The organism is Actinomadura sp. K4S16, assembly GCF_008327685.1.
Classification (GTDB): domain Bacteria; phylum Actinomycetota; class Actinomycetes; order Streptosporangiales; family Streptosporangiaceae; genus Spirillospora.
The window spans coordinates 399,177-453,852 of the sequence record NZ_BDDE01000015.1; the positions used below are offsets into that span (position 1 = coordinate 399,177).

The following is a 54,676-nucleotide window of genomic DNA, read 5'->3' on the forward strand; positions in this document are numbered from 1 at the left end:
CTGAACGCGTTCTTCGGCTACGAGCAGTTCAAGCGGTCCTTCTACATCTTCCTGTTCCAGACCCCTCTCGCCGAGCTGGCGCTCACCCCGGACTTCATCGAGGGCCTGTGGCGCGACTGGTCCCCCGGGTACGCCGCGGCCGAGGACGTGGCGCACGTCGTCCAGTGCCTGAGCGAGCCGGCCAACGTCGCGGCCGCGATCGGCTACTACCGCGCACTGCTGGACGTTTCACACCATGTCCCGGCCTATGCCGAGGAGCAGGCCGCGGCCGGCCGCAAGGGGGAACGCGCGATCCTCTACCTGCACGGCGCGGCCGACGGCGCCCTGGCGGCCGACCTCGTGCGGGACGCCGACCAGGGGCTGCCGCAGGGGTCGAAGATGGAGATCATCGAAGGCGTGGGCCACTTCCTGCACCTTGAGCGGCCTCGGGAGATCAACGCCCGCATCCTGAACTGGCTCACCTGACGGTCTCAGCCAGGCAGGCGCCCGGCGGAAGTGCCGACCGACCGCTGATCACACCGTCCCGACCGGGCCCAGCGGTCCGGGCCGTCCGCATCTGCGAACGGCCCGAACCCGGCGGACGCCGGCTATGTAACGGAGTCGGCGACGCGGGACCCGGTGACGCCGGTGACGGCCAGGGGCCTTCTCATCCCCGGGTTCCGGGCCGGTCGACGATGGCGGTGCCCAGCTGGGCGGACCAGCCGAGCTTCTGGCCCTTCGTGAACCGCGCGGTGCCGTCGCCGCCGGTCGACGTGTGGTCCTTGACGGCCATGGCGCGGTGCCCGAGGTAGGCGAAGGTGGTCGGGTCGATGATGACGTCGGTGCGCAGGTAGCCCTCGTCGATCCGGTAGAGGGCGACGCCGTGGCGCCCGGCCGCGTCGGTCACGTCCCTGGCGAACCGGACGCCGGGGATCGCGGCGAGCGCACCGTACAGCGCCGCGCGCAGCTTCGGCGGCAGGACGCTGCGGCTCATCAGGTCCTGGATCGTGGTGAACGCCCCGGCGTCGCGCCCGAGGGGCGTCTGCCCCGACTGCTGGTAGACGAGCGCCAGCAGGGCTTTCGGGTCGGTGGGCAGCGACCGGAGGTAGGTGTAGTCGGAGCGCGGCACGGCCGAGCGGTCCATCGGCGTGGTCGGAGCGTTCTCGAGCCGTCCGCCGTTCTCCATGGTCGCCCGCCGCATGCCGTCCACCCGGATCCAGCGTTCGACGGTGGTGCGCTTGTCAGGTCGTCCCGACACGGAGCCGGCGGTGCCCGCGGAGGACGTCGCGAGCAACTCCTTGACGTAGGTCCACTGGTCTGGGCGCGGGTTCCAGGCGGGTTCGGTCGCCGCCTTGAGCGAGGCCCGGTGGGTCAGCTCGGCGGCGGACGCGACGGGCCCGGCGGGCAGGCCCGGGATGCCGGACCGGCGATGGCCGTCCTCGTCCACGCCTCCCAGGTTCTGGGCGACGGTGATCCCGGCCGCGGCCGTGACGGCCAGGGCGCCGACGGCCACGAGCCGGACGCCGGTGCGCGGCAGCCGGACGCGGCGTCCCCGCTCGCCGAATCCCGTGGTCACCCGCGACCGGACCGCGGCGAGCCGTACCGGCTCGGGCTCGGCCAGGGAGGCCCGCATGTTCCGCAGCGTGTTCAGTTCGTCCATGGTCAGTCCTCACTCGTCGTCGGGGTGCCGAGGGCCGCGCGCAGGCTTCGCCGGGCGCGGTTGAGACGGGAGCGCACCGTGCCGACCGGCACGTCCAGGGCGCGGGCGACCTCTTCGTACGAGAGGTCGCCCCAGGTGTAGAGGAGCAGCGCGTCGCGGTCGCGCTTCTTCAGCGACGCGAGGGCGGCGGCCAGCCGCGAGCCCTCCGCCTGCGCGGAGACGGCGTCGGCCACCCGCTGCGCGTGGCCCTCGGCGGCGAGGGGGTCGGCGCCGGAGCGGGCGTACGCGCGGTACATCCGCACCTCGGCCCGCCGCCGCTCGCCGATCAGGTTGGTGGCGATGCCGTACAGCCACGGCGCCGCGTCCGTACGCGAGAGGTCGTAGCGGTCCCGGCGGCGGAAGGCGATCAGGAACGTGTCGGCGACGACGTCGTCGGCGGCGTCGGGGCCGAGACGGCGCGCGGCGTACCCGCGCAGCCGGTCGGCGTGGCGATCGAAGATCGCTGCGAAGAGTTCGGGTTCTCTCCGCGACCGCTCGATGAGGCTCGCGTCGTCGACGTCGGTCGAGAACGCGGCCTTCGAGCCTGGCGGCGCTTCGGCCATAGAGCGGTGTCCCTTCGTCAGGGCCCGTTGCGGGCACCGGGGTCACCTCTCCTTGGCCGACGGCACGGTCCGGGTTCACGGCCGGTGCTGGAGGCCGCCGCTCATCGGGTGAGGGTCGAAAACCCGTCAGAGCCGGACCCGGTCTGGAGGCTAAGCGATCACAGCCGTACCGATCCGGGGAACCCGTTCGCGAACGGAGCCGATCCGACTCCATAAGTCACGCGCGAGGCGGCGAGCCCGGGCCCCGCCGCCATGCGGAGCCCGGGCCGCGCCGGGGGTCAGGAGGGCTGGCCGGTGGGCATGATGGTGACCTGCTGGAGGTTGACGCGCGGCGGCAGCGCGGCAAGGAAGCCGATGGTGGCGGCGACGTCCTGCGGAGTGAGCCACTCCATCGTCTCCTTGGAGCCCTCAAGCCACTCCTGGGCGCCGGGGTCGGTGACGTGGCTCTGCAGCTCGGTGCCGACGATTCCGGGCTCGATCGCCGCCACCCGCACGTTCTTGGCGCCGAGTTCGACGCGCAGGTGCCGCGACAGGTGCGTGACGTACGCCTTGGTGGCCGAGTACACCGCGAAGTTGGGGAAGATGTTCTGCGCGGCGATCGACGAGGTGTTGATCAGGTCGGCGACGCCGCGCTCGGTTCCGGCCGCGACCAGCTGCGGGACGAACGCGCCGATCGTGTTCATCAGGCCGGTGACGTTCAGGTCGATCTGGTGCTTCCACTGGTCGGCGGCCAGCTCCTCGACCGGCGCCGGAAGCATCACCCCGGCGTTGTTGAACAGCAGGTCCGCGCCGCCCAGCTCGGCGGCGACCCGGTCGGCGGCGGCCTGGACCGCGGCGGCGTCGGTCACGTCCACGCCGATCGCCACGGCGGAGCCGCCGTCCTTCTCGATCCGCGCGACGAGATCGGCGAGCCGGTCCTCGCGGCGGGCCAGCAGCACGACGGTCGCGCCCTGGGCGGCGAGCTGCTCGGCGGTGGCCTCGCCGATACCGCTGGACGCACCGCTGATCACTGCGACACGGCCCGACAGCGGGGTGGCGGAGGTCTGAGTCATGGTCCAACCCTTCAGGTGACGTTCCCGGCCGGCGGTCACCGACCGTCACCTTCAGAACATCAGCCAGAACACCGCCTGAAATCGCCTAAGACGACCTTGCTAGGGCAGGCACCGGCAAAACAGGTACCGGCAGGACCACCCTCGGTGGTCACCCACGGGCCGTCCCGGCACACACTGGGGGTATGGCCGCCAACAGGGAGCTCGCGGACTTTCTGCGCACCCGCCGCGCACGGATCAACCCGGACGAGACCGGCCTGCCCTCCGACGGGCGGGTACGGCGGGTGCCCGGACTGCGCCGCGACGAGATCGCCCGGCTCGCGGGCGTCAGCACCGAGTACTACACCCGCCTGGAACAGGGCCGCGCCACCAACCCCTCCGCCGAGGTCGTCGACGCCTTGTGCCGGGCCCTGCGCATGGATCCCGCCGAATGCGAGCACCTGCGCGACCTCCTGGCCAGGCCCGCCCCCGCCCGCCGCACCCCCGCGCCTCCGCAGCGGGTCCGTCCCGGCCTGCACCTGATGCTCCACACCCTGGAGCACGTCCCCGCCTTCATCCTCGGCCGACGCACCGACGTTCTGGCCACCAACCGGCTCGCCCGCGAGGTCCTCACCGACTTCGACGCCCTGCCCGTCCCGCAGCGCAACCTCGCCCGCTACTACCTCCTCGACCCCGCCGCCCGCGAGCAGGTCGGCGACTGGGAACGCATCGCCGCCGAGACCGTCGCCGTCCTCCGCCTCGAAGCGGGCCGCCACCCCCACGACAGGCAGCTCGCCGACCTGATCGGCGAACTCACCGTCAAATCACCCGAGTTCTCCACCTGGTGGAACGACCACCGCGTCCTGCGCCGGACCCACGGCACCAAGCGCTACCACCACCCCGTCGTAGGCGACCTGGAGTTCGCCTACGAGTCCTTCCAGGTCCCCGGCGACACCGACCAGACTCTGTGCGTCTACAACGTCGAACCCGCCTCCCCCACCGCCGAGGCCCTGAGCCTCCTCACAAGCTGGACCGCCCCCCACTCCACCTGATCCGTACGGCGGAGCAACAGACCCATGACTAGACGCAGGTCATCGAAACAACGGCCGCCGTGGGCCCCTGCCCCGCTCTCCTCAGCCCTCGCCGAGAGCGGTGACGAGCTGCTGCGCCGCCCAGGCCACTTCGATATCGGGATCCAGCACCAACCGACGCGCAGTGAGAACTCCGGCCCTGACCGCCCGATGAGCCGAACGTTCCCAATTCGCCTTCAGCACATAATCCGGCGAGCCTGGCGACTCCGCTGCGGCCCGGCTCCAGGCGCGACTACACCAAATCTCGTGCAGAAACCGCAGGATCTCGGACCGACATGCCACCTGCGGCGCCTGTGCCAACTCCCACAACAGCGGAACGGCCGCAGCGGTCGCCTCCTCGACCGCGATGCCGTCCCGGCACAGTCGGAAGCGCAGGTCGTCCAACGCCAGGGCCGACTCAGCCGGACCGCCCCACGCGACCTTCGCCAACAGCGACGGAACTCCGACCGCTGACCCCGAGGAATCTCGAAGCTCACCCCAGGGCACCGATCTCACTCGCTTGAGCAACGTCCCCACACCAGCCCCCTAGAAGCGATCGCCGCCCCCGACCACGCGACTCAACGCCCGCGAATCCGAACCCAGACGCAATCAACCAGGAGCGGCCAACGCGCCTCACCCATGGCTGCACAGCTCTTGTCAGCCATCCGATCCATTCGCCCAGTTGATGAGCAGCCCTTCCGTCCCGTCGATGTCGGTCATGACAAGCGCTACCGGCAACCCCTGATCACTCCAGGTGTTCCAGATCGCCCACCCCTCGGGACGAGGGTCCACGTTGAGCCGCCGACATGCCGTCTCGTAGTCGTCGTCCATCCCGAACGGCATGGCCGCCGGCCGGAGCATGATGACTCATCGGCGAAAGCCTCGTTGACCACGGCGCGACTACGAGCTTCGATCTCTCGCAGATACTCGGACTCGCTCATCTCAGGGACCAGCCACGGCGCCACTCTGACACGACGCCTCCAAGCGAACACCTGATTTTCCCGGCGCCATGGAGCCAAGCATTGCCGGGAGCAACGCGCGCTACCAACGCCTCTCGACGGTGCCCTCGGTCGCGACTCGCGCCTTGGGGAGGGTGCGGAGTTTGGCCCGCCGGCCACGCCGCCGAACTCAGGCAAGACGTCGCTCATCGGCCCGTCCGTCGTCCTCCAGCCGGAGACGCCGCTGCAATCTGCTCTCGACCCAATCCCCCAACGGCAGCCCGGGCTCCTTGCGCCATGCCTTCGGACGCCGACGCGCCAGACGCTCCTCGACCTCAACCGCCTTCCCCATGTCGGGCCGCCCCGCAGCTTCCTGAAGAAGCTGACGAAGCCGATGGCGGTTAGCACGATTGGGAAACCGCTTGTTCAACCGAACGGCTGCCTGAGGCGCGTTTTCCGCCTTGCGATTCCTCTGGCCCCTCTGCTGGATCTTCATTGCTGCTCCGACTCATCCGAGTCGGTCGGGGCGGCAGAGGCGGGGCGACCCGCCACGCCCCGCATCAACCACTCGTCAGCGGAGAAGGCCCTTGACCGTCAACCTGCCCGCCACCGCCCGTGAGCTGCTCGACGGGCCGCATGCCGCGATCCTGGCGACCACGAACCCCGACGGCCGGCCGCAGTCCTCAGTGATCTTCGTCAAGCGCGAGGGCGACACGGTCGTCTTCAGCACGATCAGGGGGCGGCAGAAGACCCGCAACATGGAGCGCGATCCCCGCATAAGCCTGCTCGTGCTGGCGCACGCGTCCGGCTACGTGGAGATCCGCGGAACGGTGACGATCACCGACGACCCCGACAAGGCGCTCCTTCACGAGATGTACGACCGCTACATGGACGGCGCGGCACCGCCGCCCGAACCCGAGGCCGAGCGAGTGGCGGTGCGCATCACCGCCGACCGGATCCACGTGTGGCCTCCCGAACCCGTCAGTCAGCAGAACTGACACCCGAGCCGCACCACCATCGGTTCCGCACAATTGGAAAGGACGACATATGCGCAAGATCGTCGAGTCGACGCTGATGAGCCTCGACGGGGTCGTGGACGACCCCGGATCCTGGGCTCTGGACTACTTCGACGACCAGTTCCTCAAGGAGGCCTTCGAGCTCCTGCAGGGATGCGACGCCATGCTCATGGGACGCGGCATCTACGAGGACCTGTCCTGGCGGTGGCCGGGGCAGACCGGAGACTTCGCCGACGCGATCAACGGGATCCGAAAGTACGTGTTCTCCTCGAAGCTCGAACGAGCGGACTGGAACAACTCCGTGATCGTGCGGGGCGACGTGGTCTCCGAGGTGCGGAAGCTGAAAGAGGAGGGCGGCGGCGACCTGGTCGTCTTCGGCCATGGACAGCTCTCGCACACCCTCCTCGAACACGGCCTCCTCGATCGGCTCCGCTTCGCGGTTCACCCCGTCGTCGTCGGCCGGCCGCTGGGAGCGGTCCGTAAGAACCCCAAGACGCCGCTGACCTTGGTCGGTACGCATTCCCGTGAGTCCGGTGTCGTCGTACTGAACTACACCGTCGGGAAGGACGCGGGCAGGGCCTCCTAGCGCACACTCACGTGTTCCGATGCCCGGCCCCGAGCGGCCAGCTGGAGTTCCTGGTCATCGTTCCCGCACGCGCCTGCGGCTTGTAGGTGTCGCGACCGTCAGAACCGCCGCGTTCCCGGGCACCCCCCACCTGATCGTGTGAGCAGGTGGGGGGTGCCGGTCGAGTCGTCACTTCTGGCGGGAAAGGAGCGTGATATCGCCGCGGAAAGCGTCCAGGCCGAGCCAAGTCCACGCTCAGTTGCAGGGGAATACCGGCGGGAAGCCGAACTTCGGCAGCAGTGCGGGTTCACCGAAAAGCGTGATGCGTTCTATGCCGTCAGAGGCGACCGTGAGCACTGCGATGCCGAACGCGGCGTAGGTCCCGTCGTCGGTTCGCAGATAAGCGGCGGCGGCGGGTTGCCCGTTCGCGCTCGTGGGAAACATGCGCCACGTACCGGGTGGCCCCATGACGTCCCCGATATAACGCAGACACGTCTCCAGACCGGAGAACCATGTGCTGTAGCCGGTCATCTCCAGGGCGGCGTCCTTCCGCAGCGCCTGCTCGAGAGCGGTCAGGTCGCCGTTCTCGAAGGCCGCCATGTATTGATCGAGCAGAGCGCGCGCCTCCGGCTCGGTCGGCTCAGCGACGCCTTCCTGCGCTGTCACTTGGGCCATGCCGGAGCGAGCACGCTGAAGCAGGCTCTTCACAGCCGCCACCGAGGTGCCCAGCATGGCGGCCACGTCCGCGGCGGGGAAGTCCAACGCCTCCGTCAGGATGAACACCGCTCGCTGCCGCGGCGGCAGATGCTGCAGGCCCGCGACGAGGGCCAGCCTGAGCGTCTCCCGCGCGGTCACGATGGCGGCGGGATCGGCCGGTCCCGCCGTCACCGCCGCGTCCGGAAGGGGCTCAAGCCACATGACGTCGGCTCTCTCCACCGGCGCGATGTGGGGGTCCTCACTCGCAGGGCCCAGTCCCGACGGCAGAGGGCGGCGGCCGCGTCGCTCGCGGGCTCTGAGGCACACATTGGTTGCGATCTTGTACATCCAGGCACGGAAGGACGACCGGCCCTCGAACCCGCCGTAGGCCCGCCAAGCGCGCAAGTAGGTCTCCTGCACCAGATCCGCGGCGTCGTCAGCGGAGCCCGTCATGCGGTAGCAGTGGGCCAGAAGCTCGCGGCGAAATGGCTCCGCGAGCGCGGCGAACTCGTCCTGATCCGTTCTCCGCACTCCCTCCCCCTGCGCATCAACTCTTCCGCTCGTGACCTGAACCATCGTCCGGCTCACCCCGCTGTCTCCTCCTGCAAGCCCCTAAGGCCCTCACCAATGAAGACCCGCGACCGGCCCGAAAGGCATCGCTCATCGCCGCGGACGACGGACGCAGTTCGTCGGGGACTCACCAGGCGCCCCAGCGGTCACGCCGGCGAGGCCTTCTGGACCAACAAGCCCTCGCCGTTCGCAGGCGAGGAGGTCAGAGGTTGAGGCGGGTCACGCCGGCGATACGCACGCTCTCACAGTCCGGCCGGATGCGCGGACAGCCAGTCCTGGAGGCGGCGGCGCTGTTCAGCGGAGCACTCATCGGCCGGAGTGTCACTCCGCGCACGTCCTGAGCCCCGACAGCCACGTGTGCCTCGCGCGCTCTTTGCGCGCTGCCTTCTCGGTATGGACGCACATGGGTTCGGCGCCCGATCCGTTCTCGACCTGGCGGCTGGTGCCGTGCGTGACTGCAGTAGGACGCCCGCCTGACAATCGCCTTCTCGTCGGGCGCGCCCCGCGGCAGGGCATTGTGAGCGCGTCGATGTGGGGTGGGGCTGACGTTGGCGCCGTATCGTGCCGGCTGGTGTTGCTCGGTATTGGTGGCGATGAGGCGCCAAATGATTAGAGGCCGGTCTGGATTTCTCCTGAACCGGCCTCTGACCTTGGGTGTCTCGGTGGAGCTGAGGGGATTTGAACCCCTGACCCCCTCGATGCGAACGAGGTGCGCTACCGGACTGCGCCACAGCCCCGAGGACTCCGTAAGGTTAGCAAACATCGGGGGGTGCTCGCGCACCGGTTATTCGCCGACGGCTCGGCGGTCGTCGGCGTACTGGTCGAAGACCTCGTCGGGGGTGACGAGTTCGATGACCTCGGCGGGTTCGGCGGTCTCGGCGGCGTGGCGGGCCTGCAGGGCGCGGGCGCGGGCCGCGGCGCGGGCCTGGGCGGCGGCGCGGCGGCGGGCGGCGTCCATGCCGACGGCGACGCGGAGCAGCGCCAGGTGGCCGGCCAGGAGCAGGACCGGGGGCGCGATGATCCACCAGGGCGCGACGCCGGCGGCGGTGATCGCGACGGAGGTGAACAGGAGCGCGGCGAGGCCGGCGGTGCGGCGGCGGCGCCGGGCGATGACGGTGGCCCGGCGCACCGGGCGGCGCGGCGCCGGGGTCTCCTCGTCCGGGAGGGTCTCCTCCTCGTCGTCGGCGACGGGCTCGTCGGGGCGCTTGTGGAGAAGGCGGGAGATCCCCGTCGTCTCGGTGTCGCGGCGCAGCCACATGGGGACCAGGACGACGGCCCAGACGGCGACGATCGCGAGGTAGAGGACGGCGCTGCTCATCGGCCCCACCGCCCCAGGGCACGCTCGGCAGGCGGGCCGACTTTCGGCGCGCGAACGTGCAATGGGAGCAGGGTCACGCCCCGCACGGTACGAGGGGCTGTCAGAGGTTGACGAGCATAAGGGGCGGTGTGTCGCGAGATCGATCTCGCCGTTACTCTCCGTTTGCCGGGACTTCTCGAACGGAGGATTCTTACGGCGGGAAAGTCATGGGCGGCTCAGGTGCGCCGGGGAAATGCCTGTTTCCGGTCCGCCAGCCAGCGGGCGCGCAGGCCACCGGGCACGTCCTCGACGGTGAGGGCGTAGCAGATGTGATCGCGCCAGGCGCCGTCGATGTGCAGATGGCGGCGACGAATTCCCTCTTCGCGGAAACCGAGTTTTTCGACGACCCGGCGGCTGGCGGTGTTCTCCGGACGGATATTCGCCTCGAGGCGGTGCAGGCCGACGGTGAAGAAACAGTGGTCGACGGCGAGGGCCACGGCGGTGGGAATGACGCCGCGTCCGGCGACGCGCTTGTCGACCCAGTAGCCGATCTGCGCGGACCGCGCCGAGCCCCAGACGATCGCGCCGACGGTGAGCTGGCCGGCGAACTCGTCCTCGTGGGTGACGACCCACGGGAGGGCGAGGCCGTGGCGGGCCTCGCGGCGCATGGTGTGGACCATGCTGATGTACGGGCCGAGGCCGCTGCGGAACAGCGGCGTCTCGGGGTTGGTGGGCTCCCACGGGCGGAGCCAGTCGGCGTTGCGGACCCGCAGCTCACGCCAGACGGCGGCGTCGCGGTGCCGCAGCGGGCGCAGCCCGACAGGGCCCTCGGTCAGGGTGACCGGCCATCCCCGCAAACGTTCCACGGTTCCATGATTCCCTGGTCGGATGTCTGAACGCCATCAATTGTCGCCGAGAAATCGGGCACGCGGGGCGTTCGGGCACGGCCGTCACACGCGTCGACCCTGTTTCATCACCCAGGCGATCTTCAGGTCGTCGTCCAGGACGGCCAGGTCCGCGTCCTTGCCGGGCTCCAGGGAGCCGACGCGGGAGTCGATGCCGAGCGCGCGCGCCGGGGTGAGGGACGCGGCCCCCGCGGCGCGTTCGATCGGCAGGCCGACGTCGGTGACGGCGCGGCGGAACGCGTCCGCCATGGTGATCGTGCTGCCCGCGATGGACGTCCCGCCCGCGAGGGTGGCGCGGCCGTCGCGGACCTCGACGTCCATCACGCCGAGGCGGTAGTCGCCGTCGCCCATCCCGGCGGCCGCCATCGCGTCGGTGATGAGCGCGACGCGGGGCGTGGCGGCGAAGGCGAGGCGGGCCACGGCGGGCTCCACGTGGACGCCGTCGTTGATCAGCTCGACGGTGACCCGGGGGTCGTTCAGGGCGGCGGCGACCGGGCCGCCCTCGCGGTGGTGCAGCGGGCGCATCGCGTTGAACAGGTGCGTCGCCACGCGGGCGCCCGCGTCGAAGGCGGCCCTGGCGGCCTGGCCGGTGCCGTCGGTGTGGCCGACGGCCGCGATCACGCCCGCGTCCACCGCCTCCCGGACGAGGTCGAGGGCGCCCGGCAGCTCGGGCGCGAGGGTGATCATGCGGACGTGCCCGCGGCCGAGGCGGACGAGCCGGCGGAACTCGGCGGGGTCCGGGTCGCGCAGCAGGGCCGGGTCGTGCGCGCCGCAGCGCGAGCGGGCCAGGTAGGGGCCCTCCAGGTGGACGCCCGCGAGCACGCCGTCGGCGGCGAGGTCGGCCAGGCCCTCGACGGCGCGGGCCAGTTCCTCCTGGTCGCCGGTGACGAGGCTCGCCATCGTGGTGGTGGTGCCGTGCGCGAGGTGGAAGGAGGCGGCCCGGTGGGCGTCGTCCGGGTCTCCGAGCTGGTAGGAGGCGCCCGCGCCGCCGTGGACGTGCATGTCCACGAAGCCGGGCACGACGTACCGCCCGTCGAGGTCGATCACTTCACCGGCGACGGGGGCGCCGGAGACGGTGCCGCGGGAGATGTGGAGGGCGCCGTCGCGGACGCCGTCCGGCAGGACGATCCGCGCGTTGGTCAAGGTGACGGCGCGGTCGTCGTCCGGCTTCGCCATGGCCCCCCCAATGCGCACATATGATCGATACTGATTGTTCCACGGCCGCAACGCTCAGGTAAGCACGGCCGGCATCCCCGTCCGCCCGCGGGAAAGGGCCCGGTGTGAGGACGGCTCCAAGGTCGGCCACCGCGCGTTCGCCCGCATCCGCGAACCGGAGGAGATCGACGTCCTGGTGACGGACGCGGCGGCTCCCGAGCCGGAGCTGGCCGCCTTCGCCGAGGCCGGCGTCCGCGTCATCCGCGCCTAGCTCGGCGGGCGGGGGTGGTCGCCGCCGTTGATCTGGTCGACCGCGTGGGGCAGGACCCGGGCCAGGACGGTCATGCCGTCGCGGACGCCGCCGGTCGAGCCGGGGAGGTTGACGATGAGGGTGCGGCCCGCGATTCCGGCCAGGCCGCGCGACAGGATCGCGGCGGGGACCTTGTCGCGGCCCTCCAGGCGGATGGCCTCGGCGATGCCCGGGACCTCCCGCTCGATGACCGCCCGGGTCATCTCGGGGGTCTGGTCGGTCGGGGTGAGGCCGGTCCCGCCGGTCGTGACGACGACGTCGTAGCCCGCGGCGACCGCGTCGCGCAGGACGCCGGTGACCGGTTCGCCGTCCGGGACGACGACGGGGCCGTCCACCTGGCAGCCGAGGTCCTCCAGCATCTCGACCAGCACCGGGCCGGACCTGTCCTCGTAGACGCCCGCCGCGGCGCGGTTCGAGACGGTGACCGCCATCGCCCTGATCATCGGCGCCACACCCCGGTCTTGCCGCCGGTCTTCTCCTCGACGCGGACGTCGGTGATGACGGCGGCGGGGTCGACGGCCTTCACCATGTCGACCAGCGCGAGCGCGGCGACGGTGACGGAGGTGAGCGCCTCCATCTCGACGCCGGTGCGGTCGGCGGTGCGGGTGACCGCGGTGATCGCGACGCCCTCGTCGCGGACGTCGAGGTCGACGGTGACGCCGTGCAGCGCGATCGGGTGGCACAGCGGGACGAGGTCGGGCACCCGCTTCGCGCCCATGATCCCGGCGATGCGGGCGACGGACACGGCGTCGCCCTTGGGGATGTCGCCGGAGCGCAGGAGGGCGACGCATTCGGGCGACAGCCGGACGAACCCCGTCGCGGTCGCCGTCCGGTTCGAGACGTCCTTCGACGACACGTCGACCATGCGGGCCGATCCCTTGTCGTCCAGGTGGGTGAACTCCGGACCCGTGGCGCTCATGACGGCAACCTCATGACCTCGACGTGCGAACCGGCGGGCAGGGCTTCGACGTCCTCGGGGATCTCGATGAGGGCGTTCGCGGACGACAGGGAGCCGAGCTGGTGCGAGCCCTGCACGTCGGCCGCCGTGACGGTGTGGAAGCCCCGGGTGGACGACAGCCTGCCCCGGAGGAAGTGGCGGAGCCCCGCGGGCGACTTGACGTCCTCGGCGAGGACGGCGCTCACGGTGGGAAGCGGTTCGGGCGGCAGCCCCTGCATGGCGCGTAGGGCGGGACGCACGAAAACCTGGAACGACACGTACGCGCTTACAGGGTTGCCAGGGAGAGTGAAGACGGGAGTGCCTTCCAGGAGGCCGAACCCCTGCGGCTTGCCGGGACGCATCCGCACCTTGTGGAAGCCCACCGTCCCGGTGCCGGTGAGCACTTCCTTGACGACGTCCTTGGTGCCCATGGAGACGCCCCCGGTGGTGACGATGGCGTCGGCCCGGACGAGCTGGTCGTGGAGCATCTCAAGGACCTTGGCGGGTTCGTCCTGCACGGTGGTCTGCCGGAAGCCCACCCCGCCCGCCTCGACCACGGCGGCGGTGAGCATGAAGCTGTTGGACTCCCAGATCTGGCCGGGCGCCAGGGACGTGCCGGGCTCGCGCAGCTCGTCGCCCGTGGAGACGACCACGATGCGCGGCTTCGGGCGGACCGTCACCCGGGACCGTCCGACCGCCGCGAGCATGCCGATCTGCGGGGCCGAGAGCCGGGTGCCGGCCTCGGCGACGACCTGGCCTGCGAGGACGTCCTCGCCCGCCCGGCGGATGTAGTTGCCCGGCGGGGCCGCGCGCGAGATACGGACGGTGGCGTTGCCGCCGTCCGTCCACTCGACGGGGATGACGGCGTCCGCGCCCGCCGGCAGGGGCGCGCCCGTCATGATCCGGGCGGTCAGGCCGGGCCGGATCGCCGCCACGCCGGAGTCGCCCGCGACGATGTCGCCGACGACGGGCAGCACGACGGGTTCGGCCTCGGTGGCCGCGGCGATGTCGGCCGCGACGACGGCGTAGCCGTCCATCGCGGAGTTGTCGAACGGCGGCAGCGGCACCGGCGCGGTCACCGGCTCGGCGAGCACCGTGCCCTGCGCCTCCAGCAGCGCCAGGTCAAGCGGCGGCAGCGCCGAGACGCTGCCGAGGATCTCCGTCAGATGCTCGTCGACCGTTCGCATTCCCACGGCCCCAGTCTGACGTGCCGTCACGAATCCGCGGCGTCGCCCACGCCGTCCTGGGTGCGGACGAACTCGCGCAGCCACGGGAGGAACTCCGGCGCCAGATCGGGCCGTTCCGCCGCGAACTGGACGACCGTCCGCAGGTACTCCAGCTTGTTGCCGGTGTCGTAGCGGCGGCCCCGGAACTTGACCCCGTAGACGCCGCCGCCCTGGTCGGCGGGCATGTCGGCGAGGGTGCGCAGCGCGTCGGTCAGCTGGATCTCGCCGCCGCGGCCGGGCGGGGTCTTCTCCAGGACGTCGAACACGGCCGGGTCGCAGACGTAGCGGCCGATGATGATCCAGTTGCTGGGGGCCTCCTCGGCGGCGGGCTTCTCGACGAGGTCGGAGATGCGGACGACGTCCTCCTCGTCCGTCGCCTCGATGGCCGCGCACCCGTACGCCGAGACCTGGTCGGGCTCGACCTCCATCAGCGCGATGACGCTGCCGCCGTGCTGGCCGCGCACCTCGATCATGCGCTGCAGCAGCTTGTCGCGGGCGTCGATCATGTCGTCGCCGAGCAGCACCGCGAACGGCTCGCGCCCGACGTGCTGGCGGGCGCAGTGCACCGCGTGCCCGAGGCCGCGCGGCTCGCCCTGCCGGACGTAGTGCATGATCGCCAGGTCGCTGGACTCGTGCACGGCGTCGAGGCGCTCGTCGTCGCCCTTCGCGCGCAGCGCCTCCTCCAGCTCGTAGGCTCGGTCGAAGTGGTCCTCGATGGACCGCTTGCTGCGCCCGGTGATCATCAGGACGTCGGACAGCCCAGCGTCGACGGCCTCCTCCACGACATACTGGATCGCCGGTTTGTCGACGATGGGCAGCATCTCCTTGGGAGTCGCCTTGGTCGCGGGCAAGAATCGGGTACCGAGGCCGGCCGCCGGGACGACCGCTTTGAGCACTGGTGCAATGTCGGCCATGTAATGACCCTAGTCATCCGCGAGGACCAAGCGTGCACGACATCGCTACGAAGACCGGCCTCCGGGCCGAACTGCTGGGACGACGTGCGGCGATGCCGCCAGAGGAGCGCCTCGGCGCGGCGCGTCCGATCCGGGACGCGCTGCTGTCGCTCCCGGAGGTGGAGATGGCCGGGACCATCGCGGCGTACGTGTCGATAGGCGACGAGCCGGACACCCGAAGCCTGCTGTTCGCGTTGTGGAAGCGCGGCACGTACGTGCTGGTCCCCCGCCTGCTCCCGGACGGCGATCTCGACTGGGCCTCCTACGAGGGCCCCGACTCGCTCGTGCCCGGGGCGCGCGGGTGCCTGGAGTCGTCCGAGCCGCCGCGCGGCCCCGGCGCCGTGGCCAGCGCGGACGTCGTGCTCGTGCCCGCGGTGGCGGTCGACCGGCGGGGCGTGCGCCTCGGCCGCGGCGGCGGGTCCTACGACCGGGCGCTCTCGCGCGTGGGCCCGGCCATCCTGACCGTGGCGCTGCTGTACGACGGGGAGTTGGTCGACAGCGTCCCGGCCGAGCCGCACGACCAGCGCGTCCGGGCCGCGGTGACGCCGTCCCGGGGGCTGGTCCGCCTGGGCTGACCTGCTCGCGGCGGCCGGCCTGCTCGTAGAGTGAGAGGGCCAAGATCGCGGCTGGGGGACGCGGTCGAGTACGCCCGACGGGAGGTTCGAGATGACGGCGCCGTGGCGGATCCTTTCCCTGCCCCCGATCGCGGACGAGATCGTCCAGGGGTTGCTCGCCCCGCTGGGAGACGCCGTCGAGGTGACGTTCCCGCGGACCAGGGACCGGGCGGGCCTGCTCGCCGCGCTGCCCGGCGCCGACCTGGTGATCGGCGACTTCACCGGTCGGCTGGCGCTGGACGCCGAGGCCGCGGCCGCCGCGCCGCGGGTCTCGTTCGTCCAGGTGCCCGCAGTCGGGACCGACAGCACAGACCTCGCCGCGTGGGCCGCCGCGGGCGTGCCCGTGGCGAACGCGGCGGGGTTCAACGCGCGCGGGGTCGCCGAGTGGGCGGTCGGCGCGGCGTTCGCGCTGTGCCGCAACCTCGCGTGGGGCGACCGCGCCGTCCGCGCGGGCGGCTGGCCGCAGATGGAGATGACGGGACGCAACCCGCGCGAGATCCACACGCAGCGGGTCGGCATCGTCGGGTTCGGCGCGATCGGCGCCGAGGCCGCGCGGCTGTTCGCGGCCCTGGGCTGCACCGTCTCGTACTGGACGAGGCGGAGGCGCCCGGAGGCGGCGGCGACGTACCGGGAGCTGGACGACCTCCTGGCGACGTCCGACATCCTCGTCCTCGCCCTGCCGCTCACAGAGGAGACGAGGGGGCTGATCGGCCCGGAGCGGCTGGCCCTGCTGCCGGACAGGGCGCTGCTGGTGAACGTGGCGCGCGGGGGCATCGCGCCTGACGACGCCGTACTGGCCGCACTGGATTCGGGACGTCTGGCGGGGGCCGCGCTGGACGTGTTCGAGCAGGAGCCCCTTCCGGAGGACCATCCGCTGCGCTCCCGTGAGGACGTCCTTCTGTCGCCGCACACGGCGGGGGGATCCGTGCAGTCGCAGCTGAACCTGCTCGGGATAGTGCGCGACAACGTCACCGCGGCCGTTCAGGGACGGGACGTAGCGAACGTGGTGAACGGGGTAAAACCACAGGTCATTCGGCGATAAGCGGCATCCCGGACACGCCGTCCCTCAACTGTAAATATGCGATCGGCCCGTGAATCTGTAGGATTCCTAAACGATCAAGTTTGACGACCTCGAAGGGTGGGATGTGCACCTCGACATCTGGCTACTCCTCGGGGCCACGCTGGTACTCAGCGCGATCGTCGCCGTCCGGCTGTCGCACCAGGCGGGCCTCCCCACGCTGCTGGCGTACATGGGCCTCGGACTCCTCATCGGCGAGTCGGGCCCCCTCCACATCCGGTTCGACAACGCGGAACTGGCCGAGACGCTCGGCCTCGCGGCCCTCGTGCTCATCCTCGCCGAGGGCGGCGTCACCACCAGCTGGCGGCGCATGCGGCCCTCGGTCCCCGCCGCCCTCAGCGTGTCCACCCTCGGCACCCTGATCAGCATCGTCGTCGTCGCGCTCGCCGCCATGTGGCTCGTCGGCATGGAATGGCGCTCGGCGTTCCTGCTCGCCGCCGTGCTCGCCCCCACCGACGCGGCCGCGGTGTTCTCGGTGCTGCGGCGGCTGCCCCTGCCGTCCCGGCTGACCGGGCTGCTGGAGGCCGAGTCCGGCTTCAACGACGCCCCCGTCGTGATCATCGTGGTCACGCTCAGCACCCACACCGGCGCCCCCAACCTGGCGGAGCTGCTCGGCATCATGGTGTACGAGCTGGTCGCGGGCGGGATCGTCGGCGTCGCGATCGGCTGGCTGGGCGCGCAGGCGCTGCGCCGCGTCGCGCTGCCCGCCTCCGGCCTCTACCCCATCGCCGTGCTGTCGCTGTCGATCGGCTCCTACGGGGCCGCCTCCCTGATGCACGCCAGCGGGTTCCTCGCCGTCTTCGTCAGCGCCCTCGTCCTCGGGAACTCGCGGCTCCCGCACCGCCCCGCCACACGGGGCTTCGCCGAGGGCGTCGGATGGCTCGCGCAGATCGGGCTGTTCGTGATGCTGGGCCTGCTGGCCGACCCCGGCGACCTGCCCGGCCACATCCTTCCCGCGCTCGTCGTCGGCTTCGTCCTGCTGCTGGTGGCCCGCCCGCTTTCGGTGGTGCTGTCCACGCTGGGCTTCGGGCTGTCGTGGGGCGAGAAGATGTTCGCGTCCTGGGCGGGGCTGCGGGGGGCCGTCCCGATCGTCCTCGCCACCATCCCGATGGTCGCGGACGTCGGGAACGCCGACCGGCTCTTCGCGATCGTGTTCAACATCGTCGTGGTGTTCACCCTGCTCCAGGGGCCGACGCTGCCGCTCGCGGCGCGGCTGTGCCGGCTGCGGAGCGACGAGCAGACCCGCGAGCTGGACGTCGAGGCGGCGCCACTGGAGGAGCTGCACGCCGACCTGCTGGAGGTGCGGATCCCCACCGACTCGATGATGAGCGGTGTGGAGATCTTCGAGCTGCGGCTGCCGCCCGGCGCGTCCATCACCCTGGTCGTGCGGGACGGGGCGAGCTTCGTGCCCGAGCCCACGACGCCCCTGCAGGCGGGCGACACGCTGCTGGTCGTGACCACCGCCGAGGTGCGCGAGGCCACCGAGCGCAGGCTGCGCGCGGTCAGCCGCAAGGGCAGGCTGGCGGGCTGGTTCGGGGAGAAGGGGACCTGACCCGGGCCATGCCCGGCCTGGGAACATCCCGGGGGCGAATCCTGTTCTCCGCATGGGTACCATTAGCAGTCGTCTAGAGTGAGTGCCAGTCCGGCCCGCCGCCGGGCTGAGGCAGCGAGGAGGAACCGTGCCGACGTATCAGTACGTTTGCACCGAGTGCGGCGAGCCTCTGGAGGTCGTGCAGAAGTTCAGCGACGACGCGCTGACCGAGTGCCCGGCGTGCAGCGGCAGGCTCCGCAAGGTCTTCTCCGCCGCGGGGATCATCTTCAAGGGCTCGGGCTTCTACCGCACCGACAGCCGCGGCTCCGGCAAGTCGTCCTCCACCGTGGGGGCCTCGTCCAACGGCTCGTCGAACGGGTCGTCCAACGGCTCTTCGAGCGACTCCGCCAAGTCGGACTCGTCCTCGTCGTCCGCCGACTCGTCGTCGTCCTCGTCGTCCTCGTCGTCCGGCAAGACGTCGTCCTCGACCGAGAAGGTCGCCTGACCTCGTAAGACCTCTCCGCACGCACCGGGGGGCCCGTCCGGGTCCCCCGGCTTTCGCCGTTCCTCCGAGCCGCCGCCTACGTCTCCCGGCGTAGGCGGCGGCTTTCGTTTGCCCCGGAAGAGGTAGTGCGGGTCCGTCCCCACGCCTGACGCGGCACCGCATACGTTTCGCGACCATGGATGAGACGAGGGGGCGGCCCCGGTCCGGCAGGACTCCTCCTCTCATGCGACTTGACTTAGCTCTACTTTAGAGAGACTCTCTTAACGAGAAGCTTATCCGGAGTGAGCCTTTCGAGGATTCGCGATAGTACTTGACATGTCTCGCCAGACGAGAGACTCTTTGGTCCAACGCGACATATCTCGATTTCGCCCGGTTGCACACAGGAGAGGAACCATGAGCGCACCTAGCCCGGCTCCCCCCAGGCCGCGGTCGTACCGCCTGGCCGGACTGATCGCCGGACGGCGTACCAAATGGGCCGTCCTGGCCCTCTGGATCGTCCTGCTGGCCGCCCTCGGCCCCCTCGCCGGCAAGCTCGGCGACGTCGAGAAGAACGACGCGGCCTCCTGGCTGCCCGCCGGGGCCGAGTCCACGCGGGTCGTCGAGTTGGAGAAGCAGTTCCGCAAGGACGAGACGATGCTCGCCGTCGTCGTCTACGAGCGGTCCGGCGGGATCACCGCGGCGGACAGGGCCAAGGCCGAGTCCGACCTGGCGGCCTTCCAGAAGCTGCCTGGAGCGCAGAAGGCGCAGGGGCCGTTCCCGTCCAAGGACGGCAAGGCCCTGCAGACCCTCGTGCCGCTGACGGACGAGGACCTCATCGCCGCCGTCGACCAGGCACGCGACCTCGCCGAGCGCGGGCCTCCCGGGCTGGCCTCGCACGTCACCGGTCCCGCCGGCGGCGGCGCCGACCAGTTCGAGGTCTTCCAGAGCCTGGACGGCTTCCTGCTCATCGCCGCCGGCCTCGTCGTCATCGTCCTGCTGCTGTTCATCTACCGCAGCCCCGTCCTGTGGTTCGTCCCCGTGCTCAGCGCCGTCTTCGCCTTGGGGCTGGCCCAGTCGACGGTGTATCTGCTCGCCAAGTACGCGGACCTCACCGTCAACGGCCAGAGCGCCGGCATCCTGACCGTCCTCGTCTTCGGTGTCGCCACCGACTACGCGCTCCTGCTCGTCGCCCGCTACAGGGAAGAACTCCACCGGCATGAGGACCGGCACGAGGCCATGGCGTACGCGCTGCACCGCGCCGCGCCCGCCATCATCGCCTCCGCCGCCACCGTGGCCGTCGGGCTGCTGTGCCTGATGCTCGCCGAGATGAACTCCACCGCCGGCATGGGCCCCGTCGCCGCCGCGGGCGTCCTCACCGCGCTCGCCGCCATGACGACCCTCCTGCCCGCACTCCTGGTCATCTGCGGCCGCTGGCTGTTCTGGCCCCTGATCCCCCGCTACGACGCCAAGTACCTGGAGCCCGAGGCCTACGAGGCCGAGCACGGCATCTGGAGCCGCGTGGCCGGGATGGTCGGGAAGCGCCCGCGCGCGCTCTGGGCCGCGACCATGCTCGGGCTGATCGTCCTCACCCTCGGCCTGGGCTCGCTCAAGGCGGACGGCCTGTCGGACGCGGGCCAGTTCACCGGCAAGCCCGACTCGGTGAAGGGCTCGGAGGTCGTCGCCCGGCACTACGCCGCCGGTTCGGGCGCGCCGGCCGTCGTCATCGGCAAGGCGCCGGCCTCCGAACAGATCGCCCAAGCCGTGCGGGGAACGGCGGGCGTCGCCGAGGTGAGCGCCCCGGTCACGGCGAACGGCGACGTCAAGTTCGAGGCGACGCTGAAGGACGCCGCCGACAGCCAGGCCGCACGCGAGACCATCGACCGCCTGCGGTCCGCGGTGCACGCCGTCCCGTCCGCGGACGCCAAGGTCGGCGGCATGACGGCGACGTCCCTGGACATCAAGCGCGCCTCGGCCCGCGACAACAAGGTGATCATCCCGATCGTGCTGGGCATGGTGCTCCTCATCCTCATCGCGCTGCTGCGCGCCCTCGTCGCGCCGCTGCTGATGATGGGCACCGTGGTGCTGTCGTTCCTCGCCTCGCTCGGCGCCTGCGCGGTGATCTTCGAGCACGCCTTCGGATTCGAGGGCACCGACTCCGGGTTCCCGCTGCTGGCCTTCATCTTCCTGGTCGCGCTGGGGGTCGACTACAACATCTTCCTGATGCACCGCGTCCGGGAGGAGTCGCAGACGCTCGGCACGCGGCGCGGCATCCAGCGGGGCCTCACCGTCACCGGCGGTGTCATCACCTCGGCCGGCCTCGTCCTCGCGGCCACCTTCGCGTCCATGGTCACGCTGCCGCTGGTGTTCATGGTCGAGATGGGCTTCGCGGTCGCGTTCGGCGTCCTGCTCGACACCCTCGTCGTCCGGTCGCTGCTGCTGCCCGCCCTGTCCTACGACATCGGGCGGCGGATCTGGACGCCGGGACGCCTCGCCAAGGAGGCGCCGACGGAACCGGCCAAGGTGCTGGACCCGGTCGGCTGACGTCGTCGGACGCGGAGAGGGGCCCGGCTCCGGCCGGGCCCCTCGCCCGCTCCGCCGCGGAGTTATCCACAATCGGTGGACGGCCTGCCGGGGACGGCGCCCGGGTGGCTAGGGTCGGCGACATGTCCACTTCGGCTTCCGCGTCCCAACCCGCCGCCGAGATCGGCGTCATCGGCGGCTCCGGGTTCTACTCGTTCCTCGACGACGTCGAGGAGGTGCGGGTCGACACCCCCTACGGCCCGCCGAGCGACCCCATCGCGATCGGCGAGTTGGCGGGCCGCCGCGTCGCGTTCGTCCCCCGGCACGGCCGCGACCACCGCTTCCCCCCGCACAAGATCCCCTACCGGGCCAACATGTGGGCGCTGCGGTCCCTCGGCGTCCGCCAGGTGCTCGGGCCGTGCGCGGTCGGCTCCCTCACCCCCGACCACGGGCCCGGCACGCTGGCCGTCCCCGACCAGCTCGCCGACCGGACGTCCGGGCGCGACCAGACCTACTACGAGCACGGCGCCGCCGTCCACGTCTCCTTCTCCGACCCCTACTGCCCGACGGGCCGCCGTGCCGTCGCCGAGTCCGCGCGCGCCTCGGGGTGGGAGCCGGTCGACAGCGGCACCCTCGTCGTCATCGAGGGCCCCCGCTTCTCCACCCGGGCCGAGTCCCAGTGGTTCGCCTCGCAGGGGTGGACGCTGATCGGGATGACCGGCCACCCGGAGGCCGTCCTCGCCCGCGAGCTGGCGCTCTGCTACACCTCGCTCTGCCTCGTCACCGACCTCGACGCGGGCATCGAGGAGGGCGAGGGCGTCACGATGGAGGAGGTCCTGCGCGTCTTCGGCGACAACATCGACCGGCTCCGCGGGGTCGTCGCCGACGTCGTCAAGGCGCTGCCCGCCGAGCGCTCCTGCCCCTGCCCCAACGTCCTGGACGGCATCAAGCTCCCCCTGGAACTGCCGTGAGCGTCCGCTTAGCCCGCCTGCGGCGGCCGCTGGCGGCGCTCTTCGCCGCGGCCGCCGCGGGCCTCGCGCTCCTGGCGCTCCGGCCCGGGGCGCCGCCCTCCGTCCGCGTCCTCGCCGCCGCCCGCGACCTGCCCGCCGGAACGCCACTCGCCCCATCCGACCTGCGGGGCCTCGACCTGCCGGCGGCCGCCGTCCCGGCGGGCGCGCTCCGCTCGGGCGGCGCCGGCCGCGTCCTCGCCGGGCCCATGCGCCGGGGCGAGCCCCTCACCGACGCCCGCGTCGTCGGCTCGGGCCTCCTGCGCGGCCAGGGCCCCGGCACGGTCGCCGCGCCGGTCCGCCTGGCCGACGCGGGCGCCGCCCGCCTCGTCCGCCCCGGCGACCGCGTCGACGTCCTGACCGCCCCTTCCGAGCCCGCCACGGGCGAACCACCCGGCACGGGGCGCCGCTGGGAGGCGTCCCGCATGGTGGTGTCGGACGTACCGGTCATAGCGGTCCCGCCCCCGGCGGAGGACGGGCCCCAGAACGGCGCACTGGTCGTCCTGGCGACCGACCGCCCCCAGGCGGCGGCCCTCGCCGGGGCCGGCGCCCCACTCGCCCTGACGATCACCGGCCCCTGACCTGAGAGCGCAGGTCAGCGGTCCGGAAGGCGACTTGGCGAATCGTGGACGACTTCAATACGATCCGTAGCCGTTTCCGGCGCCCTCTCAGCCAGGGGCGCCACCCCCGACACCCCCTGGAGCCGTTATGAGCGGATTCAAGAAGTTCCTCTTCCGCGGGAACCTGGTCGACCTCGCCGTGGCGTTCGTCGTCGGAGCGGCGTTCGCCGGCCTCGTGAAGGACTTCGCGAGCTCCTTCATCACCCCGCTGATCGCGCTCCTCGGCGGCAAGCCCGACTACACCCGGCTGGCCGTCACCGTCGACGGCACCACGTTCCCCTACGGCGTGTTCGTGACCTCGGCCATCGCGTTCTTCATCACGGCCGTGATCGTCTACTTCCTGGTCGTGCTCCCGACGGCCAAGCTCATCGAGCGGATGGACCGCGGCAAGGAGGCCACCGAGCGCGAGTGCCCGCAGTGCCTCAGCGACATCCCGGTGAAGGCCCGCCGCTGCCGCTACTGCACCGCGGAGGTCGTCCCCGCCAACGAGGTCCCGACCTCCCCCTGACGGCGGGCCGCGAGGCTCACCCTTCCTCGGTCCCGAACTCCCAGTGCCAGGGCTCGAACGGGTTGCTGTAGGCCCATGCCGGGTGGATCCACCCGTACTTCCCGGCGTGGGCCTCCATCCAGTTGAACTGGGCGGAACCCGAGTTCTGCACACCGCCGCACAGGTCGAGGGCCTGCCCCTTGCCGTGGTTGCTCGTCCCGGGCACGGCGGCGAAGCCTGGCCGCTGCGCGTACACGCGGTGCTGCTCGGACAGGCTCCGGTAGGCGTCCGTCACGCACATGTCGCGGCCGAAGCTGCGCTTGTACGCCTCGTTCAGCTTGTAGAAGGAGAGGGCGGCGTCCGCCCGCAGCATGTGCCCGCCCTTCTGCGGCAGCGGGCACAGGTACTTCGACGGGATGAGCCCGTTGGGGAACTTCTTCGCGTCCTTCGCCAGCGACTTGTCGCACCCGAGTTCGAGCCGCTTCTGCCGCGTCGTCGCCAGCTTGTCGAGCATCGCGTTGAGCTGCTTCGTCAGCTGCGCCGACCGGTTCTTCAACCCGTCCACCTCCTGCTGGAGGCGGGTCTGGTCGACCGCGTTGCGCGACTGCAGCTCCTGCGCCGCGGAGGCCAGCCGCTTCCGGCGGTCCTGCAGCTCGTCGGCACGGTCCACGAGCGCCTGCTGCGACCTCGCCATCAGCGTCACGTCCGCCGTCGACCGCAGCGCCGTGCTCGGGTCGCCGCCCCCGAAGATCGCCATCGAGCCGGCCGCGCCGCTCTGCTGGTAGGAGGTGTTCGCGAGCCTGGACAGCGGCTCGCGGATCCGGTTCAGCTCCGCCTCGGCGCCGGCGAGGTCCTTCAGGGTGGTGCGCAGCTTCACCTGCGAGGCGGCCAGAGTCTTCTTCCGGCCTTCCATCTGCTTCGTGGCCTTCTCGAGCTCGGTGCGCGCCTTCGCCGCCTCGCGGCGCAGCGACTCGAGCGGGTCGGCCCCCGCGGCCGCGTTCGCGGCGCCGGACGGTGAGAGCGTCACCATCACCAGGAAGACCGCGGTCAGCGCCGCCGACCTGGGGTACGGCACGGTGGTTTTCCTCCTGATGCCCAGAATCGGATCAGCGCGAGAACGCTACTACAGGTTCTACGATGACCTGTCCGTAACCGGTTCAGCGACCTCGGTGATGTTCACACCACCGGCGCATCCACCACACGTCCTCCCACCCCGCAGGGCACGGACGCCCTGGTACGGAGGTGGACGGCGACGGCGCGGGCCTCGCCTTGCGCGGCGGCGTCACCGCCGGCCTGGGCGCCCGCTTCGGCGGCTTGGTCGCCACCTGCGGCTCCGCCTCCGGAGGCACGTACCTCCCGAACGTCGGCTCGCCCTCCGGCGCCGGCGACGTGCTCTCGGCGGACCGTCCCGCCGACTCGGGCCGCTCCCGCACGGGCTCGTCACGCAGCCCGAACGCGATCACGGACGCGACGAGCACGGGCACCGCGAACGCCGCCGCGACGACCGCGACCCGCCTCCCGCGCGGCGGGTCCTCGCCCGCCGGCTCCTCGGCGCCCTGGTCCTTCGGCTGCCCACGATGCCGTCCCGTCACGGGACGGAAGCGTACCCACACCGCCCCCGCGCGGCCTAGTGCGCGGCGGCATAACGGGGAGCGGACACCACTCACCTTCCTCTACCCTGTAGGTGCCGTCCGCTACGCTCTACCCGCGAGCGACGACACGCCTCCGTAGCTCAGGGGATAGAGCACCGCTCTCCTAAAGCGGGTGCCGCAGGTTCGAATCCTGCCGGGGGCGCCACCCACCAGCCCCACCAAGCCCCTGACCAGTACACCGGGTCGGGGGCTTACTGTTGCATTCAAATTGCCCGCGGCCCCTGTGCGCCCACTGCGGTTGGCCGGTCCCCGCGTTCACAGGCGAGAGGGCGGCTTCCATGGAAACCCGGAAGATGTGGTGACCTGAGCGCCGACTCGCTAAACCTGACCCTGAACGCTTCGCCTGCGGAACGGCTCACCCCGCACGAGGCAGGGCATATGTTCTCGCACTCGAGCGCTCTGCCTCTGCCGAGGAACCTGGCGGCTGTCGACGAACGCAAGACCGCCTAAGCCGTCCGGGCGATGAAGCCGGCGGGCGGGGTTCTGAACAGAAGAGATCTCCGCCCTGATGCAGGGCGACTGGTACTCCGAGGACGGGCGAACCGTCCATGGCGGCGTCCAAGCCCTCGGCTACAAGAAGGGCGACCGTACCGTGGGCCGCCATGTAGCGATGGTCGACCCGGGCGTCTGGACGGGTGACGTTTCAAACCCCGGCGACTCCGAGGGTTGGTCTGCCCTCGTGGCCGGTCCCCTGATGCTCGGCCTCACGCTGACGGCGTTGGGCGGGGTCTGCTTCTGGAGCGCGAGCCGTAGACTCCGTCGCTGAGACACCTCCCCTAGGCAATGCACGATCACGCGGTGTGATCTTTACTGCGCCGCATGGGTGCAGAGGGTGGCGGCGCGCGACCGCTGGGGCGAAGCCGCGTGAGATCGCACGTCAAGGCCTGGTTATTTCACAGAGGCAAAGGCCGACCGCGCGGTCACATCTTCCCTCTTTTTGGTAACCCACCTGGCCGCATCCGGACGTCAATGATCGTCTACGGTTGCCGAGTATGAATACGACGCCGTCTTATGCGACAAGCTCACCGTCCGATGGAGTCTAGACCACAGCGAGCACACGCGCCGCCGTGCGGCAAGATTTCAACGGGGCCGATTGATACACCTATCAGGAAACCACCCTCTTGCATTTGGACAAGAAGGAAGAGAGTTGCGGCACCAACTCCAAGGCTGTGTCCGCAAAAAACAAGAGATCATTCCAATCGGTGTAAAGTTTCTTGGAAAGATACTCCAATGCCTCCGCCGCGGAACCGCTTTTACGAAGCACGGCCACAGGAATCTTATAATCAATAAGAGCCGGCAGACACTCTTCGAGAGTCCCGTCACCACCAGTGATCACTATCAGTCCTCGGCAGCGACTAACATGATAAACATTCCTCATGGGATAGTCGAAGTCGGTTCGGATTACTTCGTCTACATCGGCCTCGACAGATTCGCCCACTTTGTCCATTTCTTCTTGTCGAGGCAGGTAGATGCGAACCTTTCCACGCACGTCAATGGACTGATAGCCGCTGATCACATGGCCCGAGATGCCCGTCCCCGGGCCGGTGGTCAAATCGAAGCCAGCGGATGCCAGCTGTCGGCCTACTTCAAAGGCCTGCTCGGCGTAACGAGCCGCTTTTGTCGAACTCCATGTGCCGGCAACAAAGATCTGTTCTGGCGGCGCAGCATCGTACGTCATTTACAACACGCCTTCCGCGGATTACTCAAAAAAACGTCGAAGGAGAGCCGTCGTCTTCCTGGCACGAAGAATCAGCAGTGATCCAACAGTGAGGGAGACGAGACACAGCAGACGAAAAGTATACAAGCTCAAATCTAGATCACGCAACCAAGCTTGACTTTGCTTCGCATTTCGCATGTCGCGGTACAATCCAATGCTGTTGCTTGAATGGACCGCAGCGGAATCGATCACTTCGGGTATAGGGACCAAGAGGAGGAAAGGTGCCAAAGCTCCTACGAGAAGGACAACCTGAAGAATCTGCAAAGATCTCTGCATCCGCAGAGATGCCGCTTGTGCAAAGTTTTCATACGATCGCCCCAACTCTCGGACAGCGTGCTCGAGAACCTCGGGGGCCCTCCGAAGGGGATCTTCCTTGAGACTGGTGACGGTCGAAGAGATCAGCGTTGTTCGGAGGCGTTCCAACATGGACACATCGTGTGCCACCCCTGCTTCTATGCAGAAGACGTCATGAGGGGGGCGGTAGGCGGCCACCTTTCCTTCGTCGATGCGGTTTCCCAACTCTATTCCAGCGCGCAGCGTATCCACGGCCCGCATACGACGCCCATAAGAATAGTACGAATCCTCATCCAATTCACGAATGCGGCGAACGTCGCTCGTATAGGTGAACTGATCTTCGAACTCCAAATACCTCCAGAGACGCGTATAGTGATTCACCCACAAATAGGAATAGTATCTCGCAACGATTTCGACCGACTCGGAATTCCATTCTTCAGTCGTTCGGATCATCATGCGCGGATTGAGTATCCCTTGGTGATATGAGTAGGCAGGAAAGACGATACTGCAGAAAGGTTTGTCGGGTGACGACTGAAGGGAGATTCGATCAAACCCTCTCTGCTGACTTCGCCTATAGTCCCCTGAGGGATCGTTCGTGAACTCGAAATCGCCCTCCGAAGGAGTTAGATCGGCCACGGCCTGCACTACGGTTGTGAGACGGCGTCGTTTATAAGCACACCAATCTGCACCCTCGAATCGGCCTTCGTCATTCGCCCAACGCTTGACGTCCCTAAGCGACTTCTTTATCGCCAGGTCGAGCTGATTGGAGATTCCAGCCTTGCTGACTAACGTCTCTCCATCATCGAGAGTGATCTCGAACCCATCGAATTTGATGACGTGGGGATTTGTTCTCTCGTTCTCCACAGCGTGCCCGGCATTATTCAGATAGCGATATACCCTAGCGATGCTAGCCTGATCCCAGGGCTTCGCCCTAAGCCGCAACACTGCTTCGAGAGGTATGTTCTGGGTTATATGGTCCATTGCGGTCGCCAGTTCCCTCTCTACGAGAGCCGGACTGACCACACCACTTACAAAATGCCTCTTCAGTACAAGAATCCAGCCCAAGCCAATAAATGAGACTCTCAGATTTGTGCTTTGGTCTATGGGTTCTTCAAAAGTTACCCAATCCCAGTATTCACTTGTCGGACCGATATATTTGCGCATCCACACCATGGAGCGCTTCAGCGAGTCGGCCGTTTCGGTGCGCTGCTGCGGAAGCATGTCGAGGAGAGCTTGGGCCACATCGAGCATAGCTTCCACACTATCCGCTGGAATGAATTCCTCTAGTGCGATCATTCTGACATCAGTGTTAAAACCCATGGGACCCTTGCCTGGCTTCGATCGCGTACTACCCTGGACATCTAATTGGCCCCAGAGTAAGGCATCGGAGCGTCACACCTGTAGCTCCATGCCATCGCTGTCCGGTAGCAGCCACATGCCCTGTGGCTATGTAACATGCACCGGCCTCAATTCGATGCATCGCGCTGGGGTCAAGAAATGATCTTCAATCAAGGGCCATAATCTGCATCGCTTCCGTCACACTCAAGGTTGGTTCCTGAACACAGAATTTCAAGATCTCGTCCCGCTGCACACCAGACCGGTCGGGGCGGCGAACCTGGAACTACGTTCGGGGCGACTCCGCGCCCTACCCATCGGTCCGCTCGCCGGTCGTGTGCTTCCGCAACGGTCATGAGGACAGATCTCAGACAGCGAAGGGGCCGAGCGAAACCCCTCTCGTGATCGCTTTTAACTGCGATCTTCTCAGCGTTTCGGCCCTGCCGCCTTCAGCAGGACCTGCGGTCCACAGGGACCATAACTCCGTCCCCTTCCTGCCCTTTACAACCCGGTCGGCTAGGTTCTTGACGCACACTGAGGGAGTTCGGCGCAGCCGAATGCGGTCCGGATCGAACACTGGCCGCAGCAACACGCCTGGCGCATCGTCTGCTAGCACGGATCTTGTATTGGGCCGCCTGCGCACGACCGGGTTGGAGGCGAGGCGATATCTCTACAAGGGGATGGTTCGTTGTGCGGGAACGCGGAGGTCCGGTCGGCTGTCGTTTCGCATTTCGTTCGGACACCTGGAAGTCAGGAGGCTGGAGCAGTTGCTATCCAGAGGGTGGTCAGGTGGGTGTGGAAGACGTCGTGGGCCTCTTGGGGGGTTAGGTGGCCTATGAGGACGTGGGTGGTGAGGCCGTCTGCGAGGGCTAGGAGGGTGCGGGCCTCGCGTTGCGGGTCGAGGGAGGCGGCGGCCTCGCCGGCTTCCGAGATGAGGCTGGTGAACGCCTCCTGCAGGGCTGCGTAGTTCCTTTTCAGCGTGTCGGCGAGGGGCGTGCTGACGGCCGCCTGGGCTACGAAGGCGAGCCAGACTCTGGCCTCGGCGCGGTGCTCCTCCCTGAGCAGTGAGACCTCGGTGACCGCATGGCCCAGGGCGGTGCCGGGCGACTGGGCCGGGCTCCTGACCAGGCGGGCCTGTACGCGCTCGTTGATCCGCTCGCTGATGTGCCCGAGCGCGAAGACGAGCATCTCTTCCTTCGTACGGAAGCACCGTTGAACCGCGCCCATGGACACCTGCGCGCGGGCCGCGACGTCGCGGAGCGTCACGCCTTCCAGGCCGCGTTCGTCGGCGAGGCTGCAGACGGCCTCGGCGATGAGGCGGCGCCGGCTCACGTGATCCACCTGTTTGGGCATGCCTCTCCTGCGCTCCGACGGTGCTCGCTTCGCGGCGCATTTTATTCGATGCGCTCGTATCGGTTCCAGGGTACGGTCAGGGTTCCGATGCGAGCGCATCGGTACGTGGGGAGGGAAGTGCCATGCAGGACGCCCTGTGGAAGATGTCGGCCCCCGCCCAGGCGGAGGCCGTGCGCGGAGCGCAGGTCTCCGCCGTCGAACTGGTCGACAGCCACCTCGACCGCATCGCCGAGGTCAACCCGCAGGTGAACGCGGTCACGCAGCTCCTGGCGGGGCGCGCACGCGAGGCCGCGGAACGGACGGACCGCCGGCGGGCCGCCGGTGAAGCGCTGGGACCGCTCGCGGGCGTGCCGTTCACCGTGAAGGAGAGCACCGCCGTCGAAGGCGTACCGACCACGTTCGGCACGGAGCGCTTCCGGGATCTGGTGGCGCCGGCCGACGCGCCCCCGGTGGCGCGGCTGCGCGCGGCCGGGGCCGTCCCCATCGGGCACAGCAACATCCCCACGCTGATCCTGGCGGGGATGCACACGCGCAGCGAGCTGTTCGGCGACACGGTCAATCCGTGGGACGCCAGCCGGACCCCGGGCGGCTCCAGCGGAGGCGACGCGGTGGCCGTCGCCACGGGCATGGCGGCGCTCGGCCTCGGCAACGACTCCGGGGGCTCGGTGCGCGTACCGGCCCAGTTCTGCGGCGTGGCCGGGCTGAAGCCGTCCACGGGGCGGTTTCCGGCGGACCACCGCGTCCTCGGCCCGGACGATCCGGGCCCGGCGTCCCAGATGCTGGTCACCGACGGCCCGCTGGCCCGGTGCGTGGGCGACCTGAGGCTGGTCTACGAGGTGCTGGCCGGCACCGATCCGCGAGACCCCCGGGCCGTGCCGGTGCCCGCGTACGGCGAAGCGCTGCCCGGGCCGCTGAAGGTCGCGGTGGTGGCGGACCCCGGCGAGCACGGCGTCCACCCCGCGGTCCGCGGAGCCATCGAGACCGCGGCCGGCGCACTCCGCGACGCCGGTTACGACGTGCGCGAAGTGCCGGACGTACCGCGGCTGGACGAGGCTCTGGAGGCGTACGGCCGCATCACCGTGACCGAGTTCGCCCCGACCTGGCCGGTGGTGCGCAAGCTGCTCGGCGAGGGCGGGGACCGCTACATCGGGATGGCGATGGAGCGGACCCCGCCCGCGAGCGCGGAGGAGTTCATGAAGCTGATGGGCACCTGGATGGCGATCCGCCGCTCGTGGGCCGAGTTCCTCGACGCGTACCCCCTGCTGCTCGGCCCTTCGTTCACCGAGCCGCCGGTCGAGCCGGGGCTGGAGTCGCGCGACGGGGCGGGGCGCGACCGGGTCGGCGCGGGACTGCGCCTGTGCAGCGTGACCAGCTTCGTGGGCGTGCCCGGTGTGGCCGTGCCGACCGGCGTGGTCGACGGGCTCCCCACCGGAGTGCAGATCGTCGGGCGCGCGTTCCGGGAGGACCTGTGCCTGGACGCGGCTCAGGCCATAGAGGACCGGCTCGGAGTCCTCACCCCGGTCGACCCGCGCATCTGAGTCCGAGCTGATTGAGTTCTCTGGTCATCGGCGGAGGTGCGCAGCCCCGTTCTCAGTCCTGCCTGCGGGCTGCCTGGCGGGCGCGGCGTTCGGCGCGGCGCTCCTCGAATCGGGTGGCCGCGGTGTTCAGGGTTTCCAGGTGCGCCGCGAGTCGCTCGCGGGCCGCCTCTCCGGCCGGTCCGAGGTCGGTGCGGTCGTGGACCCGCCAGTACCGCAGGACCGGCTTGAGGACGGTGTCGTGGTGCAGCCGCAGGTCGTAGATCCCCGCGTTCGCGATGGCGACCGACTTGCGCCAGAACCCGTCGATGGCGTGGCCGGGCATCTGGAACCCGGTGACCACGTCGGCGACCGCCCGCATCGTCTCGTCCGGCGCCGCCTCGAAGGCCGCCGCGATGACGTTGCGGTAGAAGACCATGTGGAGGTTCTCGTCGGACGCCACTCGCGCCATGAGCTGCTCGCAGACCGGATCGCCCGACACCTGGCCGGTGTTGCGGTGCGACACCCTGGTGGCCAGCTCCTGGAACGACACGTACGCGAGGCCGCGCAGGAGGCTTTCTCCATGGTCGGGCTGGTATCCGCCCTGCATGTGGGCCATCCGGTACCGTTCGAGCTCCTCGGGGTCGACGGCACGGGTGACGGTCAGGTAGTCGCGGATCACGATGCTGTGCCGGGCCTCTTCGGCGGTCCACCGGTTCACCCAGAAGCCCCAGGCGCCGTCACCGCCCATGATGTGGGAGATGGCGGAGTGGTAGTAGGGCAGGTTGTCCTCGGTCAGCAGGTTCACCAGCAGCGCCTCCCGCGACTGCGGGGACACGGTGGAATCGCCCGGCTCCCAGCCCTCGCCGCCCAGGAACTCGAAGTCGCGTCCCCGGCTCCACGGCACGTACTGGTGAGGGGACCAGTCCGTGGCCGCCGACAGATGCCGGTCCACCTCGGCTGCGACGACCGGCTCGAGGTCGCGCAGCAACGCGGTCTCGGACGCCGGAAAGCAGTCTGCGGGACGAGAACCGGCGGAGTCGGCGTCGGGCGTGGCGGGCATGGCACAGACCTTTCGGGACGGGAACGACGTCGATCCGGCCTGTCGCGGCCGGACCGGTCCAGCGGACCGACCAAGGCTCTCGACTCGGCCGTGCCCGCCCCAGGGACGAAAGTCCCTTCGCCGAAGCCCGAAGGTCGGGAAGGCTCCCTTCCTGACGGCTGCGGCCAGGCGGTGTCCGCCGCACGACGCGCTGACAATCGTGCGGCGGACACCAGGTGTTCACAGGGTCAGGCCAGCAGGGTCTCGCCGATCCAACCCCCGGGTCGGCAGCCGGGTGGGACGGCGAAGACGGCGGAGCCGATGGGCGTCGTCCACAGGTTGAGCATGTCGGAGGCGGCGAGGCGCTTCTGGACGGGTGTGAACTGACGGTCGAGGTCGGCCTGGTAGCAGGCGAACAGGAGACCGGAATCCACGACGCCTTCCCGAGTGATCCCTTCGTCGTAGTTGTAGCCGCGGCGGAGGATCCGCAGGGACGGGTCGTCGGCGCGGGCGAGGCGGATGTGGGCCTCCTCGGGGATGACCGGGAAGCCGTTGCCGTTCTTGGCGGCGAGATCGGGCTCGTCGTGCTCGCGCTCACCGGTGAGCGGGGCTCCGGTCCTGATGTCGCGCCCCATCGCGAACTGCTTGGCGGCGTCGTCGGCCCGATCCCATTTCTCGAGGTCCATCCGGATCCGGCGCAGGACCATCGTCGTCCCGCCGCGCAGCCAGGCGGGCCCATCGGAGATCCAGACGGATCTGGCCAGGTCGGCGGGCTGGACGGTGCCGTCGAGCTGCCCCATCAGGTTGCGCTGGGTCTGGCCTGGCGGCTGGGCGGTGCGGCGGAAGCCGCGCTGGGTCCAGCGGACGGCGGCGAAGTCCCGGGCGTCCTTGACGATGAAGCGCACGGCATGCGCGAGTGTGACGGCGTCGTCGGCGCACACCTGGACGAGCAGGTCGCCGTCGCTCCAGCGGTCCTCCAGGCGGTCGACGTCGAAACGGGGCAGCCGTGCGGACGGTCGTTGGTGTTCCAGTCCGGCGGCCGCGAACAGGCCTGGGCCGAACCCGAAGGTGACGGTGAGTCGGGCCGGGAGATCGGCGAGTTCGGGCTGCGCGTCGGCCAGGCCCGGCCGCCCCTGGGTGAGGCGGTGGGCGTCGTCGGTGAGGAGCCGCATCAACCGGCCGAGTCCGGCGCGGTCGACGCCGGGTCTGAGGTCGAGACCGACGAACGCCGCGTGGGTCTGCGGGGACGTCGCGATGCCGGCCTGGTGGGGTCCGTGGAAGGGCTCGATCCCGTGCGGCGGCTGGTCGTGCGGTCGCGTCCCGGCGGGCCGGTCGGGGCCGCAGGACGAGGTGGCGGCCAGTCCGGCCGCCACCACCGCCCCACCGGTGAACAGGGCCCGCCGGCTGAGGTTCCGCGCGGACATCAGCCCTCCGGCGCGTACGACTCGTTGCCGCCCTCGAAGGCCTTGCCGAGGGCGCTGAACGGGACCGTGGCGCCGTCCTTCAAAGTGAGGGTGAACGCGACCCGGTCACCCGGCCTGATCGGGGTCTTCACGTCCATGAGCATGATGTGGAACCCGCCCGGCTTGAGTTCGAGGCGGCCGCCGGCGGGGACGACGAAACCGCCCTTGACCGGCCGCATCTTCGTCATTCCGCCCGTGCCGGCGACCTCGTGCAGTTCGGCCTTCGGCGAGACCGGGGTGGTGACCGAGACGACGGTGACGTCGGCGCCGGTCGGGTTGACCAGGCTGCCGAACGCCGCCGACATGCCCTTGTCCGCGGTCTTCACCCAGGGATCGGTCACCGTCAGCGCCGCCGCCCTCCCGGCGGCGGGGGCCGTCGGCGCGGCCGGAGGGGTGGTGTCGGATGCCTCACCGCCGCAGGCGGCGAGGAGCAGGGAAGAGGCGACCAGGCCCGCAATGAGGGCAGGCAGGCGCACGTCGTTCTTGCTGAGCATGTGAAGTCCTTCGGCTGGTGCTGGAACGGACCGTGCGTGAGCGCACGGCGAAGACAACCCGCGGCAGGGGTCGTCACGTCAGGCGCGTCAACGCGCCAGAGCACCGGCCGGAGGGCCGCGCAGGACCAGGACGTGCCGCAGCACCGGGCTTCGCGGGCGCGGCAGGACGGCTTCGCCGGGGACCACGGCAGGTCCGTCGAGGACCTCCGCGACCTGCAGGGACAGCAGCAGCGGGCGTAGCAGGGCCCCGGCCGCCAGGCGTGCCAGGAGCCAGGCGCCGCGCTCACCGCGCCGCAGCCACCAGGCCGAGACGACCGCGGCCAGCAGGTGCGCCAGCGTCATGCCGAGACCGCCGGAGGCGTCATCATCGTGCACGACCGGCCGACCGGCCGCATGGTGCGCGTGACCGGCGGTGAACAGCGTGTGCAGCACGAACTGGCCGCCCAGCAGCCCGCCCATGATCGTGGCCAGGGACCGCTCGTGTCCTGCCAGGACGTACGCGAACCCCAGCGTGCCCGCGAACGCCGCGCCGACCGCCCAGACGGCGATCGGACGGCCCGACGCCGTGAAGTGCCCGAGGCACGTCAGGATCACGCACACCGTCGCGAAGATCGACGCGCGCACTGACCTGAGCGGAGGCATGGGGGTCACGACAGGTCACATCCTGTCACGCCCCTCCTCCGCGGACGGCCTCGGGTCCGGCTCGGCCCAGGGACGGCTCCGTCAGCCTGCCTGGGCTCGGATCGCGTTCACGTCGAGCCACACCTGCTCGCGGCTGATCCGGTCGCCGGTGAACTCGCAGACGTGGAGGAGCCGGAAGTCGACCGGCCTGCCGTCCGGCCCGAAGTCGAAGCCCATGAAGTTCCGGTACGCCCTGCCGCGGTACTGCACCTCGTCGACGAGGAAGCCGGGGCCGTGGAGCCGGCGGACGGGTTCGACGGCGACCTGCTCGAGCTCGGTGAAGAGCGCCTCGTAGAAGCCCATCAGCTCGTCGTGTCCGTGGAACGGGGCGCCGGGGAACCCCACCGGCTCGTGCTCGGCGTCGTCGGTGAGCGTGGCGAGGATCCCCGGCCGGTCGTGGGCCTCCTCCGCGGCGAAGTGGCGGGCGAGCACCTCGTCCATGACCTCGCGCGGCGTGGTCCCCTGAGAATGCGTCGTGTCCATGGGTTCTCCAGTCGTTCTCGTGCGGCGGTCAGGAGTGGAAGGCGATCAGCTCGAGCTGGATCCCGTCGGGGTCGCGGAAGGTGAGGAGCGAGATCGGCATGCCCTCCATCGGGTAGACGCCGGAGTGCGCGACGCCCTCGGCGTCGAGCCGCGCCGTCCACGCGTGCAACTGGTCCAGCGACGCCACCTGGAGGCAGAGATGGTCCAGGCCGGTCCTGACGGGGTCGAATCCCTCCCCTCCGTTCCCGGGGTGGTGGTCGAGCCCGAGGTTGAACGCCATGTCGTCCGTGCCCAGCACGATCGAATGGCCGCCCTTGTCGCTCCGATGGTGCGGTTCGTCGAACTGGCGCCGGAGCCCCAGGACTCTCTGGTACCAGGCCGCGCTCGCCTCGACGTCGGTGACGGTGAGCCCGACGTGCTGAATGCCGACCAGGGCGGCCCGTACGGGCTGCGCCGCGGAGGCCGCCTCCGTTGTGGTCATCGCGATCCCTTCGAGTGAGTCGATGAACGCAACGTACGGAGCGTGCTCGTCCGGCGAGAATCCCCTGACCTGGTGGAGGGCGCCCCCCGTCCGGACGGTCGGCCCCCTCGATCGCGGGATGGCGGCGCGGGCGCACGCCTCGTAGCCTGCTTGCGTGCGCACCGAGCAGTTCGCCCGCGCCCGTGACCGCCTCCTTCGGGAGGTGACGGCGGAGACTCCCATGGTCACCGTGCTCAATGAGACCGTGGCGGCTCTGCACGCGGTCACGCGCTTCTCCTGGTGCGCGGTGATGACGGCGGATCCCCGCACGCTGCTGCCGACCGGCGGGGTGGTCGAAGGCTTCTCGCCGGACGCCTGCGGCCCCTTCTGGGACAACGAGCTCCTCGCCCCCGGCTTCAACAAGTTCAACACCCTGGCCCGCAGCACCGACCCGGTCGCCACGCTGTTCGAGGCCACGGACGGCGACCTCGCGCGGGCGCCGATCTACACCGACCTGTACGCCCCCCTGGGCGTCGCCGACGAACTCCGCGCCGCCTTTGTCGTCGGGGGCCGCTGCTGGGGTGTCGCCGCCCTCCTCCGGGCCTCCGCGGACGGCCCGTTCCCCCGCCGCGAGGTCGAGCACGTCCAGGCTCTCCTGCCGTTGATCACCCGCTCCGTCAAGAGCAGCGCGTGCAGGCTCGAAGCCGACGCGGGCTCCCCCACGGCGATGGTCGTCGTCGACGGCTCCAACGGGATCCGGGACCTCACCGTCGAGGCCGGCGAACTCCTCGACGACCTTCGCACCACCGGCGTCGACGAACCCGGTCTGCCCACGATCCTCGGCACCGTCGCGACACGAGCCCGGTCGACCCGTACCGCGAACCGGCTCGTCACGCGGGTGCGGGGCCGCTCCGGCCGCTGGTTCCGGGTCACCGCCGGCCCCATGCAGGACGGCGCCGGCGACGTCGCCATGGTGATCGAACCGGCGAGGGCCGCGGACCTCACCCCGATCCTGCTGGAGTCCTACCGCCTCACGGAACGGGAGACCGAGATCGTCATGCTGCTCGCGCGGGGGCTCACCACGAGAGAGATCGCCGCCGCGCTCACCCTCTCCGCCCACACGGTGCGCGACCACATCAAGGCCGTCTTCGGCAAGACCGGTACCACCACCCGCGGTGAGCTCGTAGCCCGCCTCTTCGCCGAGCACCTTCTCGACGGCTTCCACAACGCCGTCCACCGGGCCGTCTGACACCCCCGGGCCCGGCCCGCGCCTAGGCGCGCGGTGGGGCGTGGCGCGGTGTGTACAGGGTCCGGTACTCGCCGGGCGGGACGCCGTACGCGGCGCGGAAGAGGCGGCTGAAGTGGCCGGGGTCGCGGACGCCCCAGCGGGCCGCGATGGCGCCGACCGGACGGTTGGACAGGGCGGGGTCGGTGAGGTCGCGGCGGCAGCGGTCCAAGCGCCGGCGGCGTATCCACTCGGCGACCGTGCAGTCCTCGCTCTCGAACAGCTTGTGGAGTTGGCGGAGCGAGATGTTGTGGGCGGCGGCGATCTGCCGCGGGGTCAGGGCGGGGTCGCCCAGGCGCTGGTGCAGGTAGGCGTAGATGCGGTGCAGCAGGGCGTTGCGCTCGACTTCGGGCGGTACCGCGGCGGGCGTGGCGATGCGTCCGGCGAGGGCGGCGGCGACCAGGTCGAGCAGGGCGTTGGAGATGTGGGCGGCTTCGGCGGGCCGGTAGGCCCCGGCGTCCGCGGTGACGCGCCGAAGCAAGGTCGATGCCAGGGCGGCGGCTCCGTCCTGCCCGGGCAGCGGGACGGCGGTGAGCCGCGCGACTTGGGCAGGTGGCAACGGCAGCAGTGCCCGGGGCATGGTGATGGAGACGACCTTCTTGCGGTGGCGGCCCACGACCGTCGCCGAGGACGGCCGGGCGAGGTCGGTGAGGGTGAAGTCCCCTGGACGCAGGTCGGCCCGGCGGCCGTCCTGGGTCACGGCGAACTCTTCGCAGGCGATCGCCAGTTTGAGCTCGTAGCCGTCGAGCTGGTCGGTGAATCCGGGGGTGCGGCGGCCTTCCCCCACCCCGGGAGCCGGGCCGCCGGCGCAGGTCAGCACGGCCGCTCTCATCGCTCCGACCTGCGTGACGGCGCAGTGACCGCGGAACCAGTCGTGCCGGCCGTTCGGGAAGACGTACTCGGCGGCCAGCGCCTCGCGGTGCATGTGCTGCCAGTAGCCGTACCGCTCGGCGTCCGGCACGTCATCGGTGCTGAACAGCGTTCTCACGACCACCGCCCCCTCCCCCGGCAGAGCTTCGATCAGCGCCTCGCACCTCGCAGAGGCTCTATGGCCCATATGAACGAATGCGGAGGGACGCGGTCAACCGCCTTTGCGACAGCCAAGCGTGACGACGTACGGCGGGGTGAAGACGATGGCGTGCGGGGCCCTGAGCGCCGCGAGGCAGGAGCCCAGTTCGTCCGCCGTGAGGAGTCCGGCGGAGATGAGGCGCGGCCCCAGTTGCTCGATCGCGATCGGAACCAGCTCGCGTCCCGGCGAGCCGGGTCCGCCCGAGAAGCCGATCGCCTCGGCGCACACGTCGGTGAGCCCGGCCTCGGTGAACGCATGGCGCGCCTGGCCGCCCCACGCCAGGTCGACGCCGGCCTCGCTCAACACGGTCCGCAGGCCGTTCCATGCCTTGGCCACGAGCCCGGAGGCCTCCCGATAGGGCGCGGCCAGGAGACTGAGCCGTCCCGAAAGGTCGTAGTCCTCGGTCACCAGCCAGCCGCCGGGACGCAGCGCCCGCGTCAGCCGCTCGACGACCGCACGCCGCTGCGGCAGATGCATCAGCAGAAGCCGTGCGTGGATCAGGTCGTAGTGCCCCTCGGGCAGCGGATCCTGGACGATGTCGTGGCGCCGCACCTGCACTCCGTCGGCGGCGCGCAGGTGGCCGATGTCGATATCGGTCGCCATCACGTGGCCGCGGGGCCCGCTCATGGCGGCCATCGCCCCGGCGACCGATCCGTTCCCGGCGCCGACCTCCAGGCACCGCCATCCCGGTCCGATCCCGGTCTTGCCCAGTGTCCGAGCGGTGGCCTCGTCGAAGGTCTCGGAGATGCACCGCAGCTGGCGTTCGATGAGATCGCTGCCTGCGAAAACGTAATTCGTGCTCATTTCATCGTCCTTGGAGAGGCACGTTGGGGATCTTTCCGAAGGGGCCGGCGTCGAAGGTGGCCCTGGTGGTGCCGCGGGGCGGGGCGGGGACGTACATGTAGGTGCGCTGCGGCAGGTCGGGCTCGTCCAGGAGGAGGGTTCCGCTGAGGAAGGCGCCGGTGACGCCCTCGGTCGCGGTGCGCTCGGCCACCACCGGCCCGTCTCCGCCGCGGAACGGGGACGGCGGCCCTGTCTCTCCGCGCTTGGCGACGCCAGGCGTCCCGGTGGGGCGGTCGGCGCCGGCTCGTCGGCCGCCTTCCCGGCGACCTGGAAGCGGTGGTGCCGCCCGCCGGTCGCCTGTCGCAGCGCGTCGCGCACGGCGGCGGCGCGTCGCTCCGACAGGGACTGGTTGTAGGAGGGCGCTCCCCGGCCGTCGGTATGGGGACGGACGGCCGCGCGGCGCCGCTGACCACCGGTACCCCGGGCATCTCGGCCGTCGTCCCCGGCGTGAGCACGGTGACCCGGCGGGCACCGGGCGGCAGCGCGGGGAAGTACACGTGCGCCTCGTAGCGCACCCACGGTGCCAGTGGCGCGCTGTAGAAGCTGCCGAACGCCTCCCCGTTCTCGTTGTCCTGACGCAGCGGGTGGTAGAGCCTGCGGCCGACCGGGTCCAGGAGGGAAAAGCCGCTGGAGCCTGGACCGCCTCCCGCCTGTCCGGGCGCCTGGCACGCCGCCGTCCCCGCGGCGAGAGCGCAGCCGAGCACGACCGCCGTCCAGTGCCTGGTCATGCTTCCTCCCGTCCGCGGAGCCGCGTCCGCCGGTACCGCAGCCAAGCGTCGGGTCCGCGGGCGCGTTGCCGCCATGGAGGACGGTGCGCGGTCCTTGGCGATCCGCGCACTCGCCGAAGACGCGTTGGCCACGGCCATCTCGTCCGCTCACCCAGGCATCCGGAAGTCCGGCCGCATTGGCGGCCAATGGATGTGCACTCGTGTCCAAGGGCGCGCCGGGCCGACTCGGCGAGACTCGACGTACCGAGGCCGTTCAGTCGACCGCCGTCAGGGGGAGAGCATGAGAATCGGAGTGATCCCGGACAGTCCTCAGGAGCGCCGAGCGCTGGAGGCGGGGCTGGCCCCGACGCCGCTGTTCGAGACGCAGTTCGCGTTCACCCTGGCACGGGTGGTGATGACCGCGACGCACCTGGGCGTCTTCGACGCTCTCGCGGGCGGCTCCGCCACGCTCGACGAGGTCGCCGAACGCTGCCGGACCCACCCGCGGGCCACCGGAAAGCTCCTCCTCGCGCTCGTCGGGGCCGGATACCTGCGGGCCGACCACGACACCTACTCGCTGACTCCGCAGGCAGGGACCTGGCTCCCGCGCCGCGGTCCGCGCTCCCTGGCCGACAAGCTGGAGTTCCAGTTCTACGAGTGGGACGTGATGGCGCACGCCGTGGAGTACGTGCGCACCGGCCGTCCGGTGGACGTCCACGAGCACTTGGACGACCTGGGGTGGGCGGCCTACCAGCGCGGTATGCGGGCGCTGGCGACCGTCCCCGCGCAGGAGGCCGCACAGCTGATCCCCGTCCCCGCGGGCGCCCGGGCCCTGCTGGACATCGGCGGCTCGCACGGGTACCACTCGGTGGCCCTGTGCCGGGAACATCCCGGGCTGTCCGCCGTGGTCCTCGACCTGCCCGAGGCGGTCGAACACGCGGCGCCGCTGCTCGCCGCCGAGGGGATGGGCGACCGCGTCGTGCATCGCGAGGGCGACGCTCTGCACGACGATCTCGGTGCCGAGGACTACGACGTCGTGCTGCTGGCGAGCGTCGCGCACCATCTCACCGCCGAGCAGAACCGGATCCTGGCCGGACGCGCCGCCCGGGCGCTGCGGCCCGGTGGCGTCCACGCCGTCATCGAGCCCTTCCGCCTCGACCCCGTCGGCGAGGTCAGTCAGTTCGGCGCGCTCACCGACTTCTACTTCGGGCTGACGAGCCGCGCGGGCACATGGTCGCCCGACGAGATCGCCCAGTGGCAGCGGGACGCCGGTCTGGCGCCGGCCGCACCGGCCGTCCTCACCGGCACCGGGATCGGCCTTCAGACGGCCGTCAAGCGTCCCGGCTGACGGTGGCGGGCCGCCCCCGGCTCCTCGGGGTCAGGGGTGGTCGAGGCGGGGGGTTCCCGGTTCCAGCATGGGGACCAGGAAGCGGCGGGCCAGGGCGGCCAGCTGGTCTTCGTCGTCGAGGTCGATGATGTGGCTGGGGATCGCCAGGAGGGAGCCGGAGATCCGGACCATCATCTCGGCCACGTACTCGGTGTCGAGGTCGGCTGAGACGTTGCCGGCGCGCTGCTCGCGGCGGAGCTGGTCGGCGACGAACCGCCGGACGGTGGCGAGGGTCCGGCCGTCCCCGATCAGGGAGGGCAGCAGCAGGTCCGGTTCCGTGGCGATCAGGCCGCCGATCAGGGGGTTGCCCCGGATGGCGCGCAGCGAGCTCACGAAGCCCAGCACCACCCGGTCGGCGGCGGTCTCGGCCTGCTCGATCTCGACCAGGAACCGGTCGAAGTACCGGCGGAACTCCCGCCGCACCACCTGCTCCACCAGGGCGTCCTTGGTGGCGAAGCGCCGGTAGACCGTGATCCGCGAGACGCCGGCGCGCCGGGCCACGTCGTCCATCGTGGACCGCTGGATGCCCATCCGGCAGAACTGCGCGTAGGCCGCGTCGAGGACGCGCGACCGGGTCTCGTCCACGTCGTCGACCTGCTCGACGGCCTCGACGTAGACGCTCTCCAGCATCGACTCCGAGTCCGCGGACGTCATGAGGAACGACAGCACAGGTTCCACGATCCCCTCCCGAGGCCATTGATTCTGCCCGAATCGTTCACCTTCGTCACGAAGGGTCTTGTGACGAAGCCCACAGTGTGCTCTCATGATGTCGACGCTGATACGCAGAAGCGCAATGCGTTTCATTGTATCAGCCTGCCGCTCTCGGCTCCCGAGGAGGGAAAGGCATGGAACAACCCAGCAGACGCAACGTGCTGATGACGGGCGGGGTGCTCGGCGCGCTCGGCGCGCTGAGCGTCGCGACGCCCGCGCAGGCCAGGCCGCTGTGGACGTGGTCCCCCAAGGGATCGGTCGTGGGCGCCGGCAAGGGGGTCGACCCCCGGTGGGTGTGGGACGAAGAGGCCGACCCGCTCGTCGCCTCGCTGATCGACGACGGGGCCGTCCCCGAGGTCAACAAGCTGCTGAAGACCTGGACCAAGAACGGCCAGGCGCTGCCGAGCGGGCTGCCGAACGACCTGCGGCAGTTCATCGAGAAGGCCCGCCAGCCGCCCTCCTGGGCCGACCAGACGAAGCTCGCGACCGCGTTCAAGTTCAACCAGAAGCGCGGCACCTACCTCGGCGTCACCTACGGCTTCGCCAGCGGGATGATGAGCACGGCCATCCCGCACGAGGCGCGCGCGGTCTACTACTCCAAGGGCGGCGCGGACATGAAGGACCGCATCACCAAGACCGCCAAGCTCGGCTACGACATCGGCACCCGGAACGCCTTCCAGCCCGACGGCGAGATGATCGTCACCTGCGTCAAGACGCGGCTGGCCCACGCGGGCGTGCGCCACCTGCTGCCCCAGTCGACGTACTGGGACCAGGTCGCCGACGAGCAGATCCCGATCAGCCAGGCGGACATGATGGTCACCTGGCACAGCCTGCCCACGACGGTGATGAAGCAGCTCGCCAGGTGGAAGGTGCCGATCCCGGCCGACGAGTCCGCGGCGTTCCTGCACTCCTGGCAGCTGACCGCGCACATGCTCGGCATCCTGGACGAGTACATCCCCAACTCCTGGGACGAGGCCGACGCCCAGGCCGCGCAGGTCCTCGACCCGGTCCTCGCCCCCACCCCCGAGGGCATCAAGCTGGCCGACGTCCTGCTCCACCTCGGCGCGACCATCGACGGCGGGATCCTGACCACGCACATCCTCGGCGCGCTCACGCGCTACATGCTCGGCGACGAGATCGCCGGCTGGCTGAAGATCCCGCGGGAACCGGTGTGGGACCCGGCCTTCGCCGCGTTCTGGCCGACCTTCGTCGCCATCAAGGAGGGCCTGCTCAAGATCACGGACGCTCCCCCCGGGCTGCTGGAGATCTACTGGGCGTTCGACGAGATCATCCGCCTGGGCACCCTGCTCTTCCTGTCCGGAGGCGACCTTCCGATCAGCATCCAGATCCCCACCGCGAACAACCCGAACTACTGATCGGGATCGTCCGGTCCGCCGCGCGGGCCGACGGTCGCGCCCCGCCCCGAGGGCGAGAGGCGCCACGACGAGAACGGGCCCGGAACCCACCCCGATTCCGGGCCCGCGGTCGTGCCGGAGGCGGAGGGCGGCCCCCGGCGGACGCGGACGCGCCGCGCGGAAGGTAATGGCGGTGGGCGGCGCCGTTACCGGTTGACGGCTCGTTTCTTGCGGATTTGGGACGCAGTTGTGGCGTTTGGTTGAAAATGGGGTCTATTTGCATCTGGCACACTGAGGGCGTGACGGTTAATGATCCGTTGATCCGGCTTGCGCGTCCGGGAGACGCGTCGGCTCTGGCGGAACTGCAGCACACTCTGGACAACGAGACGGAGTTCATGCTCCTGGAGCCCGGCGAGCGGGAGCCCGACCTGGAGCCGCTGAAGCTGCGGCTGGCCGCCTGCGCCGAGGGACGCAACCTGTCGTACCTGGTCGTGGCGCTGGACGGGCCCGCGGCGGTGGGCTACGTCGACGTGAGGGTGCTCCCCTACGCCAGGGCCAAGCGCACCGGCTACGTGGTGGCCGGTGTGCGCTCGGGCCATCGCGGCCGGGGTCTGGGCGGAGCGCTGATGCGGACGGCGGTCCAGGAGGCGCGGACGCGCGGAATGCGACGCCTGGAACTCACCGTCATGGAGCAGAATCGCCACGCCTTGGCGCTTTACCTGAATTGCGGCTTTCAGGTAGAAGGGCTCCGGCGGGCGGCGCTGGACGTCCAGGGGCACCGGGTCAACGAGTACTACATGGGCCTGCTGCTGGACTGAGCCCGGAGCGGTATCGCGGGATCCGCCCGCGTGCCGGGAGGGCCGAGGGACCGGCAGGCGGGTTGCCGGCCCCAGGGCGGGATCACCAGTCCGCGGGTTTCCCGGGGCTGTGGAGCCAGACCTTGAAGAAGGCGTCCAGGTCCCGACCGGAGATCCTTTCGGCCAAGGCCTCGAACTCCCCGGTGCTGCCGTTGCCGTACCGCTTCTCGGCCACCCAGGTGCGCACGAGCCGCAGGAACGGCCCGTCACCGATCTTGTGCCGCAGGGCCTGCAGGGTCATCGCGCCGCGGAAGTAGATCGCGCGGTGGAACAGCTGGTCGCGGGTCGGGTCGGCGAGCACGACGTCCCAGAACGGGGGCCGGTCCGGCTGGATGGGCGGCGGGTTCTCGTAGGACTGCTCGAACGACAGCTGCGCGGACTGGCCGCCGTGCTTCTCCGCCCAGTACCACTCGACCCACTTCGCGAAGCCCTCGTTCAGCCAGACGTCCTTCCAGTCGCGGACCGAGACGCTGTCGCCGAACCACTGGTGGCTTATCTCGTGCGCCACACCGCGCTCGATGGGCGGGCTCTGGTAGGTGGGGCGGGTCTGGGTCTCCAGCGCGTTCTCGAGATTGAGCGGCGGCACGTTGTCGTTCTCGACGATGGAGCCGGTGCTGGTGAACGGGTAGTCGCCGAAGTAGCCGGCCAGCTCGTCGGTGACCCGCGTGGTGTGGCGCGGCGTGCTCAGCGCGTCGGGGTCGGAGGCGATGTCCGGGTCGACCGCGTCGAGCTGCGGGACGCCCTTGGGGGTGGTCGTCGTGGAGACGTTGAACCGTCCGATCGAGTTGGTCACCAGGTACGTCGCCATCGGCCGGTCCTCCCGCCACAGGAAGGTGTCCTTGCCGTGGGCGGTCCACTGCTTCACGAGGCGTCCGTTGCCGATCGCCTTGAGGCCCCGGGGGACGGTCGTCTCCAGCGTGACCAGCGCCTTGTCGCGCGGATGGTCGTTGGCCGGGAACCAGGTGGACGCGCCGTTGGGCTCGCCCATGACCGTCGCGCCGTCCCTGGTGGGGACGAATCCGTACGGGAGGTCGAAGATGATCGGGCCGCTCAGGACCTCCGGCACCCCGTCGTACCGGACGGTCACGGTGAACGCGCTCCGCTTCCGCAGCCCCTTCGGCGGGGTGATCTCCAGCTCGCGCTCGCCGGTGCGGTCGTAGGACGCCCTGCGGCCGTTCACGCTCACCGACCGCACGTTCATCTTGTAGAAGTCGAGGTTGAACCTGGAGAGGTTCTGGGTGGCGGTCGCCTTGATGGTGGTCGTGCCGGTGAGCTCGTCGGTGCCGGGGTCGTAGGCCGTCTTCAGGTGGTAGTGCGTGACGTCGTACCCGCCGTTGCCGAGGTAGGGGAAGTAGGGGTCGCCGATACCTGGGGCGCCCGGCTCATACCGGACGTCGGCGCCCGCGGCGGGCGCGAACAGCCCGAGCGCGGCGGCGCCGGCCGCCGCGACCGCCAGCGGAAGCCGGCGGGCGGATCTGAGAGTCGCCATCGAGTCCCTCTCCGTCGAGGTCGGACGATCGCCTCCGCGGCGCTCCGGCCCGGGGCGATCCGAACTTGATCATTTACGTGCCCGCCCGGGATGCCGGCCAAGCCCCACAAAACGATCTTGTCGGGCGGCCCCGCGCGCGGCGGCGGGGCAGGACGTCACGTCCAGCTGAGGCGTTCGGCGAGGAGGGCCTGCTGGGCCGGGTTCCCCGCCAGGGCGAGGGCCCGGCGGTCGGCTGTATGGGCCTCGAGGCGGCGGCCCAGGTCGCGCAGCAGTTCGGCGCGGACGGCGTGGAACAGGTGATGGCCGTCGAGGGCCTCGGCGAGCGGCGCGAGCGCGTCCAGGGCGGCGGTCGGCCCCTGGACGTAGCGGACGGCGACGGCGCGGTGCAGCCGGACGATCGGCGTGTCCGTCATGCGCAGGAGCATGTCGTACAGGACGAGGATCTGCGTCCAGTCGGTGTCGTCCCACGTGGGGGCCTCGGCATGGCAGGCGACGATGGCGGCCTGGAGCTGGTACGGGCCGGGCCGTCTCATCGCGGCGGCGCGGGCGATGAGCCGGGAGGCCTCGGCGACGGCCTCGTGGTCCCAGGCGCCGCGGTCCTGGTCGCGCAGCGGGACGAGGTGGCCGCCGTCGAAGCGGGCGGCGGTGCGGGCCTGGTGGAGCCGGATGAGGGCGAGCAGGCCGAGGACCTCGGGCTCGCGCGGCATGAGCCAGGCGAGGCTTCCGGCCAGCCACTCGGCGTCCTCCGCGAGGTCGCGGGCGTGCGGGCGGTCGCCGCCGCTGGTCAGGTAGCCCTCGTTGAACAGCAGGTACACGACGGCGAGGACCTGGTTCACCCGCGCGTCGAGCTCGTCGTCCGACGGGATCCGGTACGGGATCCGCGCGTCGGTGATCTTGCGCTTGGCGCGGGTGATCCGCCGCGCGACGGTCGTCTCCGGGACCAGGAACGCGGCGGCGATCTGCCCGGTCGTCAGCCCGCACACGGTGCGCAGCGTGAGCGCGACCTGCGCGGCCACGGGCAGCGCGGGGTGGCAGCAGACGAAGACCAGCTTGAGCCGGTCGTCGGGCTCGCCCGGCACCGGCCACTGGAGCCGGGCGAGCTTGTCGCGGTAGTTGGCCTGGCGGCGCAGGAGGTCGATGCCGCGGCGCCGGGCGGTGGTGAGGAGCCAGGCGTCCGGATGGTCGGGGACGCCCTCCTCGGGCCAGCGCCTCAGGGCCGTCTCGACGGCGTCCTGCATGACGTCCTCGGCGGCGGCGAAGTCCCCGAGCGTCCGGATGAGGCACGCCGTCAGCCGGCCCGCGTGCTCGCGCACCACGCGGGCCAGCTCGGCGTGCGCCTCGTCGGTCACGGGATGCGGTCCCTCAGGTGATCGGACGGATCTCGACGACCGGGCAGGCGGGCCAGCCGCGGGCGATGGCGAGGACCTCGTCGAGGTCGGCGGCCTCGACCTCCGCGTAGCCGCTCACGACCTCCTTGCCCTCGACGAAGGGGCCGTCGGTGAGCAGCGGGTCCGGCCCGTCCAGGCGCAGGGTGGTGGCCGTGTGCGCGGGCTCCAGATGCGCGTGATGAGTGATCTGGGCCGAATGCCGGGCGAACCACTCCGCGACCCGCTCGTACGCCGCCTGGCGGTCGCCCTCGCTCATGGCGGCCAGCTCCTGGGCGTACTCCTCGGTCTCGACGAACATGAGAACGTACTTCACTTGCGTCTTCCCCTCCGTCGGGGTCGGCCGGTCAGCCGGCGGGCAGGGTCGCGTACAGGTCGATCCCGTTGCCGTCCGGGTCGAGGACGGTGGCGTACCGCATCCCCCAGAACGCGTCCCACGGCTCCTTGACCCCGGTGTACCCCGCCTCGGTCAGCTCGGCGTACTTGGCGTCCACCTCCTCGGGGGCCGCGGCCTGGAACGCGAGGAAGTTGCGCGCACCGCCGGACGGCTTCGTCCAGCCGGGCAGGGTGGGGACCCGGAACGCCTCGGTGTCGAGCATGATGTGCAGCCCGCCGGGCAGGTCGCAGCCCGCGTGGTCGGGGTAGGCGGAGTCGACCTTGAACTCCAGGCCGAGCCGGCGGTAGAAGGCGATTGCGGCGTCCATGTCGGACACCACGATGTCGATCGTGTTCATCGTCAGGTCCACGACGTGCTCCTCCGTGTCGTTGGAACGGCTCTCTTCACCTCCTAGACGATCGGCGGACGGCTCGATACGACACCTCCACGAGGATCTGGGCTCAGACGGGCACGGCGATCAGGGTGGCCGCGCGGGTGCCGTTCCGCAAGGCAGAATCGGGGGGTGGCGAAGAGATGTCCCTGCGGTGTCGGCCCCCGGTATCGGGACTGCTGCGGGCCGTTGCACCGGGGCGAGGAGACGGCGGCGACGGCGGAGCGGCTGATGCGGTCGCGGTTCAGCGCGTTCGCGGTGGAGGACGAGGCGTACCTGCTGGCGACCTGGCATCCGGCGACCCGTCCGGAGCGGATCGGTTTCGAGGACGGCATGCGCTGGACGGAACTGGAGATCGTCCGCACCGAGGGCGGCGGCCCCGACGACGACAAGGGCGTCGTGGAATTCCGCGCCCACTACCTGGCGGGCACGGAGCCCGGGGAATTGCACGAGGTCAGCCGGTTCGTGCGCCATGACGGCGCGTGGGTCTACGTCCGCGGCAAAGTGACCTGACATTCCGCCGCGCGGGCGTGGTCACGACACCGGTCCCGTTCTGAGCCGCCGCCCGCAGCGGGCCAGCAGCGCCAGCAGCAGGACGGGCGCGACGAACACGGCGGCGCGCAGGGTGGTGAGGTCAGCGAGGGCTCCCAGCACGAGCGGGGCTACGCCGATCGCCACCCCGGACGCGAGCGCGCACCGCGCCGCGGCCCGCGCAGGCTCGGACGGGCGCGCGGCGAGGGCCTGCCCCAGGATCACCGGGTAGAGCAGCGCCACCCCGAGCCCCGTCACCACCAGCCCGGCGACCGCGACCGGCGCGGGCGACGTCCACAGCACCGCGAAGCCTCCGATCCCGACGGCCGCCGCGAGCGCGAGCAGCCGGTCGGGCCGTCCCCCGCGGCGGACGACCGGGCCCGCGACCGCCCGCCCGGCGGCCATCCCGAGCACGAACCCCGCCGACAACGTGGCCGCGGCCCCCGAGCCCAGCCCCTTGGCGCTCCCGAGGAAGTCCGCCGCCCAGAACACCATGCAGAACTCGACCCCCACGGCCAGGACGAGATCGACCCACCGCCCCCAGAACCCCGTCCCGCCTCGTCCGGCACCTGCGGACTCGGCGTCGGCAGGCCCGGCGCCGGTGGGCCCGACTTCCGCAGGCCCGGCATCGGTCGGCTGGGCACCGGCGGCGGCGCCGACGGGCGCGCTGCGCGGGGGCAGGGCGGGTGCCAGGTCAACCCCGGCGGGGATGCGGTGCGGGCGGACGAGCACGAGGAGGGCGGCGGCCGCGAGGAGGGGCGGGGCGGCGAAGGCGGTGCGCCAGCCGAGGCCGTGGGCCAGGGCGGCGCCGATGAGGATCGGGGAGAGCACGGACGCGGCGCTGGAGACCGCGTTGGCCTCCCCGATCTGGATCGTTCCATCGCCGCGGTGCGCGGCGCGCAGCGCGGTCGGGACGAGTTGGACGAGCCCCGCGCCGCCGAGGCCGAGGACCAGGGCTCCGGCGGCCGTGCCGAGGCGTCCGCCGGAGACGGCCAGCAGCGCGGCGCCGCCGACGAGCGCGGCCAGGGCGACGGGGATCCCGGCGCGCCCGAGCCGCTCCGCCGCGCGGTGCCCGGTCAGCCCCACGACCACCAGCCCGAGGGCGAAGGCGGAGGGGTAGAGGGCGGCCTCGGTGCGCGGCAGGCCGCGTTCCTCCCGCAGTTCGGGAAGGATCGCGCCGAGCGCGGTGAGCAGGTACCCGAGGCATCCGAAGGCGGCGTACAGCCCGAGCGTCCCGGCCGTCCGACCGGCGAGCGGACCCGCACCGGCAGGCTTCATCGCGCCTCCTCTATTAAACTCGTGGTACGAGGATAAGTCGCACGGGCCAGGATGTCACCCATGGAGCGGATGACCGCGCACTCGGCGCGCGCGCTGCGCAGCCAGGGGGTCCTGGCCGTGCTCCGGTACGTGCACGCGCACCCGTCCGCGAAGCGCGCGGAGGCGGCGCGGGCGCTGGGGCTGAGCAGCGGGTCCGCGACCGAGATCATCGGACGGTTGAAGGCGGCCCGCCTGGTGGACGAGGTCCACGCGCCGACCGGCGGGCGCGGCCGCCCCTCCCCGGCGCTCGTCGCCCACCGGGACGGCCCGCTCGTGTGCGTCGTCGACATCAGCCACGAGCGCTGGCGGGCGGGCTGCGTCGAGCTGGGCGGGCGCGTCGTCGCGGAGGAGGCCGGCGGCCACTCCGGCACCCCGGACGTCCTCGGGACGCTCGGCGACCGCGTGTCGGCCCTGCACGCCCGTTACGGCCGCCGGCTCCGCGCCGTCTCCGCCTGCGTCGCTGGCACGGTCAGCGGTACGACGGTCGTCCAGGCGTCCGGGATGGGCTGGCGGGACGTGGACCTCGAACCGCTCCGGCCGCCCGGGATCCCCCTGCTCGTCGGCAACGACGCCTCGCTCGCCGGGCTGGCCGAGGCGAGGCGAGGCGCGGGCGCGGGGACGCGGGTCGTCCTGCACCTGACGGTCGAGGTCGGGGTCGGGGGCATCCTCGTCGTGGACGGACGGCCGGTGGACGGCGCCACGGGCGCGGGCGGCGAGTTCGGCCACATGCCGTTCGGCGACCCGTCGCTCCGCTGCCCCTGCGGCGCCGACGGCTGCTGGGACCTGGAGGTCGACGGGCGCGCCATGGCCCGCGCGCTCGGCCGTCCCGAACCGCGTGACCCGCGCACGGCGGCCGGGCAGGTGATCGCCGCCGCGGCGTCCGACCCCGCCGCCCGCGCGGCCGTCGAGACCGCCGCGCACGCGCTGGGGCGGGGCGTCGGCGCCCTCGCCAACGCCCTGGACCCCGGCGTGGTCACGCTCTCCGGCCTGGCCACCGAGCTGGCCGAGACGGCGCCCGCCGCCTTGGAGGCCGGCTACGCCTCCGCCCTGATGCGCTACCGCCGGCCGGCGCCGCCGCCCGTCCTGTCCTCGACGCTCGGCCGGCAGGGGCCCCTCACCGGAGCCGCCGACGCCGCCTTCGACGCCCTCCTCACCGAGGACGGCCTCGACGCCTGGTCGCGCGCCTGGTCACTTCGCAAAACGCCTTAGGCCTGGCGCCACTCCGGGATGGCGCCGGCCTCGTGGAGGCAGAAGTCGGGCGCGCCTTCGAGGGCCTTCTCCTCGCCGCCCGGCGTGTAGGTGACGATGAGGCGCAGGGGGCGCCACGTCATGTTGTAGGTGGAGTGCCAGACGCCCTTGGGGATGTGGACCGCGTCGCCCTCGCGGATCACGAACGGCTCGCCGTCGTCCACCATCTGCGCGGCCTCGCCGGAGATCACGTAGATGACCTCCTCGGCGTTCGGGTGGTTGTGGCGCGCGTGCCCCTTGCCGGGGTTGACGATCACCTCGCCCAGCGTGCTGCCCGCCCCGGGCACCGCGGACGGGGTGACGAACCACTTGATCGACCCCCAGTCGAAGGTCATGGTCGTCACGTCACCGGGGTTCCTCAGCATCAGATCTCCAGGTTCTTGAAGGACGCCACCTGTGCGGTGATCGCCTTCTCGGTCGGCAGGCGCTCGACGGAGGAGGCGCCGAAGAAGCCGACGACGCCCTCCGTCCGGGACAGCACGTAAGCGGCGTCGTCGGGCTCGGCGATGGGGCCGCCGTGGCACAGCACGAGGACGTCGGGACGGACGGCGGCCGCCGCGTCCCGCATGGCCTGCACGCGCTCGACCGCCTCGTCCAGCGTCAGGGCCGTCCCGGCGCCGATGCTGCCCTTGGTGGTGAGGCCGACGTGCGGGACGAGCACGTCGGCGCCGGCCTCGGCCATCGCCCGCGCCTGGTCCTCGTCGAACACGTACGGGGCGGTGACCAGGCCGCGCTCGTGCGCGAGCCGCACCATCTCGACCTCCAGCTCGTACCCCATGCCGGTCTCTTCGAGGTTCTGCCGGAAGACGCCGTCGTAGAGCCCGACCGTCGGGAAGTTCTGCACGCCCGCGAAGCCCATGGCCTTGAGCCGGTCGAGGAAGACCGGCATCACCCGGAACGGGTCGGTGCCGCACACCCCCGCCAGCACGGGCGTGTCCCGGACGACGGGCAGCACCTCCGACGCCATCTCCACCACGATCTGGTTGGCGTCGCCGTAGGGCAGCAGGCCGGCCAGCGACCCGCGTCCGGCCATCCGGTAGCGGCCCGAGTTGTAGATGATGATCAGGTCGACGCCGCCCGCCTCGGCGCACTTGGCGGACAGGCCGGTGCCCGCCCCCGCGCCGATGACGGGCCTGCCCTCCTCGACGGTGTTCCGCAGCCGGAACAGGACGGTCTCGCGGTTCACTGCGCGCCCTCCGAGATCAGCCGGTGCAGCCGGTCGGCCATCGCGCGGCCGAACTCCGGGTCGTTGATGTTCATGTCGAGCCTCTCCGTCTCCACGGCCCCCTCCATGGCCGCGAAGCACGCCTCGTCGGCCTCCGGGTCGTGGAAGGGCATGCCGGGCGCGTCCAGCGCCGAGACGCCTCCGAGCGGGACGAACAGGACGGTCGGCCCGGTCGCGGCCGCCAGCTTGGCCGCCACCCTCCGGCCGAGCTCGGCCATCTCCTCCGGCGTCGTCCGCATGAGCGTCACAGTCGGGTTGTGGACGTACAGGTTCCGGTCCGCGAACCGCTCGGGGACGGTGCCGCGCGGCCCGAAGTTGACCATGTCCAGGGCTCCGGGCGCCACGACCTGCGGCACCCCGTGCCGCCCCGCCGCCGTGAGCCGGTCGGGCCCGGCCGACAGGACGCCGCCCACCAGGTCGTCCGCCAGTTCGGTCGTGGTGAGGTCGAGGACCCCGGCCAGCAGCCCGCTGTCCACGAGCCCCTCCAGCGCGCGCCCTCCGGCGCCCGTCGCGTGGAAGACGAGGACCTCGTAGCCCAGCTCGTCCAGCCGCTCCCGCGCCGCGTCCACCGCCGGGGTCGTCACCCCGAACATGGACGCCCCGACGAGGGGCCGCTCCTCCGCCGCGGGCTCCGGGGCCGCGTGCGCCTTCGCCATCCCGGCCGCCGCCGCGGCGGCGTTCCCGAGGATCAGCCGCGACACCCGGTTCACGCCCGCGATGTCGACGACGCTGTAGGTGAGCGTGACGTCCTTGGCGCCCACGTAGGGCGAGACGTCCCCGGACGCCATCGTCGACACGATCAGCTTGGGCAGCCCGATGGGCAGGTCGCGGACGGCGCGCGCCGCGATCGACGATCCGCCGCTGCCGCCGACCGCGAGCACGGCGTCCACCCGCCCCAGCGCGGCGAGGACGATCGCCGCGCCCTCTCCCATCGCCGTGACGGCCGCGCCCCGGTCGCTCGCATCCCGCAGGGCCTGGAGCGACGTGCCCCCGGCCTCCGCGACCTCCTCGGCGGAGACGTCGGCCTCCACATCGGACGGCCCGACACCCACGTCCACGAGGACGGTGTCGCAGCCCAGTCTCCGCACCCGCTCGCGGAGCCACACGTACTCCGCGCCCTTCGTGTCGAGCGTCCCCAGCAGCACAACGGTCGCCATCAAGCCTCCCATCCCCGATACCGATTCCCCCGCCGATCACTTGGCAAGCCTGTCTCTCCAGGCGGCCCGCGATCAGCGGAGCGGGGGGAAGGCCCCGGCCCCGGCGGCGGCGGTCAGGCGGGGACGGGGGTCTCGGTGACGGCGCCGTCCTCCAGGGTCAGGACGCGGTCGGCTTCCGCGAGCAGGGACTGGTCGTGCGTCGCCACCAGGACGGTCACGCCTTCGCTGGCGGCGACCGCGCGGAACAGCGGCATGATCGCGGCGGCGGTCTCGGAGTCGAGCTGGCCCGTGGGCTCGTCGGCGAGGAGGAGGCGGGGGCGGTTGGCGAGGGCGCGGGCGATCGCCACGCGCTGGCGCTGGCCGCCGGAGAGCTCGTTCGGGCGCTGCAGCGCGTGGTCGGCCAGGCCTACGAGGGCGAGCAGGACGCGGACCCGCTCGTCGCGCTCGGCGGCGGGCGTGCGGGCGAGGCGCAGCGGGACCTCGACGTTCTCGGCGGCCGACAGGACGGGGATCAGGCCGTGCGACTGGAACACGTAGCCGATGTCGTCGCGGCGCAGGGCGAGGAGGTCGTCCTCGGAGAGCGCGCCGACGTCGCGCCCGTCGACGCGGACGGTGCCGCCGTCCGGGCTGTCGAGCCCGCCGATCAGGTTGAGGAGGGTCGTCTTGCCGGAGCCCGAGCGGCCCTTCATGGCGACGATCTCGCCGGGCGCGATGGTGAAGGACGCGCCGCGCAGCGCCGGCACCTCGATCTTGCCCGTCCGGTAGGTCCGGACCAGGTCCTCCACGGCCACCATCGGCGTGGTCATCAGCTCTCCTCCCGGTCCGGCCAGACGCCGACGTGGTCGCTTTCCAGGGCGAGGCGGACGCGGTCGCGCAGGTCCAGCGCCTCGGTGAACCCCTTGGGCAGCTGGACGCGGCCGACGCGGTCGAGGAGGGCGTACTCCTCCACGACGCGGGTCCCGTCGTCCTCGGAGCGGCGGCGCACCTCGACGCTGGTGCGGCCGTCGCGGATGCCGATGGTCCGGTCGACGCGCTCGGACACCTGCGCGTCGTGGGTGACGACCACGGTGGTGGTGCCGAGCTCCTCGTTGACGCGGCGGAGCGCGGCGAACACCCCGGCGGCGGTGGCGGTGTCGAGCTCGCCGGTCGGCTCGTCCGCCAGCACGACCTGGGGTTCGTTGGCCACGGCGACGGCGATCGCGATGCGCTGCTGCTCGCCGCCGGACAGCTCCGCCGGGCGGCGGCTCGCGCAGTCGCCGACGTCGAGCATGCCGAGCAGCTCGGCGGCGCGGGTGGCGCGCTCGCGGCGCGACCGCCCCGCGAACCGCATGGGCAGCTCGACGTTCTGCGCGGCGGTCAGGTACGGCAGGAGGTTGCGGGACGTCTGCTGCCAGATGAACCCGACCTTCTCGCGCCGGAACTCCAGCCGCTCCTTGGACGCCATGGTGAGCAGGTCCGACCCGGCGACGCGGGCGACGCCGGCGGTCGGCACGTCCAGGCCGGACAGGATGTTCAGCAGCGTCGACTTCCCCGAGCCGGACGCGCCCACGATGGCCACGAGCTCGCCGGGATCGATCAGCAGGTCCAGTCCCTGCAGGGCGACGACC

Annotated in this window: 59 protein-coding genes, 2 tRNA genes and 1 pseudogene (2 of these 62 only partly in view); 21 read left to right on the forward strand and 41 right to left on the reverse strand. The window is 71.0% G+C overall.

Features of this window, described 5'->3' with window-relative positions:
- Window positions 1–465, forward strand: the 3' portion of a protein-coding gene (locus K4S16_RS23010; protein ID WP_149261058.1) for an alpha/beta fold hydrolase. It extends 399 nt beyond the left edge of the window; only the last 465 of its 864 coding nucleotides appear in the window; the start codon falls outside the window, past its left edge; it ends in the stop codon at window positions 463–465.
- Window positions 466–646: 181 nt separating this feature from the next.
- Here K4S16_RS23010 and K4S16_RS23015 read toward each other — a convergent pair whose 3' ends face one another.
- The 3 genes from K4S16_RS23015 to K4S16_RS23025 all read right to left on the reverse strand — a co-directional run bounded on the left by K4S16_RS23015 (window position 647) and on the right by K4S16_RS23025 (window position 3,293).
- Window positions 647–1,639: a CU044_5270 family protein gene (locus tag K4S16_RS23015; RefSeq protein ID WP_149261059.1), complete on the reverse strand. Its 993-nt coding sequence runs from the start codon at window positions 1,637–1,639 to the stop codon at window positions 647–649.
- Between the two features lie 2 nt (window positions 1,640–1,641).
- A complete protein-coding gene (locus tag K4S16_RS23020) occupies window positions 1,642–2,241 on the reverse strand; it encodes an RNA polymerase sigma factor (protein ID WP_149261060.1) in 600 nt (199 codons plus the stop codon).
- Window positions 2,242–2,519: 278 nt separating this feature from the next.
- Window positions 2,520–3,293 carry an SDR family oxidoreductase gene (locus K4S16_RS23025; protein WP_149261061.1) on the reverse strand — a complete coding sequence of 258 codons (774 nt, stop codon included), beginning with the start codon at window positions 3,291–3,293 and terminating at the stop codon, window positions 2,520–2,522.
- A gap of 182 nt (window positions 3,294–3,475) precedes the next feature.
- On the opposite strand from K4S16_RS23025, the gene K4S16_RS23030 reads away from it, so the two are divergent.
- Window positions 3,476–4,321 (forward strand): helix-turn-helix transcriptional regulator, encoded by an 846-nt coding sequence (locus K4S16_RS23030; RefSeq protein ID WP_149261062.1) that lies wholly within the window; start codon window positions 3,476–3,478, stop codon window positions 4,319–4,321.
- Window positions 4,322–4,402: 81 nt separating this feature from the next.
- Here K4S16_RS23030 and K4S16_RS23035 read toward each other — a convergent pair whose 3' ends face one another.
- From K4S16_RS23035 to K4S16_RS23040, 3 genes are all read right to left on the reverse strand, one after another.
- Window positions 4,403–4,789, reverse strand: a complete 387-nt coding sequence (locus tag K4S16_RS23035; protein WP_149261063.1) for a hypothetical protein — start codon at window positions 4,787–4,789, stop codon at window positions 4,403–4,405.
- Window positions 4,790–4,996: 207 nt separating this feature from the next.
- A complete protein-coding gene (locus tag K4S16_RS44430; protein ID WP_160160998.1) occupies window positions 4,997–5,170 on the reverse strand; it encodes a hypothetical protein in 174 nt (57 codons plus the stop codon).
- 297 nt (window positions 5,171–5,467) lie between these two features.
- Window positions 5,468–5,773, reverse strand: a complete 306-nt coding sequence (locus K4S16_RS23040) for a hypothetical protein (protein WP_149261064.1) — start codon at window positions 5,771–5,773, stop codon at window positions 5,468–5,470.
- Between the two features lie 91 nt (window positions 5,774–5,864).
- On the opposite strand from K4S16_RS23040, the gene K4S16_RS23045 reads away from it, so the two are divergent.
- A complete protein-coding gene (locus K4S16_RS23045; protein WP_149261065.1) occupies window positions 5,865–6,275 on the forward strand; it encodes a PPOX class F420-dependent oxidoreductase in 411 nt (136 codons plus the stop codon).
- A gap of 49 nt (window positions 6,276–6,324) precedes the next feature.
- Window positions 6,325–6,879 carry a dihydrofolate reductase family protein gene (locus tag K4S16_RS23050; protein ID WP_149261066.1) on the forward strand — a complete coding sequence of 185 codons (555 nt, stop codon included), beginning with the start codon at window positions 6,325–6,327 and terminating at the stop codon, window positions 6,877–6,879.
- A gap of 234 nt (window positions 6,880–7,113) precedes the next feature.
- Here K4S16_RS23050 and K4S16_RS23055 read toward each other — a convergent pair whose 3' ends face one another.
- The 5 genes from K4S16_RS23055 to nagA form a co-directional block, all read right to left on the reverse strand.
- Window positions 7,114–8,142, reverse strand: a complete 1,029-nt coding sequence (locus K4S16_RS23055; protein ID WP_235036996.1) for a sigma-70 family RNA polymerase sigma factor — start codon at window positions 8,140–8,142, stop codon at window positions 7,114–7,116.
- Window positions 8,143–8,787: 645 nt separating this feature from the next.
- Window positions 8,788–8,861 (reverse strand) — tRNA-Ala (locus K4S16_RS23060).
- A gap of 47 nt (window positions 8,862–8,908) precedes the next feature.
- Window positions 8,909–9,442 (reverse strand): hypothetical protein, encoded by a 534-nt coding sequence (locus tag K4S16_RS23065; protein ID WP_149261067.1) that lies wholly within the window; start codon window positions 9,440–9,442, stop codon window positions 8,909–8,911.
- Window positions 9,443–9,657: 215 nt separating this feature from the next.
- A complete protein-coding gene (locus K4S16_RS23070; protein ID WP_149261257.1) occupies window positions 9,658–10,278 on the reverse strand; it encodes a GNAT family N-acetyltransferase in 621 nt (206 codons plus the stop codon).
- 93 nt (window positions 10,279–10,371) lie between these two features.
- Window positions 10,372–11,502, reverse strand: a complete 1,131-nt coding sequence (nagA, locus tag K4S16_RS23075; RefSeq protein WP_149261068.1) for an N-acetylglucosamine-6-phosphate deacetylase — start codon at window positions 11,500–11,502, stop codon at window positions 10,372–10,374.
- Between the two features lie 34 nt (window positions 11,503–11,536).
- Between nagA and K4S16_RS23080 the strand changes: the two genes are divergently transcribed.
- Window positions 11,537–11,752: a hypothetical protein gene (locus tag K4S16_RS23080; protein ID WP_149261069.1), complete on the forward strand. Its 216-nt coding sequence runs from the start codon at window positions 11,537–11,539 to the stop codon at window positions 11,750–11,752.
- On the opposite strand, the gene K4S16_RS23085 is transcribed toward K4S16_RS23080, so the two are convergent.
- Genes K4S16_RS23085 through galU form a run of 4 tightly spaced genes read right to left on the reverse strand, consistent with a single transcriptional unit; the run spans window position 11,749 to window position 14,868 of the window.
- Window positions 11,749–12,234 carry a molybdenum cofactor biosynthesis protein B gene (locus K4S16_RS23085; RefSeq protein ID WP_149261070.1) on the reverse strand — a complete coding sequence of 162 codons (486 nt, stop codon included), beginning with the start codon at window positions 12,232–12,234 and terminating at the stop codon, window positions 11,749–11,751. The genes K4S16_RS23080 and K4S16_RS23085 overlap by 4 nt on opposite strands.
- On the reverse strand, window positions 12,231–12,710 hold the full coding sequence (gene moaC, locus K4S16_RS23090; RefSeq protein ID WP_149261071.1) for a cyclic pyranopterin monophosphate synthase MoaC: 480 nt from the start codon (window positions 12,708–12,710) through the stop codon (window positions 12,231–12,233). The genes K4S16_RS23085 and moaC overlap by 4 nt, the downstream gene beginning before the upstream one ends.
- Window positions 12,707–13,915: a gephyrin-like molybdotransferase Glp gene (gene glp, locus K4S16_RS23095; protein WP_149261258.1), complete on the reverse strand. Its 1,209-nt coding sequence runs from the start codon at window positions 13,913–13,915 to the stop codon at window positions 12,707–12,709. Before glp ends, moaC begins: the two co-directional genes overlap by 4 nt.
- A 26-nt stretch (window positions 13,916–13,941) precedes the next feature.
- Window positions 13,942–14,868, reverse strand: a complete 927-nt coding sequence (gene galU, locus K4S16_RS23100; RefSeq protein ID WP_149261072.1) for a UTP--glucose-1-phosphate uridylyltransferase GalU — start codon at window positions 14,866–14,868, stop codon at window positions 13,942–13,944.
- Between the two features lie 32 nt (window positions 14,869–14,900).
- On the opposite strand from galU, the gene K4S16_RS23105 reads away from it, so the two are divergent.
- The 8 genes from K4S16_RS23105 to mscL all read left to right on the forward strand — a co-directional run bounded on the left by K4S16_RS23105 (window position 14,901) and on the right by mscL (window position 23,269).
- Window positions 14,901–15,482 carry a 5-formyltetrahydrofolate cyclo-ligase gene (locus tag K4S16_RS23105; RefSeq protein ID WP_149261073.1) on the forward strand — a complete coding sequence of 194 codons (582 nt, stop codon included), beginning with the start codon at window positions 14,901–14,903 and terminating at the stop codon, window positions 15,480–15,482.
- 91 nt (window positions 15,483–15,573) lie between these two features.
- Complete coding sequence (locus K4S16_RS23110) at window positions 15,574–16,563, forward strand: NAD(P)-dependent oxidoreductase (RefSeq protein WP_149261074.1); 990 nt, start codon at window positions 15,574–15,576, stop codon at window positions 16,561–16,563.
- A 103-nt stretch (window positions 16,564–16,666) separates the two neighbouring features.
- Window positions 16,667–18,151 carry a potassium/proton antiporter gene (locus K4S16_RS23115; RefSeq protein WP_149261075.1) on the forward strand — a complete coding sequence of 495 codons (1,485 nt, stop codon included), beginning with the start codon at window positions 16,667–16,669 and terminating at the stop codon, window positions 18,149–18,151.
- Between the two features lie 127 nt (window positions 18,152–18,278).
- Window positions 18,279–18,635, forward strand: a complete 357-nt coding sequence (locus K4S16_RS23120; RefSeq protein ID WP_149261076.1) for an FmdB family zinc ribbon protein — start codon at window positions 18,279–18,281, stop codon at window positions 18,633–18,635.
- Between the two features lie 393 nt (window positions 18,636–19,028).
- Window positions 19,029–21,155 carry an MMPL family transporter gene (locus K4S16_RS23125; protein ID WP_149261077.1) on the forward strand — a complete coding sequence of 709 codons (2,127 nt, stop codon included), beginning with the start codon at window positions 19,029–19,031 and terminating at the stop codon, window positions 21,153–21,155.
- 122 nt (window positions 21,156–21,277) lie between these two features.
- Complete coding sequence (locus tag K4S16_RS23130; protein WP_149261078.1) at window positions 21,278–22,105, forward strand: S-methyl-5'-thioadenosine phosphorylase; 828 nt, start codon at window positions 21,278–21,280, stop codon at window positions 22,103–22,105.
- Window positions 22,102–22,722 carry a Flp pilus assembly protein CpaB gene (cpaB, locus tag K4S16_RS23135; protein WP_149261079.1) on the forward strand — a complete coding sequence of 207 codons (621 nt, stop codon included), beginning with the start codon at window positions 22,102–22,104 and terminating at the stop codon, window positions 22,720–22,722. Before K4S16_RS23130 ends, cpaB begins: the two co-directional genes overlap by 4 nt.
- A gap of 127 nt (window positions 22,723–22,849) precedes the next feature.
- Entirely contained in the window at window positions 22,850–23,269 is a 420-nt protein-coding gene (gene mscL, locus K4S16_RS23140; protein WP_149261080.1) for a large conductance mechanosensitive channel protein MscL, read from the forward strand.
- Window positions 23,270–23,285: 16 nt separating this feature from the next.
- On the opposite strand, the gene K4S16_RS23145 is transcribed toward mscL, so the two are convergent.
- Together K4S16_RS23145 and K4S16_RS23150 are read right to left on the reverse strand one after the other, a co-directional pair.
- Entirely contained in the window at window positions 23,286–24,323 is a 1,038-nt protein-coding gene (locus K4S16_RS23145) for a D-alanyl-D-alanine carboxypeptidase family protein (protein WP_149261081.1), read from the reverse strand.
- 82 nt (window positions 24,324–24,405) lie between these two features.
- On the reverse strand, window positions 24,406–24,840 hold the full coding sequence (locus K4S16_RS23150; protein WP_149261082.1) for a hypothetical protein: 435 nt from the start codon (window positions 24,838–24,840) through the stop codon (window positions 24,406–24,408).
- A gap of 129 nt (window positions 24,841–24,969) precedes the next feature.
- Here K4S16_RS23150 and K4S16_RS23155 point away from each other — a divergent pair.
- Window positions 24,970–25,045: transfer RNA gene (locus K4S16_RS23155), tRNA-Arg, on the forward strand.
- Between the two features lie 960 nt (window positions 25,046–26,005).
- On the opposite strand, the gene K4S16_RS23160 is transcribed toward K4S16_RS23155, so the two are convergent.
- The 3 genes from K4S16_RS23160 to K4S16_RS23170 all read right to left on the reverse strand — a co-directional run bounded on the left by K4S16_RS23160 (window position 26,006) and on the right by K4S16_RS23170 (window position 29,599).
- On the reverse strand, window positions 26,006–26,578 hold the full coding sequence (locus tag K4S16_RS23160; protein WP_149261083.1) for a hypothetical protein: 573 nt from the start codon (window positions 26,576–26,578) through the stop codon (window positions 26,006–26,008).
- 21 nt (window positions 26,579–26,599) lie between these two features.
- Window positions 26,600–28,162, reverse strand: a complete 1,563-nt coding sequence (locus K4S16_RS23165) for a hypothetical protein (RefSeq protein ID WP_149261084.1) — start codon at window positions 28,160–28,162, stop codon at window positions 26,600–26,602.
- Between the two features lie 834 nt (window positions 28,163–28,996).
- Window positions 28,997–29,599 (reverse strand): TetR/AcrR family transcriptional regulator, encoded by a 603-nt coding sequence (locus tag K4S16_RS23170; protein WP_149261085.1) that lies wholly within the window; start codon window positions 29,597–29,599, stop codon window positions 28,997–28,999.
- Between the two features lie 122 nt (window positions 29,600–29,721).
- Here K4S16_RS23170 and K4S16_RS23175 point away from each other — a divergent pair, with 122 nt between their 5' ends.
- On the forward strand, window positions 29,722–31,137 hold the full coding sequence (locus K4S16_RS23175) for an amidase (RefSeq protein ID WP_149261086.1): 1,416 nt from the start codon (window positions 29,722–29,724) through the stop codon (window positions 31,135–31,137).
- Window positions 31,138–31,189: 52 nt separating this feature from the next.
- Here K4S16_RS23175 and K4S16_RS23180 read toward each other — a convergent pair whose 3' ends face one another.
- From K4S16_RS23180 to K4S16_RS23205, 6 genes are all read right to left on the reverse strand, one after another.
- Window positions 31,190–32,176 carry an acyl-ACP desaturase gene (locus tag K4S16_RS23180; protein ID WP_149261087.1) on the reverse strand — a complete coding sequence of 329 codons (987 nt, stop codon included), beginning with the start codon at window positions 32,174–32,176 and terminating at the stop codon, window positions 31,190–31,192.
- Between the two features lie 227 nt (window positions 32,177–32,403).
- On the reverse strand, window positions 32,404–33,579 hold the full coding sequence (locus K4S16_RS23185; protein WP_149261088.1) for a Dyp-type peroxidase: 1,176 nt from the start codon (window positions 33,577–33,579) through the stop codon (window positions 32,404–32,406).
- Complete coding sequence (locus K4S16_RS23190) at window positions 33,579–34,112, reverse strand: copper chaperone PCu(A)C (RefSeq protein WP_149261089.1); 534 nt, start codon at window positions 34,110–34,112, stop codon at window positions 33,579–33,581. The genes K4S16_RS23185 and K4S16_RS23190 overlap by 1 nt, the downstream gene beginning before the upstream one ends.
- Before the next feature lie 87 nt (window positions 34,113–34,199).
- A complete protein-coding gene (locus K4S16_RS23195) occupies window positions 34,200–34,736 on the reverse strand; it encodes an MFS transporter (protein WP_149261090.1) in 537 nt (178 codons plus the stop codon).
- A gap of 99 nt (window positions 34,737–34,835) precedes the next feature.
- A complete protein-coding gene (locus K4S16_RS23200) occupies window positions 34,836–35,276 on the reverse strand; it encodes a nuclear transport factor 2 family protein (RefSeq protein WP_149261091.1) in 441 nt (146 codons plus the stop codon).
- Window positions 35,277–35,304: 28 nt separating this feature from the next.
- Window positions 35,305–35,757 (reverse strand): VOC family protein, encoded by a 453-nt coding sequence (locus tag K4S16_RS23205; protein WP_160160999.1) that lies wholly within the window; start codon window positions 35,755–35,757, stop codon window positions 35,305–35,307.
- A gap of 154 nt (window positions 35,758–35,911) precedes the next feature.
- Here K4S16_RS23205 and K4S16_RS45840 point away from each other — a divergent pair, with 154 nt between their 5' ends.
- The gene (locus tag K4S16_RS45840) at window positions 35,912–36,985 is read left to right on the forward strand and encodes a LuxR C-terminal-related transcriptional regulator (RefSeq protein WP_160161000.1); all 1,074 of its coding nucleotides are present in this window, start codon (window positions 35,912–35,914) and stop codon (window positions 36,983–36,985) included.
- A 22-nt stretch (window positions 36,986–37,007) separates the two neighbouring features.
- Here the strand turns inward: K4S16_RS45840 and K4S16_RS23215 are convergent, their stop codons facing one another.
- The 4 genes and pseudogenes from K4S16_RS23215 to K4S16_RS46955 all read right to left on the reverse strand — a co-directional run.
- Entirely contained in the window at window positions 37,008–38,015 is a 1,008-nt protein-coding gene (locus tag K4S16_RS23215; RefSeq protein ID WP_160161001.1) for a helix-turn-helix domain-containing protein, read from the reverse strand.
- 87 nt (window positions 38,016–38,102) lie between these two features.
- On the reverse strand, window positions 38,103–38,894 hold the full coding sequence (locus tag K4S16_RS45845; protein WP_235036997.1) for a class I SAM-dependent methyltransferase: 792 nt from the start codon (window positions 38,892–38,894) through the stop codon (window positions 38,103–38,105).
- A 1-nt stretch (window position 38,895) separates the two neighbouring features.
- A complete protein-coding gene (locus K4S16_RS45850; RefSeq protein WP_235036998.1) occupies window positions 38,896–39,084 on the reverse strand; it encodes a hypothetical protein in 189 nt (62 codons plus the stop codon).
- 95 nt (window positions 39,085–39,179) lie between these two features.
- Window positions 39,180–39,812, reverse strand: a pseudogene (locus K4S16_RS46955) (hypothetical protein); the annotation flags it as partial.
- A 129-nt stretch (window positions 39,813–39,941) separates the two neighbouring features.
- On the opposite strand from K4S16_RS46955, the gene K4S16_RS23225 reads away from it, so the two are divergent.
- The gene (locus tag K4S16_RS23225; protein ID WP_160161003.1) at window positions 39,942–40,988 is read left to right on the forward strand and encodes a class I SAM-dependent methyltransferase; all 1,047 of its coding nucleotides are present in this window, start codon (window positions 39,942–39,944) and stop codon (window positions 40,986–40,988) included.
- 30 nt (window positions 40,989–41,018) lie between these two features.
- Here K4S16_RS23225 and K4S16_RS23230 read toward each other — a convergent pair whose 3' ends face one another.
- The gene (locus K4S16_RS23230) at window positions 41,019–41,681 is read right to left on the reverse strand and encodes a TetR/AcrR family transcriptional regulator (RefSeq protein WP_149261259.1); all 663 of its coding nucleotides are present in this window, start codon (window positions 41,679–41,681) and stop codon (window positions 41,019–41,021) included.
- Window positions 41,682–41,872: 191 nt separating this feature from the next.
- Between K4S16_RS23230 and K4S16_RS23235 the strand changes: the two genes are divergently transcribed.
- Together K4S16_RS23235 and K4S16_RS23240 are read left to right on the forward strand one after the other, a co-directional pair.
- A complete protein-coding gene (locus K4S16_RS23235; protein ID WP_149261097.1) occupies window positions 41,873–43,114 on the forward strand; it encodes an oxygenase MpaB family protein in 1,242 nt (413 codons plus the stop codon).
- 278 nt (window positions 43,115–43,392) lie between these two features.
- Window positions 43,393–43,911 (forward strand): GNAT family N-acetyltransferase, encoded by a 519-nt coding sequence (locus K4S16_RS23240; RefSeq protein ID WP_160161004.1) that lies wholly within the window; start codon window positions 43,393–43,395, stop codon window positions 43,909–43,911.
- Window positions 43,912–43,993: 82 nt separating this feature from the next.
- Here the strand turns inward: K4S16_RS23240 and K4S16_RS23245 are convergent, their stop codons facing one another.
- The 4 genes from K4S16_RS23245 to K4S16_RS23260 all read right to left on the reverse strand — a co-directional run bounded on the left by K4S16_RS23245 (window position 43,994) and on the right by K4S16_RS23260 (window position 47,570).
- The gene (locus K4S16_RS23245; RefSeq protein WP_149261099.1) at window positions 43,994–45,439 is read right to left on the reverse strand and encodes a M1 family metallopeptidase; all 1,446 of its coding nucleotides are present in this window, start codon (window positions 45,437–45,439) and stop codon (window positions 43,994–43,996) included.
- 155 nt (window positions 45,440–45,594) lie between these two features.
- Window positions 45,595–46,788, reverse strand: coding sequence for an RNA polymerase sigma factor (locus tag K4S16_RS23250; RefSeq protein WP_149261100.1), 1,194 nt, complete (start codon window positions 46,786–46,788; stop codon window positions 45,595–45,597).
- Between the two features lie 13 nt (window positions 46,789–46,801).
- Entirely contained in the window at window positions 46,802–47,140 is a 339-nt protein-coding gene (locus K4S16_RS23255; protein ID WP_235036999.1) for a YciI family protein, read from the reverse strand.
- Window positions 47,141–47,171: 31 nt separating this feature from the next.
- Window positions 47,172–47,570, reverse strand: coding sequence for a VOC family protein (locus K4S16_RS23260; protein ID WP_235037000.1), 399 nt, complete (start codon window positions 47,568–47,570; stop codon window positions 47,172–47,174).
- Window positions 47,571–47,723: 153 nt separating this feature from the next.
- Between K4S16_RS23260 and K4S16_RS23265 the strand changes: the two genes are divergently transcribed.
- On the forward strand, window positions 47,724–48,104 hold the full coding sequence (locus tag K4S16_RS23265) for a YchJ family protein (RefSeq protein ID WP_149261101.1): 381 nt from the start codon (window positions 47,724–47,726) through the stop codon (window positions 48,102–48,104).
- A gap of 21 nt (window positions 48,105–48,125) precedes the next feature.
- Here the strand turns inward: K4S16_RS23265 and K4S16_RS23270 are convergent, their stop codons facing one another.
- Window positions 48,126–49,400: a sugar MFS transporter gene (locus K4S16_RS23270; protein ID WP_149261102.1), complete on the reverse strand. Its 1,275-nt coding sequence runs from the start codon at window positions 49,398–49,400 to the stop codon at window positions 48,126–48,128.
- A gap of 60 nt (window positions 49,401–49,460) precedes the next feature.
- Here K4S16_RS23270 and K4S16_RS23275 point away from each other — a divergent pair, with 60 nt between their 5' ends.
- Window positions 49,461–50,648: an ROK family transcriptional regulator gene (locus K4S16_RS23275; RefSeq protein ID WP_200842043.1), complete on the forward strand. Its 1,188-nt coding sequence runs from the start codon at window positions 49,461–49,463 to the stop codon at window positions 50,646–50,648.
- Here K4S16_RS23275 and K4S16_RS23280 read toward each other — a convergent pair.
- The 5 genes from K4S16_RS23280 to K4S16_RS23300 form a co-directional block, all read right to left on the reverse strand.
- Window positions 50,645–51,052, reverse strand: a complete 408-nt coding sequence (locus K4S16_RS23280; protein WP_149261103.1) for a cupin domain-containing protein — start codon at window positions 51,050–51,052, stop codon at window positions 50,645–50,647. The genes K4S16_RS23275 and K4S16_RS23280 overlap by 4 nt on opposite strands.
- A complete protein-coding gene (locus tag K4S16_RS23285) occupies window positions 51,052–51,873 on the reverse strand; it encodes a phosphoenolpyruvate hydrolase family protein (RefSeq protein ID WP_149261104.1) in 822 nt (273 codons plus the stop codon). Before K4S16_RS23285 ends, K4S16_RS23280 begins: the two co-directional genes overlap by 1 nt.
- Window positions 51,870–53,069 carry a Tm-1-like ATP-binding domain-containing protein gene (locus K4S16_RS23290; protein WP_149261105.1) on the reverse strand — a complete coding sequence of 400 codons (1,200 nt, stop codon included), beginning with the start codon at window positions 53,067–53,069 and terminating at the stop codon, window positions 51,870–51,872. Before K4S16_RS23290 ends, K4S16_RS23285 begins: the two co-directional genes overlap by 4 nt.
- A gap of 113 nt (window positions 53,070–53,182) precedes the next feature.
- Window positions 53,183–53,875 (reverse strand): ABC transporter ATP-binding protein, encoded by a 693-nt coding sequence (locus K4S16_RS23295; RefSeq protein WP_149261106.1) that lies wholly within the window; start codon window positions 53,873–53,875, stop codon window positions 53,183–53,185.
- Window positions 53,875–54,676, reverse strand: partial view of an ABC transporter ATP-binding protein gene (locus tag K4S16_RS23300; RefSeq protein ID WP_149261107.1) — the 3' portion only. 125 nt of this gene lie beyond the right edge of the window; the window shows 802 of its 927 coding nt (coding positions 126–927); its start codon lies beyond the right edge, outside the window; the stop codon is at window positions 53,875–53,877. Before K4S16_RS23300 ends, K4S16_RS23295 begins: the two co-directional genes overlap by 1 nt.

Excerpts from the sequence above, each read along its gene's own strand:
- K4S16_RS23015 (WP_149261059.1), bottom strand. The coding sequence starts at position 1,639 with ATGGACGAACTGAACACGCTGCGGAACATGCGGGCCTCCCTGGCCGAG.
- K4S16_RS23020 (WP_149261060.1), bottom strand. The coding sequence starts at position 2,241 with ATGGCCGAAGCGCCGCCAGGCTCGAAGGCCGCGTTCTCGACCGACGTC.
- K4S16_RS23025 (WP_149261061.1), bottom strand. The coding sequence starts at position 3,293 with ATGACTCAGACCTCCGCCACCCCGCTGTCGGGCCGTGTCGCAGTGATC.
- K4S16_RS23030 (WP_149261062.1), top strand. The coding sequence starts at position 3,476 with ATGGCCGCCAACAGGGAGCTCGCGGACTTTCTGCGCACCCGCCGCGCA.
- K4S16_RS44430 (WP_160160998.1), bottom strand. The coding sequence starts at position 5,170 with ATGGACGACGACTACGAGACGGCATGTCGGCGGCTCAACGTGGACCCT.
- K4S16_RS23040 (WP_149261064.1), bottom strand. The coding sequence starts at position 5,773 with ATGAAGATCCAGCAGAGGGGCCAGAGGAATCGCAAGGCGGAAAACGCG.
- K4S16_RS23050 (WP_149261066.1), top strand. The coding sequence starts at position 6,325 with ATGCGCAAGATCGTCGAGTCGACGCTGATGAGCCTCGACGGGGTCGTG.
- K4S16_RS23065 (WP_149261067.1), bottom strand. The coding sequence starts at position 9,442 with ATGAGCAGCGCCGTCCTCTACCTCGCGATCGTCGCCGTCTGGGCCGTC.
- nagA (WP_149261068.1), bottom strand. The coding sequence starts at position 11,502 with ATGGCGAAGCCGGACGACGACCGCGCCGTCACCTTGACCAACGCGCGG.
- K4S16_RS23085 (WP_149261070.1), bottom strand. The coding sequence starts at position 12,234 with ATGATCAGGGCGATGGCGGTCACCGTCTCGAACCGCGCCGCGGCGGGC.
- moaC (WP_149261071.1), bottom strand. The coding sequence starts at position 12,710 with ATGAGCGCCACGGGTCCGGAGTTCACCCACCTGGACGACAAGGGATCG.
- glp (WP_149261258.1), bottom strand. The coding sequence starts at position 13,915 with ATGCGAACGGTCGACGAGCATCTGACGGAGATCCTCGGCAGCGTCTCG.
- galU (WP_149261072.1), bottom strand. The coding sequence starts at position 14,868 with ATGGCCGACATTGCACCAGTGCTCAAAGCGGTCGTCCCGGCGGCCGGC.
- K4S16_RS23110 (WP_149261074.1), top strand. The coding sequence starts at position 15,574 with ATGACGGCGCCGTGGCGGATCCTTTCCCTGCCCCCGATCGCGGACGAG.
- K4S16_RS23125 (WP_149261077.1), top strand. The coding sequence starts at position 19,029 with ATGAGCGCACCTAGCCCGGCTCCCCCCAGGCCGCGGTCGTACCGCCTG.
- K4S16_RS23130 (WP_149261078.1), top strand. The coding sequence starts at position 21,278 with ATGTCCACTTCGGCTTCCGCGTCCCAACCCGCCGCCGAGATCGGCGTC.
- mscL (WP_149261080.1), top strand. The coding sequence starts at position 22,850 with ATGAGCGGATTCAAGAAGTTCCTCTTCCGCGGGAACCTGGTCGACCTC.
- K4S16_RS23160 (WP_149261083.1), bottom strand. The coding sequence starts at position 26,578 with ATGACGTACGATGCTGCGCCGCCAGAACAGATCTTTGTTGCCGGCACA.
- K4S16_RS23165 (WP_149261084.1), bottom strand. The coding sequence starts at position 28,162 with ATGCTCGATGTGGCCCAAGCTCTCCTCGACATGCTTCCGCAGCAGCGC.
- K4S16_RS23170 (WP_149261085.1), bottom strand. The coding sequence starts at position 29,599 with ATGCCCAAACAGGTGGATCACGTGAGCCGGCGCCGCCTCATCGCCGAG.
- K4S16_RS23175 (WP_149261086.1), top strand. The coding sequence starts at position 29,722 with ATGCAGGACGCCCTGTGGAAGATGTCGGCCCCCGCCCAGGCGGAGGCC.
- K4S16_RS23180 (WP_149261087.1), bottom strand. The coding sequence starts at position 32,176 with ATGCCCGCCACGCCCGACGCCGACTCCGCCGGTTCTCGTCCCGCAGAC.
- K4S16_RS23185 (WP_149261088.1), bottom strand. The coding sequence starts at position 33,579 with ATGTCCGCGCGGAACCTCAGCCGGCGGGCCCTGTTCACCGGTGGGGCG.
- K4S16_RS23190 (WP_149261089.1), bottom strand. The coding sequence starts at position 34,112 with ATGCTCAGCAAGAACGACGTGCGCCTGCCTGCCCTCATTGCGGGCCTG.
- K4S16_RS23200 (WP_149261091.1), bottom strand. The coding sequence starts at position 35,276 with ATGGACACGACGCATTCTCAGGGGACCACGCCGCGCGAGGTCATGGAC.
- K4S16_RS23205 (WP_160160999.1), bottom strand. The coding sequence starts at position 35,757 with ATGACCACAACGGAGGCGGCCTCCGCGGCGCAGCCCGTACGGGCCGCC.
- K4S16_RS45845 (WP_235036997.1), bottom strand. The coding sequence starts at position 38,894 with ATGAGCACGAATTACGTTTTCGCAGGCAGCGATCTCATCGAACGCCAG.
- K4S16_RS23225 (WP_160161003.1), top strand. The coding sequence starts at position 39,942 with ATGAGAATCGGAGTGATCCCGGACAGTCCTCAGGAGCGCCGAGCGCTG.
- K4S16_RS23230 (WP_149261259.1), bottom strand. The coding sequence starts at position 41,681 with ATGACGTCCGCGGACTCGGAGTCGATGCTGGAGAGCGTCTACGTCGAG.
- K4S16_RS23235 (WP_149261097.1), top strand. The coding sequence starts at position 41,873 with ATGGAACAACCCAGCAGACGCAACGTGCTGATGACGGGCGGGGTGCTC.
- K4S16_RS23245 (WP_149261099.1), bottom strand. The coding sequence starts at position 45,439 with ATGGCGACTCTCAGATCCGCCCGCCGGCTTCCGCTGGCGGTCGCGGCG.
- K4S16_RS23270 (WP_149261102.1), bottom strand. The coding sequence starts at position 49,400 with ATGAAGCCTGCCGGTGCGGGTCCGCTCGCCGGTCGGACGGCCGGGACG.
- K4S16_RS23275 (WP_200842043.1), top strand. The coding sequence starts at position 49,461 with ATGGAGCGGATGACCGCGCACTCGGCGCGCGCGCTGCGCAGCCAGGGG.
- K4S16_RS23280 (WP_149261103.1), bottom strand. The coding sequence starts at position 51,052 with ATGCTGAGGAACCCCGGTGACGTGACGACCATGACCTTCGACTGGGGG.
- K4S16_RS23290 (WP_149261105.1), bottom strand. The coding sequence starts at position 53,069 with ATGGCGACCGTTGTGCTGCTGGGGACGCTCGACACGAAGGGCGCGGAG.
- K4S16_RS23295 (WP_149261106.1), bottom strand. The coding sequence starts at position 53,875 with ATGACCACGCCGATGGTGGCCGTGGAGGACCTGGTCCGGACCTACCGG.